The organism is Streptomyces thermoalcalitolerans, from assembly GCF_039525155.1.
GTDB lineage: Bacteria > Actinomycetota > Actinomycetes > Streptomycetales > Streptomycetaceae > Streptomyces > Streptomyces thermovulgaris.
In genome coordinates this window covers 1-55140 of the sequence record NZ_BAAAHG010000023.1, presented here as the reverse complement: position 1 = coordinate 55140, position 55140 = coordinate 1, and the positions used below count along the sequence as shown (strand labels likewise).

General features: G+C 71.3%; 56 protein-coding genes and 1 pseudogene (1 of these 57 only partly in view). 30 read left to right on the top strand and 27 right to left on the bottom strand.

Going from position 1 to position 55140, the window contains the following annotated elements; genetic code table 11:
• A protein-coding gene (locus ABD224_RS15480) for a 2'-5' RNA ligase family protein (RefSeq protein WP_344050149.1) crosses the window boundary here: on the top strand, positions 1 to 59 show its 3' end. The gene continues 523 nt to the left of window position 1, outside the view; 59 of the gene's 582 nt are visible here — the last part of the coding sequence; its start codon lies off the left edge, out of view; its stop codon occupies positions 57 to 59.
• Positions 60 to 305: 246 nt separating this feature from the next.
• On the opposite strand, the gene ABD224_RS15475 is transcribed toward ABD224_RS15480, so the two are convergent.
• Positions 306 to 1595, bottom strand: a complete 1290-nt coding sequence (locus tag ABD224_RS15475) for a D-alanyl-D-alanine carboxypeptidase family protein (RefSeq protein WP_344050148.1) — start codon at positions 1593 to 1595, stop codon at positions 306 to 308.
• Between the two features lie 91 nt (positions 1596 to 1686).
• Between ABD224_RS15475 and ABD224_RS15470 the strand changes: the two genes are divergently transcribed.
• Positions 1687 to 1926 carry an SCO4848 family membrane protein gene (locus ABD224_RS15470; RefSeq protein WP_344050147.1) on the top strand — a complete coding sequence of 80 codons (240 nt, stop codon included), beginning with the start codon at positions 1687 to 1689 and terminating at the stop codon, positions 1924 to 1926.
• Positions 1927 to 1962: 36 nt separating this feature from the next.
• Positions 1963 to 3411, top strand: coding sequence for a metallophosphoesterase (locus tag ABD224_RS15465; protein WP_344050146.1), 1449 nt, complete (start codon positions 1963 to 1965; stop codon positions 3409 to 3411).
• Between the two features lie 8 nt (positions 3412 to 3419).
• On the opposite strand, the gene ABD224_RS15460 is transcribed toward ABD224_RS15465, so the two are convergent.
• Entirely contained in the window at positions 3420 to 3830 is a 411-nt protein-coding gene (locus ABD224_RS15460) for a VOC family protein (protein ID WP_344050145.1), read from the bottom strand.
• A gap of 177 nt (positions 3831 to 4007) precedes the next feature.
• On the opposite strand from ABD224_RS15460, the gene ABD224_RS15455 reads away from it, so the two are divergent.
• Positions 4008 to 4199 (top strand): TM2 domain-containing protein, encoded by a 192-nt coding sequence (locus ABD224_RS15455; protein WP_344050176.1) that lies wholly within the window; start codon positions 4008 to 4010, stop codon positions 4197 to 4199.
• Positions 4200 to 4279: 80 nt separating this feature from the next.
• On the opposite strand, the gene ABD224_RS15450 is transcribed toward ABD224_RS15455, so the two are convergent.
• From ABD224_RS15450 to ABD224_RS15430, 5 genes are all read right to left on the bottom strand, one after another.
• Positions 4280 to 5044 carry a succinate dehydrogenase iron-sulfur subunit gene (locus ABD224_RS15450; RefSeq protein ID WP_344050144.1) on the bottom strand — a complete coding sequence of 255 codons (765 nt, stop codon included), beginning with the start codon at positions 5042 to 5044 and terminating at the stop codon, positions 4280 to 4282.
• On the bottom strand, positions 5044 to 6798 hold the full coding sequence (gene sdhA, locus ABD224_RS15445; RefSeq protein WP_344050143.1) for a succinate dehydrogenase flavoprotein subunit: 1755 nt from the start codon (positions 6796 to 6798) through the stop codon (positions 5044 to 5046). Before sdhA ends, ABD224_RS15450 begins: the two co-directional genes overlap by 1 nt.
• A 22-nt stretch (positions 6799 to 6820) precedes the next feature.
• The gene (locus ABD224_RS15440; RefSeq protein ID WP_344050142.1) at positions 6821 to 7297 is read right to left on the bottom strand and encodes a succinate dehydrogenase hydrophobic membrane anchor subunit; all 477 of its coding nucleotides are present in this window, start codon (positions 7295 to 7297) and stop codon (positions 6821 to 6823) included.
• 5 nt (positions 7298 to 7302) lie between these two features.
• Positions 7303 to 7683, bottom strand: a complete 381-nt coding sequence (sdhC, locus tag ABD224_RS15435; protein WP_079129723.1) for a succinate dehydrogenase, cytochrome b556 subunit — start codon at positions 7681 to 7683, stop codon at positions 7303 to 7305.
• A gap of 268 nt (positions 7684 to 7951) precedes the next feature.
• On the bottom strand, positions 7952 to 8479 hold the full coding sequence (locus ABD224_RS15430) for a 2-oxo-4-hydroxy-4-carboxy-5-ureidoimidazoline decarboxylase (protein WP_344050141.1): 528 nt from the start codon (positions 8477 to 8479) through the stop codon (positions 7952 to 7954).
• Between the two features lie 146 nt (positions 8480 to 8625).
• On the opposite strand from ABD224_RS15430, the gene ABD224_RS15425 reads away from it, so the two are divergent.
• The 5 genes from ABD224_RS15425 to ABD224_RS15405 all read left to right on the top strand — a co-directional run bounded on the left by ABD224_RS15425 (position 8626) and on the right by ABD224_RS15405 (position 14171).
• A complete protein-coding gene (locus tag ABD224_RS15425) occupies positions 8626 to 10245 on the top strand; it encodes a beta-N-acetylhexosaminidase (RefSeq protein WP_344050140.1) in 1620 nt (539 codons plus the stop codon).
• A 187-nt stretch (positions 10246 to 10432) separates the two neighbouring features.
• Complete coding sequence (locus ABD224_RS15420) at positions 10433 to 11011, top strand: hypothetical protein (protein WP_344050139.1); 579 nt, start codon at positions 10433 to 10435, stop codon at positions 11009 to 11011.
• Between the two features lie 375 nt (positions 11012 to 11386).
• Positions 11387 to 12052 (top strand): RNA polymerase sigma factor, encoded by a 666-nt coding sequence (locus tag ABD224_RS15415; protein ID WP_344050138.1) that lies wholly within the window; start codon positions 11387 to 11389, stop codon positions 12050 to 12052.
• Between the two features lie 293 nt (positions 12053 to 12345).
• A complete protein-coding gene (locus tag ABD224_RS15410) occupies positions 12346 to 13008 on the top strand; it encodes an RNA polymerase sigma factor (protein ID WP_344050174.1) in 663 nt (220 codons plus the stop codon).
• Positions 13008 to 14171: an extensin gene (locus tag ABD224_RS15405; RefSeq protein ID WP_344050137.1), complete on the top strand. Its 1164-nt coding sequence runs from the start codon at positions 13008 to 13010 to the stop codon at positions 14169 to 14171. The genes ABD224_RS15410 and ABD224_RS15405 overlap by 1 nt, the downstream gene beginning before the upstream one ends.
• A gap of 210 nt (positions 14172 to 14381) precedes the next feature.
• On the opposite strand, the gene ABD224_RS15400 is transcribed toward ABD224_RS15405, so the two are convergent.
• Positions 14382 to 15245: a L,D-transpeptidase family protein gene (locus ABD224_RS15400; RefSeq protein ID WP_344050136.1), complete on the bottom strand. Its 864-nt coding sequence runs from the start codon at positions 15243 to 15245 to the stop codon at positions 14382 to 14384.
• A gap of 325 nt (positions 15246 to 15570) precedes the next feature.
• Here ABD224_RS15400 and ABD224_RS15395 point away from each other — a divergent pair, with 325 nt between their 5' ends.
• Both ABD224_RS15395 and leuE read left to right on the top strand, forming a co-directional pair.
• Positions 15571 to 17151 (top strand): acyl-CoA mutase large subunit family protein, encoded by a 1581-nt coding sequence (locus ABD224_RS15395; RefSeq protein ID WP_344050135.1) that lies wholly within the window; start codon positions 15571 to 15573, stop codon positions 17149 to 17151.
• A 269-nt stretch (positions 17152 to 17420) separates the two neighbouring features.
• Positions 17421 to 18080, top strand: a complete 660-nt coding sequence (leuE, locus tag ABD224_RS15390; protein ID WP_344050134.1) for a leucine efflux protein LeuE — start codon at positions 17421 to 17423, stop codon at positions 18078 to 18080.
• A gap of 56 nt (positions 18081 to 18136) precedes the next feature.
• On the opposite strand, the pseudogene ABD224_RS15385 reads toward leuE, so the two are convergent.
• Positions 18137 to 18439 (bottom strand): annotated as a pseudogene (locus ABD224_RS15385) (hypothetical protein); the annotation flags it as partial.
• Here ABD224_RS15385 and ABD224_RS15380 point away from each other — a divergent pair.
• The 10 genes from ABD224_RS15380 to ABD224_RS15335 all read left to right on the top strand — a co-directional run bounded on the left by ABD224_RS15380 (position 18408) and on the right by ABD224_RS15335 (position 28807).
• The gene (locus ABD224_RS15380; RefSeq protein WP_344050180.1) at positions 18408 to 18605 is read left to right on the top strand and encodes a hypothetical protein; all 198 of its coding nucleotides are present in this window, start codon (positions 18408 to 18410) and stop codon (positions 18603 to 18605) included. The pseudogene ABD224_RS15385 and the gene ABD224_RS15380 sit on opposite strands and share 32 nt — an antisense overlap.
• A 365-nt stretch (positions 18606 to 18970) precedes the next feature.
• Positions 18971 to 20212 (top strand): M20 family metallopeptidase, encoded by a 1242-nt coding sequence (locus tag ABD224_RS15375; protein ID WP_344050173.1) that lies wholly within the window; start codon positions 18971 to 18973, stop codon positions 20210 to 20212.
• 492 nt (positions 20213 to 20704) lie between these two features.
• Positions 20705 to 21757, top strand: a complete 1053-nt coding sequence (locus ABD224_RS15370; protein WP_344050133.1) for a BMP family lipoprotein — start codon at positions 20705 to 20707, stop codon at positions 21755 to 21757.
• Between the two features lie 227 nt (positions 21758 to 21984).
• Positions 21985 to 23580: an ABC transporter ATP-binding protein gene (locus ABD224_RS15365; protein ID WP_344050172.1), complete on the top strand. Its 1596-nt coding sequence runs from the start codon at positions 21985 to 21987 to the stop codon at positions 23578 to 23580.
• Complete coding sequence (locus ABD224_RS15360; protein ID WP_344050132.1) at positions 23577 to 24713, top strand: ABC transporter permease; 1137 nt, start codon at positions 23577 to 23579, stop codon at positions 24711 to 24713. The genes ABD224_RS15365 and ABD224_RS15360 overlap by 4 nt, the downstream gene beginning before the upstream one ends.
• Positions 24710 to 25972, top strand: coding sequence for an ABC transporter permease (locus tag ABD224_RS15355; protein ID WP_344050130.1), 1263 nt, complete (start codon positions 24710 to 24712; stop codon positions 25970 to 25972). Before ABD224_RS15360 ends, ABD224_RS15355 begins: the two co-directional genes overlap by 4 nt.
• On the top strand, positions 25969 to 26373 hold the full coding sequence (locus ABD224_RS15350) for a cytidine deaminase (protein ID WP_344050129.1): 405 nt from the start codon (positions 25969 to 25971) through the stop codon (positions 26371 to 26373). Before ABD224_RS15355 ends, ABD224_RS15350 begins: the two co-directional genes overlap by 4 nt.
• An 81-nt stretch (positions 26374 to 26454) precedes the next feature.
• Positions 26455 to 27732, top strand: a complete 1278-nt coding sequence (locus ABD224_RS15345) for a thymidine phosphorylase (protein ID WP_344050171.1) — start codon at positions 26455 to 26457, stop codon at positions 27730 to 27732.
• 109 nt (positions 27733 to 27841) lie between these two features.
• The gene (locus ABD224_RS15340) at positions 27842 to 28426 is read left to right on the top strand and encodes a Uma2 family endonuclease (RefSeq protein WP_344050128.1); all 585 of its coding nucleotides are present in this window, start codon (positions 27842 to 27844) and stop codon (positions 28424 to 28426) included.
• Between the two features lie 75 nt (positions 28427 to 28501).
• Positions 28502 to 28807, top strand: a complete 306-nt coding sequence (locus tag ABD224_RS15335) for a hypothetical protein (protein WP_344050127.1) — start codon at positions 28502 to 28504, stop codon at positions 28805 to 28807.
• Here ABD224_RS15335 and ABD224_RS15330 read toward each other — a convergent pair.
• Positions 28691 to 29713 carry a sigma-70 family RNA polymerase sigma factor gene (locus tag ABD224_RS15330; protein WP_344050126.1) on the bottom strand — a complete coding sequence of 341 codons (1023 nt, stop codon included), beginning with the start codon at positions 29711 to 29713 and terminating at the stop codon, positions 28691 to 28693. The two genes, ABD224_RS15335 and ABD224_RS15330, sit on opposite strands and share 117 nt — an antisense overlap.
• A gap of 136 nt (positions 29714 to 29849) precedes the next feature.
• Positions 29850 to 31136 carry an MFS transporter gene (locus ABD224_RS15325; protein WP_344050125.1) on the bottom strand — a complete coding sequence of 429 codons (1287 nt, stop codon included), beginning with the start codon at positions 31134 to 31136 and terminating at the stop codon, positions 29850 to 29852.
• A 63-nt stretch (positions 31137 to 31199) separates the two neighbouring features.
• Here ABD224_RS15325 and ABD224_RS15320 point away from each other — a divergent pair, with 63 nt between their 5' ends.
• On the top strand, positions 31200 to 32153 hold the full coding sequence (locus ABD224_RS15320; RefSeq protein WP_344050124.1) for a LysR family transcriptional regulator: 954 nt from the start codon (positions 31200 to 31202) through the stop codon (positions 32151 to 32153).
• Positions 32154 to 32282: 129 nt separating this feature from the next.
• On the opposite strand, the gene ABD224_RS15315 is transcribed toward ABD224_RS15320, so the two are convergent.
• Complete coding sequence (locus tag ABD224_RS15315) at positions 32283 to 33044, bottom strand: alpha/beta fold hydrolase (protein ID WP_344050123.1); 762 nt, start codon at positions 33042 to 33044, stop codon at positions 32283 to 32285.
• A gap of 113 nt (positions 33045 to 33157) precedes the next feature.
• On the opposite strand from ABD224_RS15315, the gene ABD224_RS15310 reads away from it, so the two are divergent.
• Positions 33158 to 34321 carry an adenosine deaminase gene (locus ABD224_RS15310; protein WP_344050122.1) on the top strand — a complete coding sequence of 388 codons (1164 nt, stop codon included), beginning with the start codon at positions 33158 to 33160 and terminating at the stop codon, positions 34319 to 34321.
• Positions 34322 to 34448: 127 nt separating this feature from the next.
• Positions 34449 to 34787, top strand: coding sequence for an ATP-binding protein (locus ABD224_RS15305; protein ID WP_344050121.1), 339 nt, complete (start codon positions 34449 to 34451; stop codon positions 34785 to 34787).
• Between the two features lie 312 nt (positions 34788 to 35099).
• On the opposite strand, the gene ABD224_RS15300 is transcribed toward ABD224_RS15305, so the two are convergent.
• From ABD224_RS15300 to afsQ1, 4 genes are all read right to left on the bottom strand, one after another.
• Complete coding sequence (locus ABD224_RS15300; RefSeq protein ID WP_344050120.1) at positions 35100 to 35681, bottom strand: VanZ family protein; 582 nt, start codon at positions 35679 to 35681, stop codon at positions 35100 to 35102.
• Positions 35682 to 35814: 133 nt separating this feature from the next.
• Positions 35815 to 36420 (bottom strand): hypothetical protein, encoded by a 606-nt coding sequence (locus ABD224_RS15295; RefSeq protein ID WP_344050119.1) that lies wholly within the window; start codon positions 36418 to 36420, stop codon positions 35815 to 35817.
• Positions 36417 to 38135 (bottom strand): ATP-binding protein, encoded by a 1719-nt coding sequence (locus tag ABD224_RS15290; protein WP_344050118.1) that lies wholly within the window; start codon positions 38133 to 38135, stop codon positions 36417 to 36419. Before ABD224_RS15290 ends, ABD224_RS15295 begins: the two co-directional genes overlap by 4 nt.
• Entirely contained in the window at positions 38132 to 38809 is a 678-nt protein-coding gene (gene afsQ1 / locus ABD224_RS15285) for a two-component system response regulator AfsQ1 (protein WP_344050117.1), read from the bottom strand. Before afsQ1 ends, ABD224_RS15290 begins: the two co-directional genes overlap by 4 nt.
• Before the next feature lie 201 nt (positions 38810 to 39010).
• On the opposite strand from afsQ1, the gene ABD224_RS15280 reads away from it, so the two are divergent.
• On the top strand, positions 39011 to 39772 hold the full coding sequence (locus tag ABD224_RS15280) for a SigE family RNA polymerase sigma factor (RefSeq protein ID WP_344050116.1): 762 nt from the start codon (positions 39011 to 39013) through the stop codon (positions 39770 to 39772).
• A 301-nt stretch (positions 39773 to 40073) separates the two neighbouring features.
• Here the strand turns inward: ABD224_RS15280 and ABD224_RS15275 are convergent, their stop codons facing one another.
• On the bottom strand, positions 40074 to 40679 hold the full coding sequence (locus ABD224_RS15275; RefSeq protein WP_425580983.1) for a uridine kinase family protein: 606 nt from the start codon (positions 40677 to 40679) through the stop codon (positions 40074 to 40076).
• Positions 40680 to 41142: 463 nt separating this feature from the next.
• Here ABD224_RS15275 and ABD224_RS15270 point away from each other — a divergent pair, with 463 nt between their 5' ends.
• Positions 41143 to 41274 (top strand): hypothetical protein, encoded by a 132-nt coding sequence (locus tag ABD224_RS15270; RefSeq protein WP_344050114.1) that lies wholly within the window; start codon positions 41143 to 41145, stop codon positions 41272 to 41274.
• A gap of 396 nt (positions 41275 to 41670) precedes the next feature.
• Here ABD224_RS15270 and ABD224_RS15265 read toward each other — a convergent pair whose 3' ends face one another.
• The 4 genes from ABD224_RS15265 to ABD224_RS15255 form a co-directional block, all read right to left on the bottom strand.
• Positions 41671 to 41880: a DUF397 domain-containing protein gene (locus ABD224_RS15265; RefSeq protein ID WP_344050113.1), complete on the bottom strand. Its 210-nt coding sequence runs from the start codon at positions 41878 to 41880 to the stop codon at positions 41671 to 41673.
• Positions 41859 to 42080, bottom strand: coding sequence for a Scr1 family TA system antitoxin-like transcriptional regulator (locus ABD224_RS29450; RefSeq protein WP_425580982.1), 222 nt, complete (start codon positions 42078 to 42080; stop codon positions 41859 to 41861). The genes ABD224_RS15265 and ABD224_RS29450 overlap by 22 nt, the downstream gene beginning before the upstream one ends.
• Positions 42081 to 42301: 221 nt before the next feature.
• Positions 42302 to 42511: a DUF397 domain-containing protein gene (locus ABD224_RS15260; RefSeq protein ID WP_344050112.1), complete on the bottom strand. Its 210-nt coding sequence runs from the start codon at positions 42509 to 42511 to the stop codon at positions 42302 to 42304.
• Entirely contained in the window at positions 42490 to 43338 is an 849-nt protein-coding gene (locus tag ABD224_RS15255) for a helix-turn-helix domain-containing protein (protein ID WP_344050111.1), read from the bottom strand. The genes ABD224_RS15260 and ABD224_RS15255 overlap by 22 nt, the downstream gene beginning before the upstream one ends.
• A gap of 223 nt (positions 43339 to 43561) precedes the next feature.
• On the opposite strand from ABD224_RS15255, the gene ABD224_RS15250 reads away from it, so the two are divergent.
• Positions 43562 to 43906, top strand: coding sequence for a hypothetical protein (locus tag ABD224_RS15250; RefSeq protein WP_344050110.1), 345 nt, complete (start codon positions 43562 to 43564; stop codon positions 43904 to 43906).
• Between the two features lie 321 nt (positions 43907 to 44227).
• On the opposite strand, the gene ABD224_RS15245 is transcribed toward ABD224_RS15250, so the two are convergent.
• From ABD224_RS15245 to deoC, 3 genes are read right to left on the bottom strand one after another with little or no spacing between them, the layout of a single operon-like run.
• Positions 44228 to 45157 carry an aldehyde dehydrogenase family protein gene (locus ABD224_RS15245; protein ID WP_344050109.1) on the bottom strand — a complete coding sequence of 310 codons (930 nt, stop codon included), beginning with the start codon at positions 45155 to 45157 and terminating at the stop codon, positions 44228 to 44230.
• A complete protein-coding gene (locus ABD224_RS15240; RefSeq protein WP_344050108.1) occupies positions 45147 to 46580 on the bottom strand; it encodes an aldehyde dehydrogenase family protein in 1434 nt (477 codons plus the stop codon). The genes ABD224_RS15245 and ABD224_RS15240 overlap by 11 nt, the downstream gene beginning before the upstream one ends.
• Positions 46581 to 46585: 5 nt before the next feature.
• Entirely contained in the window at positions 46586 to 47539 is a 954-nt protein-coding gene (gene deoC, locus ABD224_RS15235; protein ID WP_344050170.1) for a deoxyribose-phosphate aldolase, read from the bottom strand.
• A gap of 206 nt (positions 47540 to 47745) precedes the next feature.
• Here deoC and ABD224_RS15230 point away from each other — a divergent pair, with 206 nt between their 5' ends.
• Complete coding sequence (locus ABD224_RS15230) at positions 47746 to 48459, top strand: PH domain-containing protein (protein ID WP_344050107.1); 714 nt, start codon at positions 47746 to 47748, stop codon at positions 48457 to 48459.
• 121 nt (positions 48460 to 48580) lie between these two features.
• On the opposite strand, the gene ABD224_RS15225 is transcribed toward ABD224_RS15230, so the two are convergent.
• From ABD224_RS15225 to ABD224_RS15215, 3 genes are all read right to left on the bottom strand, one after another.
• Positions 48581 to 50212: a phospho-sugar mutase gene (locus ABD224_RS15225; RefSeq protein WP_344050106.1), complete on the bottom strand. Its 1632-nt coding sequence runs from the start codon at positions 50210 to 50212 to the stop codon at positions 48581 to 48583.
• A 281-nt stretch (positions 50213 to 50493) separates the two neighbouring features.
• Positions 50494 to 51318: a purine-nucleoside phosphorylase gene (locus ABD224_RS15220; RefSeq protein WP_344050105.1), complete on the bottom strand. Its 825-nt coding sequence runs from the start codon at positions 51316 to 51318 to the stop codon at positions 50494 to 50496.
• Between the two features lie 317 nt (positions 51319 to 51635).
• Positions 51636 to 52073 carry a gamma-glutamylcyclotransferase family protein gene (locus tag ABD224_RS15215; RefSeq protein WP_067394341.1) on the bottom strand — a complete coding sequence of 146 codons (438 nt, stop codon included), beginning with the start codon at positions 52071 to 52073 and terminating at the stop codon, positions 51636 to 51638.
• Between the two features lie 151 nt (positions 52074 to 52224).
• Between ABD224_RS15215 and ABD224_RS15210 the strand changes: the two genes are divergently transcribed.
• Both ABD224_RS15210 and ABD224_RS15205 read left to right on the top strand, forming a co-directional pair.
• Positions 52225 to 53670: an NAD(P)H-quinone dehydrogenase gene (locus ABD224_RS15210; RefSeq protein ID WP_344050104.1), complete on the top strand. Its 1446-nt coding sequence runs from the start codon at positions 52225 to 52227 to the stop codon at positions 53668 to 53670.
• Positions 53671 to 53817: 147 nt separating this feature from the next.
• Positions 53818 to 54780 carry a DeoR/GlpR family DNA-binding transcription regulator gene (locus ABD224_RS15205; protein WP_344050103.1) on the top strand — a complete coding sequence of 321 codons (963 nt, stop codon included), beginning with the start codon at positions 53818 to 53820 and terminating at the stop codon, positions 54778 to 54780.
• Positions 54781 to 55140 lie beyond the last annotated feature (360 nt).

The window sequence follows — 55140 nt, the reverse complement described above, 5'->3', positions numbered from 1 at the left end:
GCGCGGTGGTGCCCCCGCAGGCGGGTCCCGTGGACCACGGCACCCTGCCCGTCCTGTAGCCGGCCCGGTCCGGACGGCACTCCCGGCGGCGGCAGCCGCCGGAACACCGCGCGACAGAAGCTCCCACGGCGGCCCGGGCCGTCGGGCCGTGGCCGGCACGCCCGGCGGCCACGCGTGCGCGGTCCGGGCGGACAGGTGCCCGGACGGAGGGAGGAGGGCACGGCCGCCGCCATGGCGTTCACCGTCCCGCCGCCCCGCCGCCGCGGGGCGGTGCGGCCCTCCGGGCGGCGGCAGGGGCGTCCGGCTCAGGAAGGGTCCCGGCGGCGCACCAGGTCCGGCAGCGGCCAGCGGCGGTTGACCAGGAACACCGCGACGGCGAGCAGCACCAGGACACCGCCCGTGACGGCGAGGGCGGTGCCGACGCCGCTGGAGCCGCTCTTGGCGGAGGCGCTCGCCGCGGAGCCGGACGGCGACCCGCTGCCGCCCGCCTGGCCGGCCGAGGGCGTGGAGCCCGGCTGCCCCTTCGCGCCCGCCGCACTCCTCGGCGGCACCAGTTCACCCACCGGCCGCACCTTGCCCGCGGCGGCGAAACCCCAGTCCATCAGCTTGGCGGTTTCCTTGTAGACCTGGTTGTGCCCCCCGCCCTGCGGGTTCATCACCGTCACGAGCAGCACCCGGCCGTCGCGTTCGGCCACGCCGGTGAAGGTGGAGCCCGCGTTGGAGGTGTAGCCGTTCTTCACCCCCGCGATGCCCGGGTAGACGGGGAGGTCGTAGTCGCCGCTCAGCAGCCGGTTGGTGTTCTGGATCTCGAAGGAGCCGCGGGTGGTCCTGCCCTTCTTGTCCTTCTTCGTCTCACCGGGGAACGACGCCCGCACGGTCGAGCAGTACTCGCGGAAGTCCTTCTTCTGCAGTCCGGAGCGGGCGATCAGGGTCAGGTCGTACGCCGAGGAGACCTGGCCCTTGGCGTCGTAGCCGTCCGGGCTCACCACATGCGTGTCGAACGCCTGCAGCTCCTGCGCGTGCGCGTTCATCTCCTCGACGGTCGGCTTGACGCCGCCGTTCATCGCGGCCAGGACGTGCACGGCGTCGTTGCCCGAGCGCAGGAAGACGCCGAGCCACAGGTCGTGGACCGTGTACGTCTCGTTCTCCTTTATGCCGACCAGGCTGGAACCGGCCCCCAGGCCCTCCAGGTCGGCCGGGGCGACCTTGTGCTTCTGCGTCTTGGGGAACTTCGGCAGGACGGTGTCGGCGAACAGCATCTTCAGCGTGCTGGCCGGGGGCAGCCGCCAGTGCGCGTTGTGTGCGGCGAGGACCTCGCCGGACTCGGCGTCGGCCACGATCCAGGAGCGGGCGGTGAGGTCCTTCGGCAGGACGGGGGCGCCGCCCGCCAGGTCGACCTGTGTGCCCGGCCGCCCCAGGCGAACGCCGCCCACGGTGGACATCTGCGCCGGGGGAGTGGCCGACGGGCTCGCCGCCGGAGCGGCCGGTGCGGCGAGGGCGGCGGGCGCGGCCGGGGAAACGGACAGGGAAACGGACAGCACAGCGGTGGAAGCGGCCAACAGGCAGCGTCTGACGGTCTTCTGGGAAGCGGACACGACCGGAAACGTACCTGGCGCCGGCAGTGACGTTCCGCCCGGCCTCTCACCCCGGGCGCGGAGCCTGGCGCGCAGCAGCGATACTGAGGGTATGAAGCTCAGCCGCCCCGTCTCCTGGTTCCTGCTCGCCTTCGGGGTGTGGAGCTGGGTCATCTGGGTCACTTTCGTCAGGAATCTCTTCAAGGACAGCAGCGGGCTCGCGTTCGACGACGGCCGGCCGACGGCGTACTTCTGGGTGCATCTGGCGCTCGCCGTCGTCTCCTTCGTATGGGGGACGGCCATCGGGGTCATCGGGTTGCGCGGACTGCGCGCACTGCGCCGGAAGTCATAGCGTTCCCGACACTCAGAACCGGAAGGTCCCTGCGGCATGGTGGTCGTCTTCGTGCTCGTGGCGCTGCTCGTCCTGGCCTGCGTGGTGGCGGCCAACTGGTATCTGTGGCGGCGTCTGTTCCGTGACACGACGCGCGGTCCCGGCCCGGTGCGGCGCGCCGGCGCGGTCCTGATCGCCGGTGGCTGGCTGCTGGCGATCGCGGCTTTCGCCGGCACCCGTGCCGGCATCCCCTTCTGGCTCAAACGCGCCCTGGCCTGGCCCGGTTACCTCTGGCTGGCCCTGTCGCTCTACCTCCTCCTGGCCGTCCTGGCCACCGAGCCTCTGCGTCCCGTTCTGCACCGCCTCCTCGGCCGCTCGGCGGCACGGGACGCCGGACCGGGGCGCACGGAGCGGACGGACGCGGCCCGCGAGCCGGCCTCCGTCTCCGAACCGGCCTTTGAGGCGGGAGCCGGCTCCGGGACGGGACCCGCTGCCGAGGCAGGGTCGGGCTCCGGGCCCGCCGGGACGGAGTCCGGTCAGGCTCCGGCGCACGACGTCCGGGCGAAGTCCGGCGGTTGTGCCGTCGCCGAGGCGCAGGCCGTTTCCGAGGGGGCCGTTTCCGAGGAGGCCGTTTCCGGGGAGGCCGTCCCGGCCGGGGAGGAGCCGGCACGTCCTCAGGCGCTCACCCGGCGGCTGTTCGTGTCCCGGGTGATGGCCGGAGCCGCGGCGGCGGCCGCGGTGGGGACCGTCGGACACGGGACGTACGGCGTGCTGCGGGGACCGCGGGTGAAGAGGGTCACCGTGCCGCTGGCGAAGCTGCCGCGGGCCGCGCACGGCTTCCGGATCGCCGTGGTCAGCGACATCCACCTGGGCCCCGTCCTGGGGCGCGGCTTCGCGCAGAAGGTCGTCGACACGATCAACGCGACCCAGCCGGACCTCATCGCGGTCGTCGGGGACCTGGTGGACGGCAGCGTCAAGGACCTCGGACCGGCGGCGGCGCCGCTGGCGGGACTCCGGGCACGGCACGGGGCGTACTTCGTCACGGGCAACCACGAGTACTTCTCCGGCGCCGAGCAGTGGGTCGAGGAGGTACGGCGCCTCGGTCTGCTCCCCCTGGAGAACGCGCGCACCGAGCTGCCCGGCTTCGACCTGGCCGGCGTCAACGACATACGGGGCGAGCACGAGGGACAGGGCCCCGACTTCGAGCGGGCCCTCGGCGACCGGGATCCCGCACGCGCGTGCGTGCTGCTCGCCCACCAGCCGGTGCAGATACACGAGGCCGTCCGGTACGGCGTGGACCTCCAGCTGTCCGGCCACACCCACGGCGGCCAGCTCTGGCCCGGCACCTTCCTCGCGGCCGCCGCCAATCCGACCGTCGCGGGCCTGGAGCGCTACGGGGACACCCAGTTGTACGTCACGCAGGGCGCCGGCGCCTGGGGGCCGCCCACGCGCGTGGGCGCTCCCTCCGACATCACCGTCGTCGAACTCGCCTCGAAACAGGCCTGAGCGGGCCGTCAGGGGCGGCGGCCGAGCTCCGGCCGTTTGCTGTAGTCGGTGAAGCCCAGGATGTTGCCCCAGGGGTCGGCGATCTCGACGGTCCAGCCGGTCGCCCCCGGGGACGGCTCGTCGAGCAGGGCGATCCCGGCCGCCGTCAGCTCCCGCGCCGCCACCCGTGCGTCCGGCACCTCCAGCCACACCCGGGGCGAGGGCCACGGCGGCGTCCGGTGGCCGAGCGTGTCCTCCACGCGCAGCAGGAGCCCCGGCGTCTCGCCTCCCACCTTCAGCCCCGCGATCCCCGCCTCGTCCAGCCGGAACGCCACCGTGAACCCGGCCCGCTCGTAGAAACCGACGGCCTCGCCGAGATCCCCCACGGGCAGCAGCACATTGTCGAACCCGAGCAGCTCGTAGGACTCGTCATCTGACATGCCATCAGATTAGGCACCGGGGGTGCGGGGCGGGGGAGGCCGAGCGCGTCCGGGCCGCCCGGTCACTCGTTGGGGCGGCCCCCGCTGTCCTCCCTCCGACCGTGCTTCTGACCGTCCACCCCTGACGCGCCCTACGGCTACGACCCGCGGGGCCGTCCCTGCTCCGACAAGCCGAGGATCGTCGCGGGCGTTCTCCGGCTCTTCCCCGGAACCCTGGGCATCGGCCGCTTCCGCGCCGGCTCCGCGGGTGTGGGCATCGCCCGGCTCCTCACCTGCGGCGGTCCCGGCTTCCGGGCCCTGATCGACGGCATCGTCCTCCTGGCCGGCGACGACCGCACCGGCTCGAAGGGCCGGGTCCCGCGCGGCTGACGCGCTCGCGCGGCGGACAGGACACCGAGGGCCCCTTCCGGACGGGAAGGGGCCCTCGAGCGTCGTATGCGGCGCGGACGTCAGAGGCGGCGCGTGATCAGCGCCCGCTTCACCTCCGCGATCGCCTTCGTCACCTCGATGCCGCGGGGGCAGGCGTCGGTGCAGTTGAAGGTGGTGCGGCAGCGCCAGACGCCGTCCTTGTCGTTGAGGATCTCCAGACGCTCCTCGCCGGCCTCGTCACGGCTGTCGAAGATGAACCGGTGGGCGTTGACGATGGCCGCCGGGCCGAAGTACTGGCCGTCGTTCCAGAACACCGGGCAGGACGAGGTGCAGGCCGCGCACAGGATGCACTTCGTGGTGTCGTCGAAGCGCTCCCGGTCCTCCGGGGACTGCAGACGCTCGCGCGTGGGCTCGTTCGTCTCCTTCGTGATGAGGAAGGGCATGACGTCCCGGTACGCCTGGAAGAACGGCTCCATGTCCACGACCAGGTCCTTCAGGACCGTGAGGCCCTTGATGGGCTCGATCGTGATCGGCTTCTCGGGGTTGATGTCCTTGATCAGCGTCTTGCAGGCCAGGCGGTTCTTGCCGTTGATCCGCATGGCGTCCGAGCCGCAGATGCCGTGCGCACAGGAACGGCGGAAGGTCAGCGTGCCGTCGAGGTCCCACTTGATCTTGTGCAGACCGTCGAGGACGCGCTCCTTGGGGTCGATCTCCACCTGGAAGTCCTGCCAGGTCGCCTCCGCCGAGACCTCCGGGTTGAAGCGGCGGATGCGGAAGGTGACCGTGATGTAGGGGGACGCGGCCCGGCCCTCCGCCTCGGCTTTGTCCAGAACGGGGGTTGCCATCAGTACTTACGCTCCATCGGCTGGTAGCGGGTCTGCACGACCGGCTTGTAGTCGAGACGGATGGTTTCGGTCCCGTCGGCGCCGACTTCGCGGTACGCCATGGTGTGGCGCATGAAGTTGACGTCGTCGCGGTGGGGGTAGTCCTCGCGGTAGTGGCCGCCGCGGGACTCCTTGCGGGCCAGGGCGGAGACTGCCATGACCTCGGCCAGCTCCAGCAGGTTGCCCAGCTCGATGGCCTCCAGCAGGTCCGTGTTGAACCGCTTGCCCTTGTCCTGGATCGCCACGTTCTTGTAGCGCTTCCGGAGCTCGGTGATCTTCTCGATGGCCGTCTTGATCGTCTGCTCGGTGCGGAACACCATGACGTTGGCGTCCATGGTCTCCTGCAGCTCGCGGCGCAGCTCGGCCACCCGCTCGTTGCCGGTGGAGTTCCGCAGCCGCTCGACCTGCTCGACGACGTAGGACTCCGGGTTCTCCGGAAGCTCCACGAAGTCCGTCCGCTGCGCGTACTCCGCCGCCGCGATGCCCGCCCGCTTGCCGAACACGTTGATGTCCAGCAGCGAGTTGGTGCCCAGGCGGTTGGCTCCGTGCACGGACACGCAGGCGACCTCGCCGGCCGCGTACAGGCCCGGCACGATCGTGGTGTTGTCCGCGAGCACCTCGCCCCGGACGGTGGTGGGGATGCCGCCCATCGCGTAGTGCGCGGTCGGCTGGATCGGGATCGGGTCGGTGTACGGCTCGATGCCCAGGTAGGTCCGCGCGAACTCGGTGATGTCGGGCAGCTTGGCGTCCAGCTGCTCCGGCGGCAGGTGGGTCAGGTCCAGGTAGACGTGGTCGCCGTCGGGACCGCAGCCGCGGCCCTCGCGGATCTCGGTGTAGATCGCGCGGGAGACGACGTCACGGGAGGCGAGGTCCTTCATGACGGGGGCGTACTTCTCCATGAAGCGCTCGCCGTCCTTGTTGCGCAGGATGCCGCCCTCGCCGCGGGCGCCCTCGGTGAGCAGGATGCCCATGCGCCAGATGCCGGTCGGGTGGAACTGGAAGAACTCCATGTCCTCCAGCGGCAGCCCGCGCCGGAACACGGCCGCCTGGCCGTCACCGGTCAGGGTGTGCGCGTTCGACGTCACCTTGAAGAACTTGCCGCAGCCGCCGGAGGCGTAGATCACGGACTTCGCCTGGAAGACGTGGATCTCGCCGGTCGCCAGTTCGTACGCCACGACACCGGCCGACGTCTTGACGCCGTCGACCTCGGTGATCAGCTGGTCCAGGACGTAGAACTCGTTGAAGAACTCCACGCCCTGCTTGACGCAGTTCTGGTACAGCGTCTGGAGGATCATGTGACCGGTGCGGTCGGCCGCGTAGCAGGAGCGGCGGACCGGGGCCTCGCCGTGGTTGCGCGAGTGGCCGCCGAAGCGGCGCTGGTCGATGGTGCCCTCCGGGGTGCGGTTGAACGGCAGGCCCATCTTCTCCAGGTCGAGGACCGAGTCGATGGCCTCCTTCGCCAGGATCTCGGCGGCGTCCTGGTCGACCAGGTAGTCACCGCCCTTGACCGTGTCGAAGGTGTGCCACTCCCAGTTGTCCTCCTCCACATTGGCCAGCGCGGCGGCCATGCCGCCCTGCGCGGCGCCCGTGTGGGAGCGCGTGGGGTAGAGCTTGGTCAGGACCGCGGTGCGGCTGCGCTTGGTCGCCTCGATGGCGGCACGCATACCGGCGCCACCGGCGCCGACGATGACGGTGTCGTACTTGTGGATCTTCATCAGGAATACCTCGGTCCCGGGCCTAGCGGATGTTCGGGTCGAAGGTGAAGATCACCAGCGTGCCCAGCAGGATGGTCCACACCGTGGCGGTGTAGAGCAGGCCCTTCAGCCACAGTCGCGTGTTCGGGCGCTCCGCGTAGTCGTTGATGACCGTGCGCAGGCCGTTGCAGCCGTGCAGCATCGCCAGCCACAGCATCAGCAGGTCCCAGACCTGCCACCAGGGGGAGGCCCAGCGGCCCGCCACGAAGGCGAAGCCGATCCTGGAGACGCCGCCGTCCACGACGAGCTGGATCAGCAGGTGGCCGATGACGAGGACGACCAGGACGACGCCGGACAGCCGCATGAACAGCCAGCCGTACATCTCGAAGTTGCCCCGGGTCGAGCGCGGGGTCTTCTTGGTGCGCAGGCGCGGGGGCTCGATGAGGGGGGCGGGGTTGTCGACGCCGTAGCCGCCCTCGACGGGGCTGACGCCCGAGGCGTTGGTCTCGGTGGTGGACATGCGCATCAGCTCCCGAACACTTCTCGTGCGGCGTGGCCGAGGACGGGGTAGATCGCTCCGAGCATCAGCACGATCCAGATGCCGACCACGGTCCACAGCATCTGCTTCTGGTAGCGGGCGCCCTTGGCCCAGAAGTCGACGGCGATGACCCGCAGGCCGTTGAGCGCGTGGAAGAGGATGGCGGCGACCAGGCCGTACTCGAGCACGGCGACGATCGGCGACTTGTACGTGGCCACGACCGTGTCGTAGGCCTCGGGAGACACGCGGACGAGTGCGGTGTCCAGCACGTGAACGAACAGGAAGAAGAAAATGAGGACACCGGTGACTCGGTGAGCCACCCAGGACCACATTCCTTCCCGGCCGCGGTACAGCGTTCCAGCCGGCACGGAAGAACCCTCCGGAAGCGGGACTAGGGCCGCGCCGGCTTTTCTGTCGGTCGGGCCCGGCCGGGTACGGTCCACCGGCCCTCAGCATCGTAACCAGCCATTGCGGCGAGGCTCACAGGGGGCCCTCCCCCAGGCGATCGAACGTGTCCCCCGACAGGGCGCGTACGGGCCGGTGGAACGGCCGGGGGAGTGGGAGGTCCCGGAGAACGGCCATGGGGGCGGGACCCGCCCTCGGTGCGGGATCCGCGCTGCTCGCCGGGGGCGCGGGTCAGCCGTGGCTGGCCGCGTGGTTCCCCACGCCCCGCAGGGCGCGTCCCAGCCGGCCTCGGGCCAGGCGCCGGAGCTCCTCCGTCGCGACGAGCCGTTCCTCCTCCGGATCGTTCGCCAATCGTGACCGGACGGCCGCCAGGACCCGGTCCAGGGCCTCGTCCGGGGCGACGTCGTCCAGGCAGATGACGAAGCCGTGGCCGAAGCGGGCCTCGTAGGCGGCGTAGGCGGCGTTCAGGGCCGTGGAGGCGGCCGCGTACGTGCCCTCGGGAAGCGAGGGCAGCGGCTCCGCCGCCAGGGCTTCCGCCAGGTCCGCCGGGCTCAGGTCGTACGTCGCCTCGTCCGCCGCGGCCAGGAGGGACGGCAGATCCGGGTAGGGGCGGTGGGCGGTGATGCGATGGGCCCAGCGGGGGCTGTGCAGGCAGGTCAGAAGGGTGTGACGAGCCTCGGGAGCGGGTGCGGTGTTGAAGCGCTCCAGGTTCTGCGCGAGCAGCTTGGGTCCTCGGTCGGCAGGGTGTGGTAAGTGCAAGGCGCTGTAAGACTGTAAGAGTTGTGCCGTTACGTTATCGGGTGTGCTCATGATGTGTCCGGTGGGGGCGTGAATTTCACTCGAACGGGAGAGTTTGAAGACACCTGGTGGACACGGACGGAGTCGACGGGTCTTAAGTTGGCGACGTGAGCAAGCACAGGCGCCGGGCCCCGGCGCGGAGGTCGCCGCACGGGCGGGCAGTGGCGGGCGGCGCGTTCGCCGTGACGGTCGGACTGGGCGCCGCCCTGGGCGTGTGGATCTCCGCGGACGGGTCCTCGACGGGTTCCGGGCAGCGCGCGGAGGGCGCGCCCGCGGCAGCCCCCTCCCCGAGTCCCACCCGCAGCTACGCCCTGTCCCAGGCGCCGCGGACCATTCCCGCCGTGCGCTCCCACACCCCGGCCCGCGGCCCCGGCTGGCGCCCGGCCCGGGGCGGCCGGGTCGTGGTGGACCACGCCTCCCTGGCCGACGAGGGGAAGCTGATCGCGAGCGAACTGGGCCTGACGTACGCCGGGCGGAAGGACGACTCGCGCCCCGGGGACCTGCGGCTGGCGCTCGGCAAGGGCGGGAACCCGGAGTCGTACACCATGACCGTGCGCGACGGCCGGGTGACCATCAAGGGGCCCGCCGACGCGGGTGTCTTCTACGGCACCCGCACCCTGAAGCAGGCGGTGCGCGGCGGCGGTACGGCGCCCGAGGGCGTCGTGAACGACATGCCGGCCAAGCCGCGGCGCGGCTTCATGCTGGACATCGCCCGCAAGCCGTTCACGGCCGGCTGGATCGAGGACCGCATCCGCGAGCTGGGCGATCTGAAGTTCAACGAGCTGGGCCTGCACTTCTCCGACGACCAGGGCTTCCGCATCCAGTCCGACACGCACCCGGAGGTCGTCTCCCAGAGCCACCTCACCAAGGCCGAGGTCAAGCGGATCGTCGACCTCGCCGCCAGCCGGCACATCACCGTCGTCCCCGAGATCGACTCGCCCGGCCACCTGGGAGCGGTGCTCGCCGCCCATCCCGAGCTGCAGCTGCGCAACGCGCAGGGCGTGGCGACACGGGGGGCGATCGACATCTCCAAGGAGCAGGCCGCCCGGATCGTCGACGACCTGCTCGGTGAGTACGCGGGCCTCTTCCCCGGCGGCCAGTGGCACCTCGGCGGCGACGAGTACCAGGCGCTGACCGCGCGCGACCCCGAGGCGTCCTACCCGCAGCTGGCCGCCGCCGCGCGGAAGGCACACGGCCCCGGCGGCACCGTGGCCGACCTGGCGACGAGCTGGCTGAACGACCGCGCCGCCACCGTCCGCAGGAACAACCGCACCCCGCGCGCGTGGAACGACGGCTTCTTCCGGAACACCTCCGTGCGGCCCGCGGAGGACATCGTGACCGCCTACTGGACCGGCAAGGAGATAGGCGCCCGCCAGCCGGCCGAGTACCTCGCCGCCGGCCGTAAGGTGCTCAACTACAACGACGAGTTCCTGTACTACGTCCTCGGCGAGCCGAACAACTTCGTCTACCCGACCGGAGAGCGGATCTACGAACAGTGGACCCCGCGCGTGCTGCGGGGCACCCAGGCGGTGCCCGCACAGTACGACGCGCAGATCCTGGGCGGCTCGTTCGCCGTGTGGTGCGACCTCGCGAACTCCCAGACCCAGGACCAGGTGGCGGCCGGCATCCGCATGCCGCTGCGGGCGATGATCCAGAAGCTGTGGCACCCCGGCGAGCCGGAGATGTCCTGGACGGAGTTCAAGGCGCTGGCGAACCGGCTGGGCTGAACACGGCCCTCCGGTGACGCGACTGGCCGGAACCCCTTCGTCGGGCACGTGGCCGGAATCTTTTCCTCCGCTGTTATCGCCCTCCGTCTCGACTGTGCGTGATCGCCGTGTGACACTACCGGGCGATCGCACACCGTGAGGGAGAGTGCGGGCTCCGTAGGGACCGGGGCCCTGCGAGGAGGCGGAAATGAGCCTGGTGGAACTGATCGCGCAGGCCGACGAGCGCGGACTGGCCGCCAGCGGATTGGCTTGTTTGGATCGGTGCATACCACTGCTCGGCGGCGACGACGAGGTGCTGCGGCCGCTGTGGGGAAGCCTCGCCGACGGTTCCTCCGAGGGCGACTGGGCCGAACGGCTCCAGCAGGTGCGCGACGCGCTGGAGGCGGCCGACGGGGAGGCGGCCGCCGCGGGCGAGAACGCCGAGGACGAGGCCGCGCTGCTGGCCCGCCGGATGCTGGCCGCCGCACCGGCCACCCGGTCCGCTCCCGAGGTGCGGCAGTGGGCGGACGCCTGCTCGGTCGCCTCGCTCCAGATCCACCGGCTCCTCGACCCGGCCGAGGACACGACGCCGGTCGACTCCTGCCGCGAGGGCCGCGCGGAGGACGTGTCGCCGCTCGTCGCCGCCGAGCTGCGCCGGCAGATCACCGTCCTGGAACTGCTCGCCGGGCACGGCTCCGCCGGACTCCGCCAGGCGCTGGAGGTCTCCACCGAGGGGCGTCGCGTCCTGCGGGCGGTGGTGTCCCGCCGGGCCCGCAGCCGGGTGTGAGCCCGGACCGTGATCCGCGGAGGCCCCCGGGGGTGTGGTGCGGGGCCTTGCGCCGGTGCCGGGAGCGGTGGACCCCCGGTGGTGGGTGCCGCGTCCCTGCGTCCGGCGGACGCCCGAGGACCCGGCCGAGGCAGTCCGCTCGAGAACTCGGCCGAGGCGGCCCGGCGCCGCCGCGGGCCGTGGTCCGCGGCGGCCGTTTCCGCGGCTTCTGTGCCGGGACACCCCGGGCGGGCGGGGCCGAGCCGGGCGCAAAAGGCCGCTGACGAGCTGTGACGTTTCCGTGGAGGCCGACGCTGATGACCGTGGGGGACGTGGACACGACCGGACGCGCGAGGGTGCGCATGTCCGGGGACCCGCTACGGACGAGGACGGTTCTTGGGCCAGGGAGGGGAACCCCGCCGCGCGCAGGCGTACGACGGGGAACTGGGGGAGGCCGTCGCACGGGCCCAGGAAGGCGACGAGGAGGCCTTCGCGGTCGCGTACCGGATCGTGCAGCCCGGACTGCTCGGATATCTGCGCGGCCTCGTCGGGGACGACGCCGAGGACGTGGCGTCGGACGCCTGGCTGCAGATCGCCCGCGACCTCGGCCGGTTCCGGGGCGACGGGGCGGGCTTCCGCGGCTGGACGGCGACCATTGCCCGGCACCGGGCACTCGACCATCTGCGCCGGCAGCGTGCACGGCCACGGGGCGCCGCGCTCGAACAGGACGTCCTGGAGCTGCCCGGCCCGCACAGCACCCACGACCAGGCCCTGGAGTCCATCACCACCGAGCAGGCCCTCGCGCTTCTGGCGCGGTTGCCCCGCGACCAGGCCGAGGCCGTGCTGCTCCGGGTGGTCGTCGGCCTCGACGGCCCCGCCGCGGCGCGCGTCCTCGGCAAGCGGCCCGGCGCGGTGCGCACCGCCACTCACCGGGGACTGAAACGGCTGGCCCGGGAGCTCGGAGCGGAGGGCGGCGGAGAAGAACGAGAAGAGCAAGAAGAACGAGGAGAACGAGAAGCGCGAAGGGCCCGAGGGGGGAGAAGGGGCCGGCCGGCCCAGTAGGTCCCGCCGGAGCGGACCGCGGCGACAGCCGGGGCCGCCACCCCCCACAGGAGAGACCCCGGCTGCCGCGCGGTTGCGGGCCGTGCAGTGGCCCGTACTCCCTACAGCGCCGTACGTACGCTTTCCGTCACACCTCGCTCTCACCTTGTCCGGTTGCGCGTTGTACCGTCATGGGCGACAGACGGTTTCCGGTCCTGGCGTGCCGCCGCGCCGGGTGGGGGACCGGCATGAGCGCCGCGGACCGTCGGCGGCCGCACTGCCGCAACGATTCACTCGATCACTTGAGGAACCACGTGCTGGGGGACGACGCGGAGCTGACCGCCGCGGTGCTCGCGGCGCAGGACGGGGACGAGACCGCGTTCCGGACTGTGTACCGCGCCGTGCATCCGCGGCTGCTCGGATACGTACGCACGCTGGTCGGCGACTCGGACGCCGAGGACGTGGCGTCCGAGGCCTGGCTGCAGATCGCCCGCGACCTCGAGCGCTTCAGCGGGGACGCCGACCGCTTCCGCGGCTGGGCCGCCCGGATCGCCCGCAACCGCGCACTCGACCACATCCGTATGCGCGGACGCCGCCCCGTGATCGGCGGCGACGAAACGGAACTGGCCGGCAGGCCCGCGGAGTCCGACACCGCGGGCGAGGCCATGGAGGCGCTGGCCACCGGCAGCACCTTCTCGCTCATCGCCCGGCTCCCGCAGGACCAGGCCGAGGCCGTCGTGCTGCGGGTGGTCATGGGCCTGGACGCCAAGACCGCCGCCGAGACGCTCGGCAAGCGGCCCGGTGCCGTGCGCACGGCCGCGCACCGCGGTCTGAAACGGCTCGCGGAACTGCTCGGAGACGATCCGGAACTCCCCCGCACGCTCGACGCGTTGCCGCCGCAGCGACAACCACGGGGCCGGGCGGTGACGTCCCCTGGTGTGACGCATGTACGCGCCCGGACGCAGAAGGGCATGTGATGGCCGACGAGCAGTACAGGTGGCTGGACCGCGACACAGCGGAGCGGCTCCTGCGCGGAGAGCGCCTGGACACCGTCGACGCCAGCGTCCGTGACCAGGCCGAACGGCTCGCCGAGGCACTCGGGGCCCTCTCCGCCGAACTGTCCGCTCCCGCCCCGGCCGACGCCGAACTGCCCGGTGAGGCCGCCGCGCTGGCCGCCTTCCGTACGGCGCGCGCGGAGCAGGCGGCAAAGCGGGCCGGCGCACGGGCCGCGGCCCGTGACACGTCCGCCGGGCCCGCCGACGCGGGGCTCGTCCGCATCGGCACGTCCGTGCGCGATGTGCGGATCGCGGGCACGCGCGCGCGTGACGGGCGGGTGCGCTGGACCCGTCCGGTACGTCTCGCGCTGTCGGCCGTGCTGGCCGCCGGCGCGGTCGGCGGAGTCGCGACGGCGGCGGCCGGCGTGCTGCCGACGCCGTTCAAGGGCGGGGGGCAGCCCGTTCCCCGCGTTTCCGTTCCGGCCGGGGCGACCCCCGAACGCTCGCCGGGCTCGCCCTCGCCCGGCGGCACCACGGGCGGCGGTCCGGACACGGCGGCGCCCGGCGGCGCCACGGCCGGCTCCTCGGACGCCGACGCCCAGGACGCCATGGGCGACTCCGCCGCCGGCTCCGGTGCCGCGTCCGGCGGCACCCCTGGCCACGACTCCTCCACCGCGGGCCCCGGTGACCCCCGGGACGGCACCGCGGGCAGGCAGGACCGGCTGGTCTCGGCCTGCCGCGATCTGCGCGGCGGCAGAGACCTGGACGCCGAGCGCAAACACGCCCTGAAGGAGGCGGCCGGCGGGTCCGCGCATGTGCGGAAGTACTGCAAGGGCGTCCTGAAGTCGGCCGACGGCCGGACCGGTGACACCGACGGCAAGAACCGGGACAAGGACCACGGCGGCCAGGGCAAGCAGGGCAAGAAGGACAAGCAGGGCGAGCAGGGCGATCAGGGAGGCGGCGGCCGGGGCGGCCAGGGCGACGACGAGGGCGGCCGCGGAGGCGGCCCCGGGGACAGCCGCACGGACGGCCACGGAGGCGGCAAGGGCAGGCAGCGGGGCGGCCACGAAGGCGGCCGTCACCGCCACAAGGACGTGGCCCTCGCGCCCGCGGCTCCTGCCCTGCGGTTGTCCGTCCCCCGGTGACCCCCTGTGACCTGCGGTTTCATCATTCGTGAAACTTTCTCCCGGCAAGGTGTGACGTTTTCGGCGTCCGCGGCGCAGTAAGGAGTGAGCCGACTGGTCATCGGCTGTCGCACCGAGCCGGGGTTCCCCCCGTACCCGCGGCTCGTGCATTGGCGCGGGTGGGACACGTTCCCCCGGTCCCGCCCGCGCCCTGTTCCCCCGCTGTCGCCCTCACCGGTGCACGACGACCTTGTCGCCGACCCGCACCTGTGCGAACAGCCGGGCGATGGCCTCCTCGTCCCGTACGTTGACGCACCCGTGCGAACCGCCCGCATAGCCGCGGGCCGCGAAGTCGTAGGAGTAGTGCACGGCCTGGCCGCCGCTGAAGAACAAGGCGTACGGCATCGGGGCGTGATAGAGCGTCGACACGTGGTGCCGTGATTTCCAGTAGATGCGGAACACGCCCTCCCGGGTGGGCGTGGACGAGGTGCCGAACCGCACCGCCATCGTCGAGACCGTCCGCCCGTCGACCATCCAGCGCAGGGTCCGGCTGGTCTTGTCGATGCACAGCACCCGGCTGGTCAGACAGCGCGGGTCGGGCGGGCCGGCCGGCTGCCCGCCCATCCGGTACAGCTCCCACGTGCCCGGCTCCCGTGTCATCCGCAGCAGCCGCTGCCAGGTGACCGTGTCGGTCCGCCCGGTCCGCGGCAGTCCGCGCTTGCCCTGGAAACCCCTGACGGCCCGTTCCGTCAGATCGTCGTAGAACCCGGTGGGGCCGTCGGACAGCCAGCCGATCTGGCGCAGCCGGGCCTGGAGTTCCCGTACCCCGAGGCCGCTGTCGCCGGGGGACCACAGAACCCGCGCGACGGTGCGGGGCGAGGCCGGGTCCGGGTTCCCGGCCGCCCCCGTGTCCCCGCCGGGGCCGGCGGGAGGCCGGGAGGACGGGACCTCGATGCGCACCGGGGAGCGGTACGTGCCGTCCGGGCCCGGGGGCTGCACCGTGCAGCCGTGCACCGCGGCCAGTGCCGCGGCCGCGGCGACGGCGGCGACCGCTCTCCTCGTGCCCCCGGTTCTCCTCGTCCCCCCGGTCCGCATGGCGCCCCCCCGCCGCCTCACCGGTGTCCGTCTCCACGGTGTCCGTCCTCAGCGGTACACCGGATGTCTCCCCACACATGACGGATGGCGAACCACGGGGCAGGGTGGGAGGCGGACGACACGAGGACGGACAGGCGGGAACGGGCCATCGGGAGCTCATCGGGAGCTCGTCGGGAGCCCGTCGGGCTGTGAGCAAGGTCCCAGCGTGGGGCGCTCCACCCGGAGCACGGCCGCCGCTACAGTCCGTGGCGAGGTCGGCCGGACCGGTGAGCAACTGATGAGCGACTGACGGGCAAGCGGGAACACCAGGACGGGGAGGCACACCATGGCGCGCGAGTCGGAGTCCGGACTGCCCATCGAGCCGGTCTACGGGCCGGACGCCCTCAAGGACTGGGACCCGGCGGAGAAGCTGGGGGAGCCGGGGGCGTACCCGTTCACCCGCGGTGTGTACCCCACGATGTACACCGGCCGTCCCTGGACCATGCGCCAGTACGCCGGCTTCGGTACGGCCACGGAGTCCAACGCCCGCTACAAGCAGCTGATCGAGGCGGGCACGATGGGCCTGTCCGTCGCCTTCGACCTGCCCACCCAGATGGGGCACGACTCCGACGCGCCGATCGCGCACGGCGAGGTCGGCAAGGTGGGCGTGGCCATCGACTCCCTCGACGACATGCGGGTGCTGTTCGACGGGATCCCGCTGGGCAAGGTGTCGACGTCGATGACGATCAACGCCCCGGCCGCACTGCTGCTGCTCCTGTACCAGCTGGTGGCGGAGGAGCAAGGTGTGGCGGCGGACCAGCTCACGGGCACGATCCAGAACGATGTGCTCAAGGAGTACATCGCGCGCGGGACGTACATCTTCCCGCCCAAGCCCTCGCTGCGGCTGATCGCGGACATCTTCAAGTACTGCCGGGCCGAGATCCCGCGGTGGAACACCATCTCGATCTCCGGCTACCACATGGCCGAGGCCGGTGCCTCGCCCGCGCAGGAGATCGCCTTCACGCTGGCGAACGGCATCGAGTACGTGCGCACGGCGGTCGCGGCCGGCATGGACGTCGACGACTTCGCGCCCCGCCTGTCCTTCTTCTTCGTCGCCCGGACCACGATCCTGGAGGAGGTCGCCAAGTTCCGCGCGGCCCGTCGGATCTGGGCGCGGGTGATGAAGGAGGAGTTCGGCGCGCGGAACCCCAAGTCGATGATGCTGCGCTTCCACACGCAGACGGCGGGGGTGCAGCTGACGGCCCAGCAGCCGGAGGTGAACCTGGTCCGTGTCGCCATCCAGGGCCTGGCGGCCGTGCTCGGCGGCACCCAGTCGCTGCACACCAACGCCTTCGACGAGGCGATCGCGCTGCCCACGGACAAGTCCGCGCGGCTGGCCCTGCGCACGCAGCAGGTCCTGGCCCACGAGACCGATGTGACCGCCACCGTCGACCCCTTCGCCGGGTCGTACGCCGTCGAGAGGATGACCGACGACGTCGAGGAGGCCGCGCTGGAGCTGATGCGGAAGGTCGAGGAGCTCGGCGGCGCGGTCAACGCCATCGAGCGCGGCTTCCAGAAGCAGGAGATCGAGCGCAACGCCTACCGCATCGCCCAGGAGACCGACTCCGGCGAGCGTGTGGTCGTCGGCGTCAACCGCTTCCAGCTCGACGAGGAGGAGCCGTACGAGCCGCTCCGCGTCGACCCGGCCATCGAGGCCCGCCAGGCCGAACGCCTGGCCAGGCTGCGTGCCGAGCGCGACCGGACGGCGGTCGACACGGCCCTGTCCGCCCTGAGGAAGGCCGCCGCGGGCGAGGACAACGTCCTGTACCCGATGAAGGAGGCCTTGCGGGCGCGGGCGACGGTGGGCGAGGTGTGCAACGCGCTGCGGGAGGTCTGGGGCACCCACGTGCCGAACGACACGTTCTGACCCATGCCGGGCGACGCGTTCCGAAAAGGCCGTGGCCGCCCGCCCTGGGGACGGCCACGGACCCTGCCCGGGGCCGGTTGCCCGGCGGCTTCGGCGGCCTGGGCGGCTTCGGCGGACCGTGCCGTGCCGCAGCGCGTACGGCTCCTTGTGCCCTTGTGAGGAGACGGCGCGGGGAGACGGCGTCCTTGTGAGGAAACGGCAGGTCTGCGGCGGCCCCGGCAGGGGAGCCCGGAACCGGAGGCCGTACCCCCCGTGCGACACTCCTTGCCATGTTCGGCGTCGTGCATCTGCCCACCTACCTGGCGGGACTCGTGTTCATCGTCCTGCTGCCCGGGCCCAACTCGCTCTATGTGCTGTCCGTCGCCGCCCGGCGGGGCATCCGCGCCGGGTACACGGCCGCGGCGGGGGTCTGGTGCGGGGACACCGTGCTCATGACGCTGGGGGCGGCCGGGGCCGCCTCCCTGCTGAAGGCGAACCCCGTGCTGTTCGGCATCGTGAGGTACGCCGGCGCCGGATATCTGGCGTGGATCGCGATCGGGATGCTGCGGGCCGCCCGGGAGATGTGGCGCACCCGCCGGGAGCGGGTCCTCGAAGAAGAGGAGACGAGGGCCACCGGGCAGGCCGCAGGGGAGCGGCCGTTCCGCCGGGCGCTGGTCATCAGCCTGGTCAATCCCAAGGCGATCCTGTTCGTCGTCGCCTTCTTCGTGCAGTTCGTCGATCCGGCCTACGCCTACCCGGCCCTCTCCTTCGTCATCCTCGGCGCCCTCCTCCAGCTGGCCAGCTTCCTCTACCTCAGCGTCCTGATCTTCAGTGGCACGAGGCTCGCCGCCGCCTTCCGCCGCCGCAGAGCCCTGTCGGCGGGGGCGACCTCGGCGGCGGGCGCCCTGTTCCTGGGCTTCGCGGTGAAGCTGTCGCTGGCGAGCGCGTGACCGTGTGACCGCGCGAGCATGACCGTGTGACCGCGTGACCGTGTGACCGCGGGGGTCGCCCGGACCAGCGGCGGCAATGTCCCGGGGCCGGGCCGACGAGAGCCGGGGTCTCCTCGCGCTCCAGGCCGGGCACCAGGCGGCCGACCACGGCCAGGGGGACGCGGTTGCTGTTCGGGCAGGGCTTGAGACGCTCCATACCAGCACGGTGAGCCGGACGCCTGCGTCCGCCGCCTTGCTCCGCGCCTCCGAGCAGCCGGCGGGGCCGTCGGATGGGGCTTGAAGACCACGGACCGGTGCCCGGCGCGCACGGCTCCGGTGAGCATGCGGATGCGGAGGTCCTCCTCCCGCGCGCTCAGAACCCTCCCGCCGGCCCTGGCCGGAACCGGCGTCCGCGTCACCGTCTGCGACATCGGCCCGAGCCGGCTGATTGCCCACGCCTCCCCGCGGGCCCAGGGCTTTCTGTCCGGGGTGACGGGCACGGCCCGCGGTGTGCTCCGTCTCGCCCGGACGGCCCACGCCGGCTGACGGAACCGGGCCGGCCGTGCCCAGGGGCCTTCGACCCGTCCGGCGCACCGGCGCCACGGCCGCCCGGAGCGGGCCGCGGCGGTACGGAGACCGTCCGGAAGACGAACAGCGCGCGCGTGGGGGGAGCGGGGCGTGGTATGCGTGGAGAGAAGCACACACGGGGCGGGTGCCAGGGATGTGACGCATGTCGCGTTCCCGGGGATTCCGTGATCCGCTCGGCCAGTCAAGACGGGCGAGTTTACCCATCCCAGCCAACAGTTATGCGCCGGGCGGCCAACTTTTTTCCCTCTGTGGGGTTGAACTTTTGCTGATCGTGGGTCGGTCGACCGCCTCGGCGTCCTACCCTTCAAAGGGTGAAACAGCTGATGTCCCCAGAGTCCGAGGTCGATTTCCCCGCCGATGTCATGGCGGACGCCCTTCCCGGCACCCTGCCGGAGGCGCTGTACGCCGAGCTCGTCGCGTTCCGGCGCGACTTGCACATGCACCCGGAGCTCGGCAACCAGGAGTTCCGCACCACCGCCGCGATCAAGGCGCGGCTGGAGAAAGCCGGGCTCGCACCGCGGGTGCTTCCGGCCGGCACCGGACTCGTCTGCGACATCGGCGCGGACTCCGAGGGGCCGGACGGCGCCTCGGGGATGCTCGCCCTGCGCGCCGACATCGACGCCCTCCCCATCCCCGACACCAAGAGCGAGTGCCCGTACCGCTCCACCGTCCCCGACCGTGCCCACGCCTGCGGACACGACGTGCACACCACCGTCGTGCTCGGCGCCGGGCTGGTGCTCGCCGATCTGCACCGGCAGGGCCTGCTGCCCCGGCCCGTGCGGCTGATCTTCCAGCCCGCCGAGGAGGTGCTGCCCGGCGGGGCCGGCGAAGTCATCAAGAGCGGAGCGCTGGAGGGCGTCGGCCGGATCATCGCCGTGCACTGCGACCCCCGGGTCGACGCCGGCCGGATCGGGCTGCGCCAGGGACCCATCACCTCCGCCTGCGACCGGCTGGAGATCCAGCTGGACGGCCCCGGCGGACACACCGCCCGGCCGCATCTGACCACGGACCTGGTCACCGCGGCCGCCCGGGTCGCCACCGAGGTGCCCGCGCTCGTCGGCCGCCGGGTCGACACCCGCGCCGGGCTCGCCGTGACCTGGGGCCGGATCGAGTCCGGGCACGCCCCGAACGTCATTCCGCAGCACGCCGAACTCGCCGGGACCGTCCGCTGCCTGGACATCCGCGCCTGGCGGCAGGCCCCCGACATCGTGGTCGCCGCGATCGACGAGGTCGCCAACCTGTACAAGGCCAAGTCCGAGATCACCTATGTGCGCGGTGTGCCGCCGGTCGTCAACGAACCGGAGACGACCGAGCTGCTGCGCGACGCCATGGTCGTCCGGCGCGGGATGTCCTCGGTCGAGGACACCGAGCAGAGCCTCGGCGGCGAGGACTTCTCCTGGTACCTGGAGCACGTGCCCGGCGCGATGGCCCGTCTCGGGGTGCGCACCCCGGGCGAGCGGACCGTGCGCGACCTGCACCAGGGGGACTTCGACGCCGACGAGTCCGCCATCAGGGTGGGCGTGGAGCTGTTCACCGCGGCCGCCCTGCTGCACCCGACGCGCTGAACAGCCGCCGGCGCAGGGGCACCCGCGCCCGACCGGTGCCGCCCTGCCCGGTCGCCTTGCCGGGGTGCTCCGTCCCGAGGTGCTCCACCGGGCTGGGCCACCCCGCTCTCCGTCCCCGGGCCGTATGTCGCCGCCGCCCGCTGCCGCCCGTCGATCCGGTGCGGCACCACGGCGGCGACCCGGTCCTCCACGAGGAGCGGGCCCGGCACGGGTGATGTCCCTCACCAACGGCGTTCCGGCAGGCCCCTCGGCACATCCACCGGAGACACCCGCCGGAGACACCCGCCGGAGACGCCCGCCGAAGACCCGCTCCACCCCCGTCCGCCCCTTGCCTTGAGCGAGGGAAGTACTGCGGTCCGTGAGGGTGGTCTGCGATGTGGCCACAGCTCGATAACGGACCGGACAGAAGGGTTTTTACGTCAGGTCTACGCGCGTTACGCTGCGGCGCAATCAGCGCCTGGACTGGGCGCTTGCACGAAGGAGTCTCATTCCATGCGCCGGTTGTCCCGTATCGCGGTCGCGGGCGTCGCGACCGCTGCCCTCGCCGTCAGTGTTTCCGCCTGTGGCAGCAGCTCGACCAGCTCGTCCTCCTCCGCCGGTAACGGCAAGAGCAAGGGCATCGGGCTCGCCTACGACATCGGCGGCAAGGGCGACCAGTCCTTCAACGACGCCGCGTACGCGGGCCTCCAGCGGGCCAAGAAGGAGCTGGGCATCGACGGCCGGGACGTCGAGCCGCAGGAGGGCGAGTCGAACGCCGACAAGGTGCAGCGTCTGGAGACGCTGGCCAAGCAGGGCTACAACCCGGTGATCGGCGTCGGCTACGTCTACTCGGAGGCCATCAAGGAAGTCGCGCCCAAGTTCCCGAAGACGACCTTCGGCATCATCGACGACGAGTCGGTGAAGGCCGACAACGTCGCCGACCTCGTCTTTCATGAGGAGGAGGCGTCCTACCTGGCCGGTGTCGCGGCGGCCAAGGCCAGCAAGAAGAACCACATCGGCTTCATCGGCGGGGTGGACGTTCCGCTGATCCGCAAGTTCGAGGCGGGCTTCGTCCAGGGTGCCCAGTCGGTCAACCCGAAGATCAAGATCGAGAAGCAGTACCTGACGCAGACCGCGGAGGAGGGCGGCTTCAACAGCCCCGACAAGGGCGAGAACGCCGCGAAGGGCCAGATCGACGCGGGTGCCGACGTCGTCTACCACGCGGCCGGCCTGTCCGGTCAGGGTGTCATCAAGGCCGCCGCCGAGCGCAAGGTGTGGGCGATCGGCGTCGACTCCGACCAGTACAAGCAGGACGCCCTGGCCACGTACAAGGACTACATCCTCACCTCGGCCCTGAAGAACGTCTCGGGCGCGGTCTTCGACCTCGCCAAGTCGGTCAAGGACGGCAAGCCGCTGTCCGGTGTGGTCCGCGGCTCCCTCGCCAACGGCGGTGTGAGCCTCGCCGACTCCAACCCCGCCTTCAAGAGCAACGCCGACCTCCAGGCCGCGCTCAAGAAGGCCGAGGAGGGCATCAAGAACGGCTCGATCAAGGTCAAGACCTCCTGACCCACGAGACCGTGGGCCTGTCGTCAGGCATGGCCGGACGACGCTGCGACGGCAGCGTCACGGCCGCGCGGGCGGGGTGCGGACCGCGCGAGGTCCCGCACCCCGCCCACGCGGCAGAATGCTCGGACCGGATCGGGAGCGCAGCCAGAGGCGATCGGGTCCGAGCCCTGTGTGAAGTAGGGGCGCTACGCGCGTAGAGCGGCCCCTTTCCCCAAGGAGAGTGCGCCATCGACGCGTCCAGCAGCCCTCCGTCCACCGCTCAGTCGACCGCGGCGGTGGAGCTCACGGGCATCACCAAACGGTTCCCCGGAGTCGTCGCCAACCACGACATCCACCTGGCGGTCCGCAGGGGCACCGTGCACGCCCTCGTCGGCGAGAACGGCGCCGGCAAGTCCACCCTGATGAAGATCCTCTACGGCATGCAGAAGCCGGACGAGGGCACCATCGCGGTCGACGGCGAGCAGGTGACCTTCAACAGCCCGGCCGACGCCATCGCCCGCGGCATCGGCATGGTGCACCAGCACTTCATGCTGGCCGACAACCTCACCGTGCTCGAGAACGTCGTCCTGGGCAGCGAGAAGCTGCACGGCATCGGCGCCGCCGCCCGCAGGAGGATCGAGGAGATCTCCGACCGCTACGGCCTCGGCGTCCGCCCGGACGCCCTGGTCGAGAGCCTCGGTGTCGCCGACCGCCAGCGCGTGGAGATTCTCAAGGTCCTCTACCGCGGCGCCCGCATCCTCATCCTCGACGAGCCCACCGCCGTACTCGTCCCGCAGGAGGTCGACGCGCTCTTCGACAACCTGCGCGAGCTGAAGGCCGAGGGCCTGTCCGTCATCTTCATCTCCCACAAGCTGGGCGAGGTCCTGTCGGTCGCCGACGAGATCACCGTCATCCGCCGCGGCACCACCGTGGGCACCGCCGTTCCCGCCGAGACCACCCCGCGCCAGCTCGCCGAGATGATGGTCGGCAGCGAACTGCCCACCCCCGAGACCGCCGAGTCCACGGTCACCGACCGGCCGGTCCTCACCGTCGACAAGCTGCGCCTTCAGGCGGAGGGCGGCCGTGCCGTCCTCGACGACATCAGCTTCACCATCCACGCCGGCGAGGTCCTGGGCATCGCGGGTGTCGAGGGCAACGGCCAGACCGAGCTGATCGAGGCGCTCATCGGCCTCAGGGCCGCCGACTCCGGCACGATCACCCTCGAGGACCAGGACATCACCGCCTGGCCCACCCGCAGGCGCCGCGAGTCCGGCATCGGCTACATCCCCGAGGACCGCCACCGCCACGGGCTTCTGCTGGAGGCCCCGCTGTGGGAGAACCGCATCCTCGGCCATGTCACCGAACGCCCCAACGCCAAGGGCTTCTGGCTGGACCTCAAGGGTGCCCAGGAGGACACCCGCCGGATCGTCCGGGAGTACGACGTCCGCACCCCCGGCATCGACGTCACCGCCGCCTCCCTGTCCGGCGGCAACCAGCAGAAGCTGATCGTCGGCCGGGAGATGAGCCACAAGCCGAGGTTCCTGATCGCCGCCCACCCCACCCGAGGGGTGGACGTCGGCGCCCAGGCCGCGATCTGGGACCACATCCGCGAGGCCCGCCGCGAGGGACTGGCCGTCCTGCTGATCTCCGCCGACCTGGACGAGCTGATCGGCCTGTCCGACACCCTCCGGGTGATCTACAACGGCCGGCTGGTCGCCGACGCCGACCCGGCCACCGTCACCCCCGAGGAACTGGGCTCGGCCATGACGGGCGCCGCGTCCGGCCATCTGGAACACACCGAGAACACCGAGGAAGAAGCCGGCCCGGAGGACGAGGCCCGATGAAGAAGTTCGACAGGGAGCGGGTGCTCCTCGCGGTGGCCGGGCCGGTCATCGCACTCGTCGCGGCGATCCTGCTGACCTCGGTCGTGCTGATCGCCTCGGGCAAGAGCCCGATCGAGCCGTACCTGCTGATGATGGAGCAGGCGGCGTTCTCCGACATCCAGGTGCTCATCATCAACCAGGCCTCCATGTACTACCTGGCGGCCCTGGCGGTGGCCGTCGGCTTCCGCATGAACCTGTTCAACATCGGTGTCGACGGCCAGTACCGGCTCGCCGCGATGATGACCGCCGTCGTCGGCGCCCACCTCGCCCTGCCCTCCTTCCTGCAGATACCGCTGCTGCTGCTCGTCGGCATGCTCACCGGTGCCTTCTGGGCCGGTATCGCGGGGGTGCTGAAGGTGACCCGGGGCGTGAGCGAGGTCGTCGCCACGATCATGCTCAACGCCATCGCCACCAGCCTCATCGGCTACCTCACCCTGAAGGACGTGTGGGGCGTGCAGGTCGGCAACAACATGACGACCGGCGTCATGAAGGAGTCCGGCTGGATCCCCGGCATCGACCTGGGGCCGGAGGTCGGCGAGATCTACGGCCTGGTCTTCCTCTCCATCGCCATGGGCGTCGCCTACTGGATCGTCCTCAACCGCACCCGCTTCGGCTTCGACCTGCGCGCCAGCGGCGCGTCGGAGACCGCCGCCGCGGCCTCCGGTGTCGACGCCCGGAAGATGGTGCTCACCGCCATGCTGATCTCCGGCGCGGTCGCGGGCCTGTCCGGTCTGCCGCTGCTGCTCGGCGACGTCCACACCTACAGCCTGAGCTTCCCGACCGGCCTCGGCTTCACCGGCATCACCATCGCCCTGCTCGGCCGCAACAACCCGGTCGGCATCGCCTTCGCCGCCCTTCTGATCGCCTTCCTCGACAAGGCCTCTCCCGCTCTCGACTACGCCACCCCGGTCGCGTACGAGAAGGAGATCGCCACGATCATGCAGGGCCTGATCGTCTTCGCGGTCGTCATCTCCTACGAGGCCGTGCGCCAGTGGGGTCTGCGCCGCCAGCAGAAGCGGGTCGGCCTGGAGCTCGCCGCCGCGGCCGCCACCCAGAGCAACTCCGAGAAGAAGAAGGAGGTGGCGGCCCGATGACCACCGCGACCATCGCCAAGCCGCAGGCCGTGCGACCCGGCAAGGGCGGCCGCCGTGTCTCCCTCCCCGTCCTGCTGCTGATCATCGCGGGCATCCTGGTCCTGACCTCGGTCGTCCGTATGATCACCGGCGCGCACGGCATCACCTCGACCGGACAGATGTCCACCGCCCTGCGCCTGGCCATCCCCATCGGTCTCGCCGGCCTCGGCGGCCTGTGGGCCGAACGCGCGGGCGTGATCAACATCGGTCTCGAGGGCATGATGATCCTCGGTACCTGGTTCGGGGCCTGGGCCGGCTATCAGTGGGGCCCGTGGACCGGTGTCGTCTTCGGCGTCGCCGGCGGTGCGCTCGGCGCGGTGCTGCACGCCATCGCCACGGTGACCTTCAACGTCAACCACATCGTCTCCGGTGTGGCCATCAACATCCTGGCCCTGGGCACCTGCCGCTATCTGTCGAAGTTCACCTTCGAGCACGCCCCGCAGGGCTCCTCCAAGCAGTCCCCGCCGATCGAGTCGCTGGGCAGCTTCTCCGTGCCCGGTCTGTCCGACTGGCTGGGCACGCTCAACGCCAAGCACTGGTTCCTGGTCTCCGACGTCGCCGGACTGCTCGGCGGCCTGGTCACCGACGTGTCGCCGCTGACCGTCGTCGCGATCGCCCTCGTCCCGCTGTCCTGGTGGGTGCTGTGGCGCACCGCCTTCGGACTGCGGCTGCGCTCCTGCGGCGAGAACCCGGTGGCCGCCGAGTCGCTCGGGGTCAACGTCTACACCTACAAGTACCTGGCGGTGATCATCTCCGGTGGCTTCGCCGGTCTGGGCGGTGCCTTCCTCGCCCTCGTGGCCTCCAACGTCTACCTCGACGGCCAGACCGCCGGCCGCGGCTACATCGGCCTCGCCGCGATGATCTTCGGCAACTGGATGCCGGGCGGTCTCGCCCTCGGTGCCGGTCTGTTCGGTTACACCGACAGCCTGAACCTGCGCGGCGGCATCACCAATGTGCACGCGTTGATCCTGCTGCTGGCGATCCTGCTGGTGTTCGGTGTGGCATACCTGGCCTGGAGGAAGAAGGTCGTGCCCGCCGTCGCCACCGCGGCGGTCTCGGCGCTGATGTTCGCCTGGTACCTCGGCACCAACGAGGTGCCCAAGCAGGTCGTGACCGCCACGCCGTACATCGTCACCCTGCTGGTGCTGTCGCTGTCGGCACAGCACCTGCGGATGCCGAAGGCGAACGGTCAGCCCTACCGGAAGGGACAAGGCAAGTGACCCAGGACGCCGCGACGGTCGACTGGGAGGCGCTGCGGGAGGAGGCGCGCGCGGCGATGGCGCGCGCCTACGTCCCCTACTCGAACTACCCGGTCGGCGCCGCGGCCCTGGTCGACGACGGCCGGATCGTCACCGGCTGCAACGTCGAGAACGCCTCCTACGGGCTCGGCCTGTGCGCCGAGTGCGGGCTGGTCTCCCAGCTGCACAACAGCGGCGGCGGGCGGCTGACCCACTTCACCTGCGTGGACGGCAACGGCGACGTCCTGGTGCCGTGCGGGCGCTGCCGGCAGCTGCTGTACGAGGCCGGCGGGCCGGACCTGCTGCTGGAGACACCGGCGGGGATCCTGCCGCTGTCGGAGATGCTGCCGCAGGCCTTCGGGCCGGAGCACCTCTCCTCGTAAGTCCCGGCGGCCCCCTCGAGCCCGTGAGGCCCAGGGGGCCGCCCCCTTCGCACCCCGGAAGGAACAACCGAGCCCATGGCCATGGACGCCGTCTCCGTCATCCGCACCAAGCGGGACCGCGGCGAGCTCAGCGACGAACAGATCGACTGGGTGATCGACGCGTACACCCGCGGGGAGGTCGCCGACGAGCAGATGTCCGCGCTCGCGATGGCCATCCTGCTCAACGGCATGAACCGGCGCGAGATCGCCCGCTGGACCGCCGCGATGATCGCCTCCGGCGAGCGCATGGACTTCTCCTCCCTGTCCCGCCCGACCGTGGACAAGCACTCCACGGGCGGTGTCGGCGACAAGATCACGCTGCCGCTGGCCCCTCTGGTCGCCGCGTGCGGCGCCGCCGTCCCGCAGCTGTCCGGCCGCGGCCTCGGCCACACCGGCGGCACCCTGGACAAGCTGGAGTCGATCCCCGGCTGGCGGGCGCTGCTGTCCAACGAGGAGATGCTGTCCGTGCTGGACGACGTCGGCGCGGTGATCTGCGCGGCCGGTGAGGGACTGGCCCCCGCGGACAGGAAGCTGTACGCCCTGCGGGACGTGACCGGCACGGTCGAGGCGATCCCGCTGATCGCCTCCTCCATCATGTCCAAGAAGATCGCGGAGGGCACCGGCTCCCTGGTCCTGGACGTGAAGGTCGGCACCGGCGCCTTCATGAAGACGAGGGAGGACGCCCGTGAGCTGGCCCGGACGATGGTCGGTCTGGGCACGGACCACGGTGTGCGGACGGTCGCGCTCCTGACGGACATGTCGACTCCGCTCGGCCTGACGGCGGGCAACGCGCTGGAGGTCCGTGAGTCGGTCGAGGTCCTGGCCGGCGGCGGCCCGGCGGACGTGGTCGAACTGACCCTCGCCCTCGCCCGCGAGATGCTGGACATGGCCGGCCTGAAGGACGCCGACCCCGCCAAGGCCCTGGCCGACGGCTCGGCGATGGACGTCTGGCGCCGCATGATCACCGCCCAGGGCGGCGACCCGGACGCCCCTCTGCCCACCTCCAGGGAACAGCACGTGGTCAAGGCCCCGTCCTCGGGCGTCCTGACCCGTCTCGACGCCTACGACATCGGCGTCGCCGCCTGGCGTCTGGGTGCCGGCCGCGCCCGCAAGGAGGACCCGGTCCAGGCGGCGGCGGGCGTCGAGCTCCACGCCAAGCCCGGCGACACGGTCACCGAGGGCCGGCCCCTGCTGACCCTCCACACGGACACCCCCGAGCGCTTCGCGTACGCGCTGCAGGCGGTCGAGGGCGCGTACGACATCGCCCCGGCCGGCACACCGTTCACGCCGTCGCCGGTGGTGCTGGAGCGCATCGCCTGACCAGGAGCCGCCTGACCAGGCATTTCCCTTTCGGGCGAACGGGACCGGTGGACCTGCGCCGGTCCCGTTCGTCATGCTGGGATCGGTGACGCATCGATAGGAGACCGCCATGAGCGCACTCACCGTCCGCCATGATCCCGAGCAGAGCTGGGACGACCTCGTCCGGTTCTGGGAGGAGATGGAGTGGCCTGAGGGCAGCAAGGTGGAGATCATCGAGGGGATCATCACCGTGTCACCCGCCCCCGCGTACCGCCACAACGTGATTGCGGAACGTATTCAGCGTCGCCTCTACTCAGTGATCCCCGATGACTGGGGGATCTTTCAGACGTTGGCCATTGCCGTGCCGTCACGTCTGGGCATGCTCATCCCGGACCTCGTGGTGGCTCCGGTGAGGGAGGACACGGAGGCGGACACTCACATCCCTGCCGCCCTGGCCGAGCTCGTGGTCGAGGTCACGTCCAGGACCAACGCCCGGCACGACCGCATCAGCAAGCCTGCCGCCTACGCCGCCGCGGGCATTCCGCTCTACCTCCTGGTCGACCGCTGGGCCCCTGACGGTCCCACCGCGACGCTCTACGGAGAGCCCAAGGGAGACGTCTACCGCCCGCTGAGCAGCGCCAAGTTCGGCGAGGCCCTCACACTTCCCGCCCCCTTCGACCTCGTTCTCGACACCGCTGAATTCCCCACCGTCTGACCCCGTCCAGGCACGTCGCGCCTCCGCCCTGCGATGAGTCGGGCCCGGCCGGGCGGTCCACAGACTGTGGACGCCATGACACCCGCCGTACTCGTCCTCGCCGGCCCCGTCGCCCGGGACGAGGCGGCAGAGCTGTGCGAGAAGGTGCGGGCACTGCTGGAGGACACCCGGGCCGGGGTCGTGGTGTGCGACGTGGGCGGGCTCGGGCCGCCGGGGCTCGGCGTCGTCGGCCTGCTGGCGCGGCTGCGCGCCCCCGACCCGGCGCTACCCGGCCTGCTCGACCTGGCCGGTCTCTCCTTCGAGGCGGAGCGGCAGTTCGAACAGCGGAAACCAGCGCCGGGTGTCGAGGAAGCAGTGGAATCCGATGATCCGGCCCTCTGACATCTCCAGGATCTGCACCGACCAGGGGGTGAAGCCGCCCTGGTCGGGGTCCGGCTTGTACTGGGCGAAGCCCGGCAGTCCGTTGGCCCGCACCGGCAGCAGCCGGGAGCCCGCGCAGGCGGAGCCCAGCGTGGTCATGAATCCCGTGATGTCCGCCGGACCCGTCAGCCACAGGTCGAACGGCGGCATCGTCATCACCGCGTCCTCGTGCAGCAGCGCGGTCAGCGCCGCCATGTCGTATCCCTCGAACGCCTGCACATAGCGCTCCAGGAGCCGTCGCTGCTCCTCGTCCAGCGGGTCCGACACGGCCGCGCCGGCGCTCCGGTCCTTCCGCGCGGCGAGCGTGGCCCGCGCCCGTTGCAGGGCGCTGTTGACCGAGGCGACCGACGTGTCCAGCAGTTCGGCGACCTCGCTCGCCTTCCAGGCCAGCACCTCGCGCAGGATCAGCACCGCCCGCTGCTTGGGCGGCAGCTGCTGCAGAGCGGCCATGAAGGCCAGCCGCACCGACTCCTTGGCGACCGCCGCCTCCGCCGGGTCCTCGACCGCCGGCAGCACCCGGGCGTCCGGCATCGGCTCCAGCCAGATGTGGTCCGGACGCGGGGACAGCACCGCACGGGCCAGCGGCAGGGACTCGGTCAGGTCCATCGGCCGGGCGCGCTTGCCGCCCGCCGCCAGCATGTCCAGACAGACGTTCGTCGCGATGCGGTAGAGCCAGGAGCGCAGACTGGAGCGTCCCTCGAACGTGGCGTGACCCCGCCAGGCGCGCACCAGGGTCTCCTGGACCGCGTCCTCCGCCTCGAAGGACGAGCCGAGCATCCGGTAGCAGTAGCCGGTCAGCTCGACCCGGTGCTTCTCCAGCTGCTCGTCGAGGTCCGTCGCCGCCCTGGTCGCCGTGCCGTTTCCCATGGTCCACCCACCCCTGTGGCCGTCCTGTCCTGTGGCCGTGCTGTCCGGAGCGCGTAGTCACGCCCCGTACTCCGGAAGCTAACGCGGCCCACTGACAACACCCCGGGAGCGGAGGAACCGGCAGGCCGGGCGGTGGCTACGCCGGCACCGGCGCCTGCCGCGCCGCCCTCCGGGCCGCCCGCGAACCGAGCACCGTGATGAGCACGACGCCCAGGACCGCCAGCAGCCCCACGCCGACCGTGCCCGCCCAGCCCTCGGCGTGGAAGGCCACCGCGCCCACCGTGCTGCCCGCGCTGGAGCCGATGTAGTAGGCGGACTGGTAGAGCGCCGAGGCCTGGGCGCGGCCGTGGGTGGCCTGCTTGCTGACCGCCGAGGAGGCGACCGCGTGCCCGGCGAAGAAGCCCGCCGTGATCAGGACCAGGCCCAGCAGCGTCGGCGCGGCCGAGGCCGGCAGGGACAGCAGCAGACCCGCCGCCGTCGTGGCGCCCGCCAGGTACAGGGCGCCCCTGCGGCCCAGCCGGCCCACCAGCCGGCCCGCCGCCGACGCCGAGACCGTGCCCACCAGGTACACCAGGAAGACGGAACCGACGATGCCCTGGGGCAGGGAGAAGGGAGCTTCGGACAGGCGGTAGCCGATCACCGTGTAGACACCGCCGAACACCGTCATGAACAGCGCACCGATCGCGTACAGACGGCGCAGCAGCGGGTCGGCGAGGTGGTCGCGGACCGTACGGGCCAGCACGCGCGGACGCAGCGAGCCCGCCCTGAAGTGCCGCGGTGCCGGCAGCAGCAGGCGGAAGGCCACCGCGCACCCCGTCGCGAGCACACCGATCACCCCGACGGCGACCCGCCAGCCCCACTCCTGGGCGACCCAGCCGGTGATGACCCGGCCGCTCATGCCGCCCACGCTGTTGCCCGCCACGAACAGACCGATCGCCGCGACCAGCGCCCTGGGCCGGACCTCCTCCGCCAGATACGCCTGCGCCGACGCCGGCAGACCCGCCAGCGCGGCACCCTGCAGCGCCCGCAGCACCACCAGCACGCCCAGCGACGGCGCGAAGGGCACCAGCAGCCCGACGGTCACCGCGACCGCCAGCGAGGCCGTCATGACCGTACGCCTGCCGAAACGCTCCGACAGCGCGCTCATCGGAAGGACGAAGAGCGCCAGACCGCCGGTCGCCGCCGCCACCGTCCAGCTCGCCTCGCCCGCCGGCACCCGGAACTCGCCGGAGATCAGCGGCAGCAGGGCCTGAGTGGAGTACAGCAGCGCGAAGGTCGCGACGCCGGCGAGGAAGAGCGCCAGGTTCATCCGGCGGTAGCCGGGGCTGCCCGGAGCCATGCGGGAGCCGGAGCCGGACGGAAGGCCGGTGGACGACGAGACGGCGCCCACCAAGGTGGACACCTTGCTATGGGCAGGAGTCATGCAGCGACCGTACGGACCCCGCCCTTCATCCGTCCAATGCATGAACTCGGCATAATCGTTCCCATGGTGCATCAGCAAAGGTCACAGGGGCGCATGTCACACACCGGTGACACAGAAGACATCGTCACGCTCCTCGCGCCCCGGCTCGCCCACTTCGCCGGGGCGGCCCGCACCGAGCACGTCACCCGTGCCGCGCAGGAGATGCGGATCCCGCAGTCCACGCTGTCGCGGTCCCTGGCCCGGCTGGAGGCGGACCTCGGCGTCGACCTCTTCGCCCGCCGGGGCCGCACGGTCTCCCTGACCCGCGCGGGCCGCACCTTCCTCGCCTCCGTCGAACGCGCCCTGGCCGAGATCGGGCGCGCCGCCGACGAGGTGCGCGCCGACGCCGACCCGGCCGCCGGCAAGGTCGCCTTCGGCTTTCTGCACACCATGGGCGCCGAGACCGTGCCGGGCCTCATCCAGGCCTTCCACGCCGACCACCCCCACGTCCGCTTCAGCCTCGTCCAGAACTACAGCGAGGCCATGCTGGAGCGGCTGCGGGCCGGGGAGCTCGACCTGTGCCTGACGTCTCCCGTGCCGGACGCGCCCGACCTCGTGGCCCGCCGTCTGGACGAGCAGAAGCTGCGCCTGGTCGTCCCCGCCCACCACCGCCTGGCCGGCCGCCGCCGCGTCCGCCTGGCCGAGGCCGCCGACGAGTCCTTCGTGACCCTGGAGCCCGGCTACGGCCTGCGGCGTATCACCGACGCCCTGTGCCGTGAGGCCGGTTTCACACCGCGCGTCGCCTTCGAGGGCGAGGAGGCCGAGACCCTGCGGGGCCTGGTCGCGGCAGGGCTCGGGGTCGCCCTGCTGCCCCCGCCGCCCGTTCCCCGCCCGGGCGTCGTCGAACTGACGGTGACGGCCCCGCGCGCGGTCCGGGAGATCGGCGTCGCCTGGCTGGACGGCCACCCGGACACACCGCCGGTGGCGGCCTTCAAGAAGTTCCTGCTGTCGAAACGGGGCAAGCTGCTCCCCGACTGAGCAGGGCACCTTCCGCTTCCCGCCCGGGCTTTCCGCCCGAGCGGGGCAGTCCGGGCGGGGCCTCCTCTGTCGGTCCTGTCAGCCCTGTCGATCCTGTCAGCCCTGTCGGTCCTGTCGGCCCTGTCGGTCCTACCGGCGCCACGACCTGCCGAAGCCCGCGGCCAGCGGCATCCGCAGCCCCAGCGGAGGCGGGGCCGCGAGCGCGTCCTGAAGCGGCCGGGAGAACGCCCGCCCGAACAACGTGCCCATGACGAAGTCCGAGGTGAGTGCGGCGACTTCGTGCCGGTACTGCCGCAGTCCCTGCCTGTCGGAGTGGACTTCGAACCGGCACACGTCCCGGTTCACCTTCTTCACCCGCTCCGCGAACCGGAACGACAGCTCGGGGTCGGCCCGCCTGTCGTTCGTGCCGTGCACGATCAGCACCCGGCGCCCGACGAGCTGCTTCACCGACTCGGGCGGGATGGCCGCCTCGTCCCCGGGCAGCCGGGGGGCGAGCGCGACCACGGAGCAGACGGCCTCGTGTCCGCCCGCGTGCAGTGCGGCCCGGCCCCCCAGGCCGAGGCCGACGAGGCACACCGGCACGTTCCCGTGGCGTCGTACGACCTCCTCGACGGCCCACAGGGCATCGTGGGCCGGATGGGCCTCGTCGCCGTTCCAGCCGTGATAGCGGTAGTGCACCACATGGACGGCCAGGCCCTCGGCGCGCCCCGAACGGGCCAGCCGGCCTCCCAGCGCGCGCACCGAGGCGGCTGCCAGCAGCGGTGAGGGCCTGCGATCGGACACGTCCTGCCCGTTCGGGAGCAGCAGCACCGCTCCGCCCACCGCTGCCGGCTCCGGGCCGAGCGTCCTTCCCAACCGGGCCCTGCGAACCGGCGTCGACTGCTCTGTCATGACAGAACAGTCTCAGAAGCTCCGGCGTATGCCACCCGTCGGGGCGGTCACCGTTGCATATCGACGGACGTGTCCGGGAGGTGATTCCCGCGCGCAGGGGTTAGCGTGCGGAAATGACGAGCCAGACCGTCCTGCCGAGGAACACCCCGAGCGCGGACCAGATCCGCCGGGCGCCCAAGGTTCTGCTGCACGACCACCTCGACGGTGGGCTCCGTCCGGCCACCGTCGTCGAACTCGCCCGTGACGCCGGGTACACCCGGCTTCCCGAGACCGACCCGGAAAAGCTCGCCCTGTGGTTCCGGGAGGCCGCCGACTCCGGCTCCCTCGAGCGGTACCTGGAGACCTTCTCGCACACCGTCGGCGTCATGCAGACCCGTGACGCCCTCGTCCGGGTCGCCCGCGAGTGCGCCGAGGACCTCGCCGCGGACGGTGTCGTCTACGCCGAGGTGCGCTACGCCCCCGAGCAGCACCTGGAGGGCGGGCTGAGCCTGGAGCAGGTCGTCGAGGCCGTCAACGAGGGCTTCCGGGAGGGGGAGCGGGCGGCGCTCGCGGCCGGGCACCGCATCCGTGTCGGCGCCCTGCTCACCGCGATGCGGCACGCGGCCCGCTCCCTGGAGATCGCCGAGCTCGCCAACCGGTACCGGGACGCGGGTGTGGTCGGCTTCGACATCGCGGGCGCGGAGGCCGGCCACCCGCCCACCCGGCACCTGGACGCCTTCGAGTTCCTGAAGCGGGAGAACAACCACTTCACCATTCACGCCGGCGAAGCCTTCGGGCTGCCGTCCATCTGGCAGGCCCTGCAGTGGTGCGGCGCCGACCGGCTCGGGCACGGGGTGCGCATCATCGACGACATCCAGGTGCGCGAGGACGGCACGGTCAAGCTGGGGCGGCTGGCCTCCTACGTCCGTGACAAGCGGATCCCGCTGGAGCTGTGCCCCAGCTCCAATCTCCAGACCGGCGCGGCGTCGTCGTACGCCGAGCATCCGATCGGGCTGCTGCGGCGGCTGCTGTTCCGCGCCACGGTCAACACGGACAACCGGCTGATGTCCCACACCAGTATGAGCCGGGAATTCGAGCACCTTGTCGACGCATTCGGTTATGCACTCGACGACCTCCAGTGGTTCTCCGTCAATGCGATGAAATCAGCGTTCATTCCTTTCGATGAACGACTGGCTATGATCAATGACGTGATCAAGCCCGGTTATGCGGCACTGAAATCCGAATGGCTGTTTCAGGGGCCTGTGTCTACCAGCGGTTTCGCAGGGTCGAAGGGCTGATCCGGGGAGAGCGGGAGCGTGCTCCCTTCACAATTCTTCCGCATTTCTGTGTTTGCGGCGGACGGCTCGGCGTGTTTACGGTCGTGGACCGCTCAGTTCCCCGTCTTCCATTCAAGGACGCACTTTCATGAAGCAGTCTGCCGCCAAGACCCTCGGTGTCGCCGCTCTCGGTGCCGCCTTCGCCGCCGTCGGCGCGGGTGCCGCGAACGCCGCGCCGGCCGCTCCGGACGCGGGCAAGGTGCTGGGCTCCGTCAGCAGGGCACTTCCGACGGAGGAGGTCAGCAAGACCCTGCCGCAGACCGGTCAGGCGCTGGACCAGGCCGGGCCCACGGTCAAGAAGGGCCTCGACACCGCGCAGCCCGTCGCCCGTGAGGCGCTCGGGAACGACCCGGCCAAGTCGGCGACCGGTCTGCTCGGCGGGCTGCCGGTGCACGGCACGCCGGTGAACGGGCTGTCGCTGCGCTGAGCCGACCGCTGTGCGGCCGGGGCGCACCCCTTGTCCGGGGTGCGCCCCGGCCGCGTTCGTCCGCTTCTTCGCTTCCTTTGCTTCCTTCGCTTCTTCGCCTTCGGGCGCTTTCGGCTCCTACGGCCGGCCGCGGCCGGCGCCCGGGCAGGCAGGGGCGGGTCGGCCCTTGCGGTGTGTCTGAAGCGGGCAGGTCGCCTGCCGGCCCGATGACATGAACCCGATGGCATGCACCCGAGGGCATGAACTCCGCGTGCCCCGCGCGACGAGGCCCGCCGTGACGTTGCGGGGGCACGGGCCTGCCGTTCCCGGCCTTTATGGAGCCGACGGGGGCAGAACGTCGGTCCACGGGGCGATGCCCACCCGGGGCATCGCCGGAGTGCGGCCCTGGGACGCGTCCTCCTGGGGCCCGGCCGGCCGGTCCCGGCGTTCGGCCCTGCGGCGCAGGCGGGCGCGGGCCGCGGGGACGACCGCCAGATGGGCCAGGGCCACCCCCACGGTGTTGAGCAGCAGGATGTCCACGTCCACGACCCGGCCGGGCACGCCGGTCTGGAGCAGGGCGATGCCCAGCGAGACCAGGGCGCCGGCGGCCATGGTGCGCAGCAGGGAGACCACCCAGGAGACACGGAGTCTGCCGTGGACCATCGGCAGCAGAACGCCCAGCGGAGCGAGCGGCGCGAGTCCCTCACCGATGCGCCGAGCCGCCTCGGGCCAGCCCAGCGCCAGGTCGGCGCGGATGGTGGCGAGCGGGTACAGATTGGGCGGTGTCACCCAGGGGACGTCCAGCGGACGCAGCGTGAGCCAGGCGACCAACGCGAGGTGGATGACAAGGAGGGCACCTCCCGCCACTCGGAGATGGGTCGCGACGCTGCCGCCGCTGGAGCCTTGACGCTGCACGTTCCCCTAGACGCGGCCCCCGGCACCATCGGTTCCGGCGGACGGGTATGTGTCACTGTGCGTGGTGCGTCACATTCCGCCGACCGCTCCGTGCCGGTCGCCGTCAGCCGACGTCAACCGTCATCAGCTGTCGTCAGTCGTCGGTCACCGGGGTCGACGGCCGTTTCGCGGTGCCCGGGTGGGAGCGCAGCTCCTCGTTGCACTGATAGCGGCGCAACGGGGTGCCGTCCGGACCGCCGAGGACCACGGAGCCGTCGCCCTCGGCGGCCGCCGAGTCCGACAGCGTGCAGACGATCTGCGCGAGGGCGTACGGGGTGAGGCTTTCCGGCGCGGTGCTCAGCCGGAGCGCTTCCCCGGGGTCCTTGGGACGCGGCCCGGTGACGGTCAGACCGTCGGGGACGTGCGTGGCGTACCCGGCCGCCGACTCCTCGGCCGACGGCGGCACGGCGAGCTGGTCGAGCAGCCCCTGCGCCACGAGCACACGCCGCCGTGCGTCCGCCGTGTTCTCCGGTACCTCCACCGTCCGGTCGACGGTCATCAGCGACGAGCCGCACAGCAGGAACAGCCGTACGGACACTCCGGGCGAGGGCCGCGCGGCCGTGCTCGGCTGGGACAGCGAGCAGGGCACGCGGGAGGGTGCGGCGCCGAAGTCCGTGGGCACCTCGGTGGGGCGGATCCCGCAGCCGGTGAGCAGCAGGGCCAGGGCGGGGAGCGCCGGCAGGAGGCGGCGTACGTTCATCGGGTCTCCCCCTTCGAGCTGTTCTCCTCGTCCGTGCCGTCGCCCTCGCCGCCGTCTTTTCCGGGCCCCTTCCCGCCGTTCTTGCCGGTGTCCTCGCCCTTGCCCGTGTCCCTGCTCGTGTCCTTCTTGTCGCTCCTGTCGTCGCCCTCGTTGCCGCCCTTGCCGTTCTCCTGGCGTCCCTCCGCCTGCTGCGCCGCGAGGGCCGAGGCGTCCCGCGGCAGGCGCAGCGTGAACACCGCACCGCCGTCCGGGGCGTTGCCCGCGCTGATGTCACCGCCGTGGATGTGGGCGTTGTTCAGGGCGATCGACAGGCCGAGGCCACTGCCCTCGGAACGCGGCCGGGAGGCACTCGCCTTGTAGAACCGGTCGAAGACGTGCGGCAGGACCTCATCCGGGATGCCGGGGCCGTGGTCGCGGACCTGGATGACGATCTCGTCGTCCTCCTCACGGACCGACACCCGCACCGGCGAGCCGCCGTGCTTGAGCGCGTTGCCGATGAGGTTGGCGAGGATGACGTCCAGGCGGCGCGGGTCGAGACGGGCGTGGATGCCGCGCTCGGCGTCCAGCTCGACCGCGTCCAGCCAGGCGCGGGCGTCGATGCAGGCGGTGATCTGGTCGGCGATGTCGACGTCGTCCAGGACGAGACGGGCCGTGCCCGCGTCGAAGCGGGTGACCTCCATCAGGTTCTCGACCAGGTCGTTCAGCCGCCGGGTCTCGCTGATCACGAGTCGGACCGCGGGCTGGACCATCGGGTCGATGCCGCCGCCCTCGGACTCCAGCTCCTCCTCCAGCACCTCCGTCACGGCGGTGATGGCGGTCAGCGGCGTACGCAGCTCATGGCTCATGTCCGCCACGAAGCGGCGGGAGGCCTCGTCGCGGGCGGCCATGTCGGCGACCCGCTTCTCCAGGGCCTCGGCCGCTTTGTTGAACGTGCGGGACAGATCGGCGAGTTCGTCGGTGCCGGACACCCTCAGCCGGGTGTCGAGCTTGCCCTCGCCGAGCCGGCGCGCGGCGACTCCGAGCCGGTGCACCGGCTTCAGCACGGTCGTGGCGGCGGCCTGGGCGAGCAGCGCGGCGCCGATCAGCGCCAGGCCGGTGGCGATGCCCAGTGACCAGGCCAGCGAGTTGAGGTCCTTGGCCTCCGGCTCCAGCGACTTGAGCATGTAGCCGGTCGGACCGCCCCCGACCACCTTGGTGCCGGCCACGAGGTACGGCGTGCCGTGCAGGATGATCCGCTGCCAGTACAGGTGGTACGGCGACTTGTTGGCCGGAGACAGCGGCTGACGCTTGTTCACCGCGGTGCGCAGGGACTCGGGCACGTCCTCGAGCGAGAAGCCGCTCAGGCCGCCGGAGTGGCCGTACACCGTGCGCCCGCTCGCGTCCTGGGCGACCAGCAGCACCCGGAAGCGCTGGTTGCCGCCCGCCATCTGACCGGCGGTGTACTGCAACTGGTCCTGTGCCGGGTGCACCGGCAGCGCGCCCGCGCGGTACTGCATCTCCCGCTGGAAGTCGCGCAGCACCGCGTCCTGCGCGCGGGTCAGCACCGCCTCGCGGTTGAGCCAGTACGCGATCCCCGAGGCCGACACGGCGGCGGTCAGCGCGACCAGCGCGAAGACGACGACCAGCCGCAGCCGCAGGCTGGTGAACCGCAGCCGGGACAGTGCTCCCTTGCGCTCCGCGATCCAGCCGCGGAGCCCTTCTCGCTCGTTCGTCACTGAGGCGCGTCCAGGCGGTAACCGACTCCACGCACGGTACGGATCAGGGTCGGGGACGACGGCACGTCCTCGACCTTGGCACGCAGCCGCTGCACACAGGCGTCCACGAGCCGCGAGTCGCCGAGGTAGTCGTGCTCCCACACCAGCCGCAGCAGCTGCTGCCGGGACAGCTCCTGCCCGGGCCGCCGGCTCAGCTCCAGCAGCAGTCTGAGCTCGGTCGGGGTCAGCTGCAGCTCCTTGCCGTTCTTCGTCACCGTCATCGCCGCACGGTCGATGACGATGTTGCCGAAGGTGGCCGTGTCGTTCGCCTCCCGCTCGCCACGCCGCAGCACCGCCCGGATCCGGGCGTCCAGCACCCGGCCCTGGACCGGTTTGACAACGTAGTCATCCGCTCCGGACTCCAGCCCGACCACCACGTCGATGTCGTCGCTGCGCGCGGTGAGCAGGATGATCGGCAGCTGGTCCGTGCGCCGGATGCGCCGGCAGACCTCGAATCCGTCGATGCCGGGCAGCATCACGTCCAGCACGATCAGGTCCGGCCGCTGCTCGCGCAGCATCTTCAGACCGTCCTCACCGCTGGCAGCGGTGGCCACCCGGTGCCCCTGGCGCGTCAGCGAGAGCTCCAGGGCCGTCCGGATGGCGTCGTCGTCCTCAATCAGCAACAAGGAAGGCACGCGCCTCATTCTGTCGCATACGGGAGGGGGATTCGACACCCGGACGGCCACGTCCCGGCAGCACCGCGCCGGGGCCCCTGTGACAGGCCTGTGACAGTCGGCGGACACGGCCATGAAGTCGCGCGGGCAGGATTTTCGGCACAGGCAGGGAAGCACGACGGAACAGACGGAACGCCGGAAGTTCACGACGGGGGGCGCGGGATGAGCATGCTGCACAGCACCAGCAACAGCGCAGTGGTCACGCGTCTGCACGACGTGACCCGGTCTTCGGAGAGGTCCGGTGCCGGGGGGAGCACCTCCCTGATCGAACGGGGAGGACGGGGGTGCGCTCGCGGCGCCGGGCGTCAGCACACCGTGTGCAGGACGGTGGTTGACGCGCACACGGGGGAGCCGCACGGGGGAGCCGCGTACGGGGAGGCCTCGGGGGAGCGCCGCACCTCGTCGGAGGTGGAGTTCACCGCCTACGTCCAGGAGCGTCGCGCCTCCCTGTACGCCACCGCCTACCACCTCACCGGCGATCGCTTCGAGGCCGAGGACCTGCTGCAGAGCGCGCTGTTCTCGACCTACCGGGCGTGGGACCGGATCAGTGACAAGGCGGCCGTCGGCGGATACCTCCGCCGCACCATGACCAACCTGCACATCAGCGCCTGGCGGCGCCGCAAGCTCAACGAGTACCCGACCGAGGAACTGCCGGAGACGCCCAGCGACACGGACGCCATGCGCGGCACCGAACTGCGCGCCGTCCTGTGGCAGGCGCTGGCCCGGCTGCCCGAACTCCAGCGCACCATGCTGGTCCTGCGCTACTACGAGGGCCGCACGGACCCGGAGATCGCGGACATCCTCGGCATCAGCGTCGGCACGGTGAAGTCCAGCATCTGGCGGTCGCTCCGCCGGCTGCGCGAGGACGAGGTCCTCAGCTTCGGCCGTGACGAGGAGGAGTCCTTCGGCGAGCTCGTCGCCTGAACCGGCCGAAGGACAGGGGGGAACAGGGGGAATCGGGGGGAACCTGGGGAACCGAGGGGGGAAACCGGGGGAACTGGAAACGGGGGACCGGAAAAACGGGGGAAGAACGGGGGACACGGGGGAACGATCACGGGGGAATGTGGGGGGAACACCGAGGAGCGGGGCTGGAAGGCCGGGGGTCCTTCCAGCCCCGCTTCCGCATGTGCGCGTGAGCGCACGGCACAGGGGCACATGCGGCACGCGCGACACATGCAGCACATGCGTCACGCGTGCCACGTATCTCCGCGTGCCGTACGCCGTCTCAGGCCGCCGTCCGCGTCCGGGCCTGCCGTCCCGCGGCCGCTGCCGCCGCCAGCCGGCCCAGGGCCTCGTCCCGGCCGCAGGGATGGGCGCCCAGGGCGACCTGACGGGCGATGATCGACCGCTCGGCACGCATCAGCCGCCAGCCGCGGCGCAGCAGGAACGGCACCGACTTGCGGCCCTCCTTCAGATCCCGCAGAAAACGCCGGCGGAAGGTGGTGACCGGCCCGCGGGACAGGCACAGCGCGTCGGCCAGGACGCCCAACTCCCGGCAGCGCTCCACGATCTCGGCGGCGAAGATGCCCTCCGCGACGAACAGCGGGGCACGGCCGAGGTGCAGCGGCCTCTCACCGGTACGGGCGCTCCGGGCGAGGTCGTAGACCGGGACCGTCGTGCTGCCCGTGGTGCACAGCCGGGTGATCGCCTCCACCGCGGCGTCCGCGTCCCACGAGCCGGGGTGGTCCCAGTCGATGTCCGAGCTCCCCGCCACCAGGGGCAGGGTGGGGTCGTCGCCCTCCTTGTAGAAGTCGTCGAGACGCAGCACGGGCAGCCCGCAGCGGGCGGCGACCATGGATTTGCCCGAGCCCGAGGGGCCACAGAGCAGCACGACACGAGCGGGTGGCGGCAGAGGAGAACTCACGGGGGACCAGTCTGGCGCATGGCGGTGCGCCTGCCGCACCCGCGGGTCGGATGTGGAGTGTGAGCCCCACCTCAACGACCCGCGTGCCGACTGTTTTGCTCCGTTTTGTTCTGTATGCCAGAAGGTGGCATCAGCGATGGCCCGACACGCCTCTCCCGGTACCCCGCCGCGTAGCGGGCGGTGATTGCTCTCGCGACCACTGGAGCGGCGCTGGACGCGACGCAGCGACGACACACGTGTCCCCGGCCGGCTTCGGTCGGCGCGGTACTGGTGGTCGGCCGGGCGGTAGGGCGCGGGGAGAGCCACGCTCCTCTGCACGGCCGGGAAGCATGGTTCTCGTGGCCCTGGCCGTCAGGCTGTTCTGCCGAGGTGGGTGACCAGGATGCGGATCACCTGCTCTTCGATGATGCAGAGCACGCGGTAGTTCCCGATGAAGATCACGGAAGATGTGGCAGGGCATCCGGCCGAGGGGCAGATGTTCCTGAGCCGCGCGGTCGCGGCACTCGCGCCGCGGATCGTGGCCGACATCGCGGCCGAGCAGCGGGCGAGCGGCGACGCGTAGGTGGTGAAGCGGGCACCGAGAAGTGAACAAGGCTTCAGATGCAGGAGGTCACGGCGGGGTATGCCGGAGGGATCTTCAACGGGCCGAAGCTCCGCAGGGTGTACCTGTCCGATCCTCAGCACAGCGTTCCGTTCATCGGAAGCAAGGACATGCTCGTCGCCGACTTGGGCGGGGTTCCCCGGATCAGGAAGAGGGACGCCGAGTCGAGGCAGCCGCATTATCTGAAGCTTGAAGCCGGGATGACCTTGATCGCCTGCTCGGGGTTCAACGCCGGGCGGAGAGCATATGCGCGTCCGGACATGGCGCCGTTCGGCTCATTGGGCAGCGTCAGGCGTTCTGGCTGCGACCGGAAGGGCGCTGGGGTTGTTCCACGGCCGTTCCGGAACAGATGCCGCCTTACAGGGAGCCCTTCTTGAGTCCGTCGACGAAGGGCTGCCAGGCCGTGCTGCCCAGTATCAGGACAGGGCCGGTCGTGTCCTTGCTGTCACGAACAGGGACCGCATCGGCGAAGTCGTCGCAGACCTCGACGCAAGCGTCCCCTTGCTGGTTTCCGCTGTAGGAGGATTTGCGCCAGCGGATGGTGCTCAGGTCCCGAGTGGCTCGCATGGTTTGTACGTCTCCATCGTCGCTGTGATCAGCGCTGCTGACTCCCCTGGTGGGAGGGCGTTGGCCTTCATCAGATCGAACTCTCGCACACGTTGCGTGACGGTCTCCCGATCGTCGAAGATCTCGCCGTTCCGCGGTCCTTCCTGGTACACGGTCGTCGAGTTGTCCGGAAGCGTCAGCAAGATGAGTGTGCCGCTCATCAGGATGCATGCGCCCGCTTCAAACGGGACGACCCTGGATCGTTGCGTGGCGCGTCTCTACCAGCGGCAGCAAGGCCGTGAGTTGCTCACACATCACCGCCGGGATGAAGCCAACCGCAAGGAGGACCTGGCACTGGCACGGCTAGAGGAGGCCATAACAGGCTGAGCCACCCATCCCGGAACGGCCATGGAACAACCCCAGGGCCGTTTCAGGTGCCGCTTTACAGGGAGCCTTCCTTCAGGCCGTTGATGAATGGCTGCCAGGCCGTTTCGCCCAGAACCAGGACAGGGCCGGTCGTGTCTTTGCTGTCACGGACGGGGACTGTGCCGGGGAAATCGTCGGAGACCTCGACGCATTCGTCTCCGGCCTGGTTGCCGCTGAACGAAGACTTGCGCCAGCGGGCGGTGCTCAGGTCTGGGGTGACTCGCATGACTCGTACGTCTCCATCGTCGCTTGGATCAACTCTGCGGACTCCCTTGGTGAGAGAGCGCAGACCTTCATTCGATCGTAGTCCCGCACGCGCTGCATGAAGGTCTCCCGGTCGTCGAAGATTTCGCCGTTTCTGGGCCCTTCCTGGTAGACGGTGGTGGAGTTGTCAGGCAGTGTCAGCAGGATGAGTGTGCCGAGCATCAGGGAGCACGCACCAGCCTCGAACGGTACGACTTGGATGGTCGTGCGGCGCGTTTCCATCAGCGGTAGCAAGGCCGCGAGTTGCTCCCGCATCACCGCTGGGCCACCCACAGCTTGTTGCAGGGCTGCCTCGTTGATGGTCCACCAGAGGTCCGGAGGGCAGTCCCGTCGCAAGATCTCCTGACGGCCGAGCCGAGCTGCTGTGAGGCTGTCGATCGCCTCGGGACTGATGCCGGCCTCTCCCTTGGCAAACAGCGCGCGCATGTATGCCTCGGTCTGGAGCAGCCCGGGAATCAGGCTTGCATTGAACGCCTGAATCCGTACCGCCCTCGCCTCCAACTCCAGGCAATGATCGAACCGCCGAGGCGTGTGCTCCCGCTTCACCACCCCCCACAGCCCCCGGAACAACTCCCCCGTTCCAAAGGCAGCATCCAGCTTCTCCGACAGTGGCGGCAAGGGCAGCCGCTCTCCGGTCTCCACCCCGTGCAGGTGCGTCTTGCTGTAGTTGACGATGTCCGAGAGCCGGTCCAGCGACAGGCCGGCGAGTTGACGCTGGCGGCGGAGTTCCACGCCGTACAGGTTGCGGGCGGACTGGGCAGGGTCGAGATCGCGGGAGGACTGGGCCATGACGGGACTCCTTTCCCGGGCGGTGTGCCATTCCTTGTCCCTGAGGGGACGTCACCACCTCCCTCACGGTAGCCACTTTTGGTGACCGTCTGGGTGCTTATTGTGAGAGTGGGCAGGTCGGAGCCGTTCCGAAACCGCGTTGGGAACGGCGTTCCCCTGTCCAACAGCGACAGCACATCGTGACGCTGGGGGTGCAAACAGCAAGAACACGCAGGAGGCACCCTTGGCACCCCAGAGGCGTACGACGAAGGATGTGGTGGCTCGTCCCCCTCGTCCCGACCGCGCGGCCATCACCGCCGCCGCGCAGGCGCACGCCGACAAGCAGGCGGCCGCGCGGGACGAGGCCCGGCTTCCGGTCGGTCAACTCGCCCACGACACACGGCGTGAGCAACGTGGCATCGTCATGGATCACCTCGACGGGTTCGTATGGCTCCGCCCGGTCGGCGGCGGCACGGAGTGGACGGCGCTGCCCGGGGACGTGCGGCCCCTGGACGTCCGGGGGCAGGAGGACCTGCTGCGGGCGCGGGTGGCCCGCGCCAACGCCCGCAGCAGAGGGGAGGTGCTCTGAGCCGTGAGGGGAGCGGTGCGGACCCTGTGTGATCGGTTGAGGGCGCGTTGCCGACGGGGCGTTCTGAAATGTTCCGTGACACGGCTGTCGGCGCATGTGCCGTAGGGGTACCCGTGTGCGCGTGCGCGGGGACAGGCGCGGCGGGTACGGGGGGAGGAGGTCAAGGTCGACTGCCGGCCGCGCGTCACACGGCACGGAGGTGCGACCCGGACCGCGCTCGGGCGGTGAGACGACGCCATGGCAGAAGGGCCGCGGCTCCTCGGACGGAGAGGAGCCGCGGCCCTGTTCAGGCGGTCACCGCCATGGCGCGGTGAGCGGCCGTCAGTACGACGAGCCGGAGGCGCCCAGGGCGCCCGTGGGGTGCCAGACCGTCTTCGTCTCCAGGAAGGCCGTCAGGCGGTCGGTGCCGGGAGTCGCGAAGTAATCCACAGGCTGTGGACGCAGAACGCGCTTGAGGTTGTCCGCCGCCGCGATCTCCAGTTCCCTGGCCAGGTCCTCGTCGGCGCCCGTCAGGTCGATCGCGTTGACGTCCTGGTGGGCGGCGAGGGGCGCGGCGATCTCCGCCGTACGGCCGGACAGGATGTTGACGACACCGCCGGGCAGGTCGGAGGTGGCCAGGACCTCGCTCAGGGAGAGGGCGGGCAGAGGCGACTTCTCGGAGGCCACGACGACCGCCGTGTTGCCGGTCGCGATCACCGGGGCGATCACCGAGACCAGGCCCAGGAACGACGACTCCTGGGGGGCCAGGACCGCCACGACACCCGTCGGTTCCGGTGTGGAGAGGTTGAAGAACGGGCCCGCCACCGGGTTGCCGCCGCCCACCACCTGGGCGATCTTGTCGGTCCAGCCCGCGTACCAGACCCAGCGGTCGATCGCCGCGTCCACCTGGGCGGCCGCCTTCGCCCGCGACAGGCCCTCGGCGTCGGCCACTTCGCGCACGAACTGCTCGCGGCGGCCCTCCAGCATCTCCGCGATGCGGTACAGGATCTGGCCCCGGTTGTACGCCGTCGCACCCGACCACGGCCCGAACGCCTTGCGCGCCGCCACGACCGCGTCACGGGCGTCCTTGCGGGAGGACAGCGGTACGTTCGCCAGCCAGTTGCCCTTGCCCGCCGCGCCAGCGGCTGATGTCTTCGCGGTCACCTCGTACACCCGGCCGCTCTCGGAACGCGGGAACTTCCCGCCGATGTACAGCTTGTAGGTCTTGAAGACCGGCAGTCGGGACGCGGTCTTTTCCGTCTTATCGGACATCGAGGTACGCCTCCAGACCGTGGCGGCCGCCCTCGCGGCCGAAGCCCGACTCCTTGTAGCCGCCGAAGGGCGAGGTCGGGTCGAACTTGTTGAATGTGTTGGACCAGATCACGCCCGCGCGGAGCCTGTTCGCCACCGCCAGCATCCGCGACCCCTTCTCGGTCCAGATGCCCGCCGACAGACCGTACGGCGTGTTGTTGGCCTTGGCGACGGCCTCCTCCGGGGTGCGGAAGGTGAGGACGGACAGCACCGGGCCGAAGATCTCCTCGCGGGCGATGGTGTGCGCCTGGGTGACGTTCGTGAAGAGCGTCGGGGCGAACCAGTAGCCGGAGGAGGGGAGTTCGCAGGCCGGCGACCAGCGCTCGGCACCCTCCGCCTCGCCCTGGTCGGCGAGCGCGGTGATCCGGGCCAGCTGCTCGGCGGAGTTGATCGCGCCGATGTCGGTGTTCTTGTCCAGCGGATCGCCCAGGCGCAGGGTGGAGATCCTGCGCTTGAGGGCGTCGAGCAGTTCGTCGTGGACCGACTCCTGGACCAGCAGACGCGAGCCAGCGCAGCAGACCTGCCCCTGGTTGAAGAAGATCCCGTTGACGATGCCCTCGACGGCCTGGTCGATCGGCGCGTCGTCGAAGACGATGTTGGCGCCCTTGCCGCCCAGTTCCAGGGTCAGCTTCTTGCGGGTGCCCGCGACCGTGCGGGCGATCTCCTTGCCGACGGCCGTGGAGCCGGTGAAGGCGACCTTGTCCACGTCCGGGTGCGCGACGAGCGCGGCGCCCGCGTCGCCGTAGCCCGGAAGGATGTTGACGACCCCCTTGGGCAGACCGGCCTGACGGCAGATGTCCGCGAAGAACAGCGCGGAGAGGGGAGTGGTCTCGGCGGGCTTGAGCACGACCGTGTTGCCGGTCGCGAGCGCCGGGGCGATCTTCCACGCCAGCATCAGCAGCGGGAAGTTCCAGGGGATGACCTGGCCGGCCACGCCCAGCGGCTTCGGGTCCGGGCCGAAGCCGGCGTGCTCGAGCTTGTCCGCCCAGCCGGCGTAGTAGAAGAAGTGCGCGGCGACCAGCGGGAGGTCCACATCGCGGGTCTCCCTGATCGGCTTGCCGTTGTCCAGCGTCTCCAGGACCGCCAGTTCCCGGCTGCGCTCCTGGATGATGCGCGCGATGCGGAAGAGGTACTTGGCGCGCTCGGAGCCGGGCAGCGCCGACCACGTCCCAAACGCCTTGCGGGCGGCCCTCACCGCGCGGTCGACGTCCTCCTCCTTGGCCTGGGCGACCTCGGAGAGGACCTCCTCGGTGCTCGGGCTGATCGTCTTGAAGACCTTGCCGTCGGCGGCCTCGGTGAACTCCCCGTCGATGAACAGGCCGTAGGACGGGGCGATGTCGACGATCGCGCGCGACTCGGGCGCGGGTGCGTACTCGAATGCCATGGTGATCAGTCCACCGTCACGTAGTCGGGGCCGGAGTAGCGGCCGGTGGCCAGCTTCTGGCGCTGCATCAGCAGATCGTTCAGGAGCGAGGAGGCGCCGAAGCGGAACCAGCGGTTGTCCAGCCAGTCCTCGCCGACGGTCTCGTTGACCAGGACGAGGTATTTGATCGCGTCCTTGGCGGTACGGATGCCGCCAGCCGGCTTCACCCCGACCTGCACGCCGGTCTGCGCCCGGAAGTCACGGACGGCCTCCAGCATCAGCAGGGTGCCCGCCGGGGTGGCGTTGACGGCGACCTTGCCGGTGGAGGTCTTGATGAAGTCGGCGCCCGCCAGCATGGCGAGCCAGCTCGCCCGGCGGATGTTGTCGTACGTCGACAGCTCGCCGGTCTCGAAGATGACCTTCAGCCGGGCCTTCGTCCCGCAGGCCTCCTTCACGGCGGCGATCTCGTCGTACACCTTCAGATAGTCGCCGGCGAGGAACGCTCCGCGGTCGATGACCATGTCGATCTCGTCGGCGCCCGCGGCGACCGCCTCGCGCACGTCCGCCAGCTTGACGCTCAGCGGGGCGCGGCCGGCCGGGAAGGCGGTGGCGACCGAGGCGACCTTCACGTCCGAGCCGGCGACGGCCTGCTTGGCGGCGGCCACCATGTCGGGGTAGACGCAGACGGCCGCGACGGTGGGGGCCGTACGGTCCGTCGGATCGGGGTGGACCGCCTTGGCGCCGAGCGCCCGGACCTTGCCCGGGGTGTCCGCGCCTTCCAGCGTCGTCAGGTCGACCATCGAGATGGCGAGATCGAGGGCATAGGCCTTCGCGGTGGTCTTGATGGAACGGGTGCCGAGCGAGGCGGCGCGCGCCTCCAGGCCGACCGCGTCGACGCCGGGCAGCCCATGGAGGAAACGGCGCAGCGTGCTGTTGGACGCGGTGACGTCGGCAAGTGCGGCGGGTGCTGTGGTGGGCATGGTCACCAGGCGAGCATATCTACGCGCGTAGCGGCTGTACAGCCCTCGGGCCCTGTCGTCACCTTCCCGTTGTCCGCCGTCCGCCTTCCCGTTTCCCCGCCTCGGGACCTTCCCGTTTCCCTGCCCTGGGACCTTCCCGCTTCCCCGCCCTGGGGCGGGGCACCGCGGATGAACCGCGTTCCGGGGCGTCGGGCACAATCGGGGCCATGACGACGCCCGACCACGAGCCCACCGAGCCGCAGCCCCAGAGCCCCGAGTCCGAGGACCGGGTCTTCCGGTCGTCCGCAGGCATCGCGGGCGGGGTTCTGATGCTCGCCATCATCGGCTGGCTGGGCATCGACGCGCTGGTCGCCGGCCGGGGCCGCACCCCCTGGCTGGCGCTCGCCGGGATGCTGCTCATCGTGCCGCTCGTGGTCGCCTTCACCCTGCGGCCCGCCGTGTACGCCAACGCCGAGCGGCTGCGGATCCGCAACCCCTTCCGCGTGATCGTGCTGCCCTGGGGCCAGATCTCCGGCCTGCGCTCCGGCTACTCCAACGAGGTCCTCGACCGGTCCGGCACCAAGTACCAGCTGTGGGCGTTGCCCGTGTCCCTGCGGGCACGCAAGCGGGCCGCCCGGCAGCAGGCGCGGGCCGCCGCCTCGGGCGAGCGCGAGGCGAGCCGTGCGGTGCGGGCCGGGACCGGCGGGCATCGCGCCGGCGCCTTCGGTTTCGGAGGTCCGGGGCGCGGAGCGGGCGCCGGGCACGACGGGCCCATCCGCGCGGAGACCGACCAGTACATGGACGACCTGCGTGAGATGCAGGAACGGTACGAGAACGCCGAGTCCGCCCAGGGCGAGGCGAGCGTCCGCTGGGCGTACGAGGTCATCGGGCCGGCGGCGGCCGGTGCGGTGGTGCTGGCGATTCTGCTGGCGGTGGGGTGACGGGCGCGCCGACGGTTCGGGAAAACGGCTTGGAGTAAAACGTTTTAGAACGTTTTAGAGCAAAAGGGGTGCCCCCTCCGTGTGAGGGGCACCCCTTCCGCTGTACCGATACGGTCGTGGGTCAGATGCCGGCGGCCGTGGACAGATCCCGCTTGATCGACTCCAGGAGGCCGGTGGCCCGGGCACGGGCCGACGGGAGGTCGGCGCGTGTCGCCACCGGGATCACCACCTCCAGGTAGCACTTCAGCTTGGGCTCCGTGCCGCTGGGGCGGACGACCACGCGGGCGCCGTCGAGGGTGTAGCGGAGGCCGTCCGTGGGCGGCAGGGTGCCGATGCCCCGGGCGAGGTCCTCGGAGCGGAGGACGGGCAGGCCCGCGAGCGCGGTCGGGGGCTGCTCGCGCAGACGGCGCATCGCGTCGGCGATCAGCGAGAGGTCCTGGACCCGGACCGAGAGCTGGTCGGTGGCGTGCAGGCCGTGCTCGACGGCGAGGTCGTCGAGCAGGTCCAGGAGGGTGCGGCCCTCCTGCTTGAGCCGCGAGGCCAGTTCCGTGATCAGCAGGGCGGCGGTGATGCCGTCCTTGTCGCGTACGCCGTCGGGATCGACGCAGTAGCCGAGGGCCTCCTCGTAGCCGTAGCGCAGGCCCTCCACACGGGCGATCCACTTGAAGCCGGTGAGGGTCTCCTCGTAGGGCAGGCCCGCCTTCTCGGCGATGCGGCCGAGGAGGGAGGACGACACGATCGACTCCGCGAATGTGCCGGTGGCCCCCCGGGCGACCAGATGAGCGCCCAGAAGCGCGCCGACCTCGTCGCCGCGCAGCATGCGCCAGTCCGCGCCGTCCTTGACCGCCACGGCGCAGCGGTCCGCGTCCGGGTCGTTGGCGATGACCAGGTCGGGGTCGGTCTCACGGGCCTTCGCGAACGCCAGGTCCATCGCGCCGGGCTCCTCCGGGTTGGGGAAGGCCACGGTCGGGAAGTCCGGGTCCGGGTCCGCCTGTTCGGGGACCAGGTCGGGGACGGGGAAACCGGCGCGGGCGAAGGCGGCGAGGAAGGTGTCCTTGCCGACCCCGTGCATCGCCGTGTAGACGGTGCGGGCGGTGCGGGGGGAGCCGGGGTCCAGCACGGCGTCCGTACGGGCGAGATAGGCCTCGAGGATCTCCTCGCCGAGCACCTCCCAGCCGGAGTCCGGACGGGGGACGGCGGAGAGGGTGGTGATCGCGTCGATCTCGGCGGCGATGCCGGTGTCCGCCGGGGGGACGATCTGGGAGCCGTCGCCCAGGTAGACCTTGTAGCCGTTGTCGCGGGGCGGGTTGTGGCTGGCGGTGACCGTCACCCCGGCGACCGCGCCGAGGTGCCGGACGGCGAAGGCGAGGACGGGGGTGGGGAGGGGACGGGGGAGGAGGGCGGCGCGGAAGCCGGCGCCGGTCATGACGGCGGCGGTGTCGCGGGCGAAGTCCTCGGACTTGTGACGGGCGTCGTAGCCGATGACGACCAGACCGCCGGCGTGACCGTTCTTGGTGAGGTACGCGGCGAGACCGGCGGCGGCGCGGATGACGACGGAACGGTTCATGCGCAGCGGGCCGGCGCCGAGTTCGCCGCGCAGGCCGGCGGTGCCGAACTGGAGGGTGCCGGAGAAACGGGCGGCGAGTTCCTCGGTGTCCTCGGCGTCGATGAGGCGGGCGAGTTCGGCGCGGGTGTCCGGGTCGGGGTCCTCGGCGAGCCACGCCTTGGCCCTTGCCATGAGGTCGTCGTGCACGTTTCCGTCAGCCTCTCGTGTCGTGGTGCGGGTGCCTTGGGCGGTGCCGGCCGGGGCCCGCGATGCGTGGGCGGGGCGGGACTGTGTATGGACTATGGGGCGTCCGGTCCGCCGCGCACGGGCGGACCGCCCCGGGCCGCGCCGGCCGGACCGGGCGGGGACAAAGGGGTACGACGGGCTGCCGACGCACCCCCACGGCCCCTCCCGCCGTCCCGCCGTCGTGGCGGACGTCGTCGTGTACCCCGGTGGACGGATGTCCTTCGTCCTCGTGGACGGGGTCCTTACAGACGGTCCAGTACCTGGGCCAGGAGGGAGCCCATGCGGGCGGCGCTGTCCCGGCCCGCCTGGAGGACCTCCTCGTGGTTGAGGGGTTCGCCGGTCATGCCGGCGGCGAGGTTGGTGACCAGGGAGATGCCGAGGACCTCGGCGCCGGCCTCACGGGCGGCGATGGCCTCCAGGACCGTGGACATGCCGACCAGGTCCGCGCCGATGGTGCGGGCCATGCGGATCTCGGCCGGCGTCTCGTAGTGCGGGCCGGGGAACTGGGCGTAGACGCCCTCCTCGAGGGTGGGGTCGACCTCCTTGCACAGGGCGCGCAGGCGGGGGGAGTAGAGGTCGGTGAGGTCGACGAAGTTGGCGCCGACGATCGGGGAGACGGCCGTCAGGTTGATGTGGTCGCTGATCAGCACGGGCTGACCGGGGCGCATGCCCTCGCGCAGACCGCCGCAGCCGTTGGTGAGCACGATCGTCTTGCATCCGGCCGAGACGGCGGTGCGTACGCCGTGGGCCACGGCGGCCACGCCCCGGCCCTCGTAGTAGTGGGTACGGCCGAGGAAGACCAGGGCGCGCTTGTTCCCGATGGCGTACGAGCGGATCCTGCCGCCGTGACCCTCCACCGCCGGCGGCGGGAATCCGGGCAGCTCGGTGACCTGGAGCTCGGCGTCGGGGGTCCCCAGGGCGTCGACGGCCGGGGCCCAGCCGGAGCCCATCACGAGGGCGACGTCGTGGGTCTCGACACCGGTGAGTTCCCGCAGGCGCGAGGCGGCGGCGTCGGCGGCGGCGTAGGGGTCGCCCTGGAGGTCGTCCGGAAGTAGAGATGCGTTCACGTCGTTGAGAGTAGCCGGTCTTTGCCTACGCGCGTAGATGCTGGAGGGCGCGGGAGGGCGATCGTTGTCTTGTCGTTTCCGACGGGAGACGGACAAGGGGACGGAAGGGAGACGAGAGAGAGGAGACGAGAGGGGAGAGGACGAGGGGCGGGCGAGGGGGAGAGGAGGGGGAGAGGACGAGGGGCGGGCGAGGGGGAGAGGAGGGGGAGAGGACGAGGGGCGGGCGAGGGGGAGAGGAGGGGGAGAGGACGAGGGGCGGGGCGAGGTGCGCCGGAGACGGTCCTCGGACGGGTGGTCCTCCCGCGGGAGACGACCGGTCAGCACGGTCTTTTGCGCAGCTCCATCACATAGTCGTGGGGCGCTCCCGCCGATTCCGCCGCGTCGGCGATCTCGCCGAGGTAGCGGGCGGAGGGAAGGCCGCCCTCGTAGGCGTTGAGGACATAGGCCCAGGCGGGCTCCTCGCCGTCCAGGGTGTGCACGCGGACGCGGGTGCGCCGGTAGAGGCCCAGCCCCACGCCCACCCAGCGGTCGAGGGACTCCTCGTCCATCGGGGCGATGTCGTACAGCGCGACGAAGACCTGGGAGAGCGGGTCCTCGACGAGCGTCGCCAGCGCACCCTCCCAGCCCAGGTGCTCACCGCCGAAGGTCAGCCGCCAGCCGTTCAGCCACCCCGTGGCACGCAGCGGTGAGTGCGGGGCGCGGCGGGACATCAGCCGCGCGTCGAGGTTGCCGGCGTACGCGGCGTAGAGCGACATGGGTCGAGCGTACGGCAGCCGTGCACTCACCTCACCGATCTCAGGGACAACGGCGGACGGATCTCGGGAACGACGGCAAGCGGATCTCGGGAACGACGGCGGACGGTCCGGTCCTGCCCCGGGGCGGTCACACCTCGAACAGTGCGAGACAATGGAGGACGTGACTCGGATCGTGATCATCGGTGGTGGACCCGGCGGATACGAGGCGGCGCTGGTGGCGGCGCAACTCGGCGCGGAGGTGACCGTCGTCGACTGCGACGGCCTGGGCGGAGCGTCGGTGCTGACCGACTGTGTGCCGTCGAAGACGCTCATCGCGACGGCCGAGGTGATGACCACCTTCGACTCGTCGTACCGGGAGCTGGGAATCGTCGTCGCCGACGACACCCCTCCGATGGAGCAGCCCGCCCGGGTGGTGGGTGTCGACCTGGCGAAGGTCAACCGCCGTGTGAAACGGCTGGCACTGGCCCAGTCCCACGACATCACCGCGGCCGTGACACGCGCTGGCGCCCGGGTGGTGCGCGGGCGCGGCCGGCTGGAGGGCACGCAGGCGCTCGACGGGTCACGGAAGGTCGTCGTCACGATGGCGGACGGCGGCGAGGAGACCTTCACCGCGGACGCGGTGCTCATCGCGACCGGCGGTCACCCGCGCGAACTGCCCGACGCCCGGCCGGACGGGGAGCGCATCCTGAACTGGACTCAGGTCTACGACCTCACCGAGCTTCCCGAGGAGCTCATCGTGGTGGGGTCCGGTGTGACCGGCGCGGAGTTCGCCGGCGCCTACCAGGCGCTCGGCTCGAAGGTCACGCTGGTGTCCTCCCGGGACCGTGTGCTGCCGGGTGAGGACCCGGACGCGGCGGCCGTGCTGGAGGACGTCTTCCGGCGTCGCGGCATGAACGTCATGGCGCGCTCGCGGGCCGCCTCGGCCAAACGGGTCGGGGACCGGGTGGAGGTGACGCTGTCCGACGGACGTGTCATCACCGGCACCCACTGCCTGATGGCGGTCGGCGCCGTTCCGAACACCGCGGGGCTCGGCCTGGAGGAAGCCGGTGTCAAGCTGCGCGAGTCCGGTCACATCTGGACCGACAAGGTGTCGCGGACCACGGCCCCGGGCGTGTACGCGGCCGGTGACGTGACCGGTGTCCTCGCGCTCGCGTCGGTGGCGGCGATGCAGGGACGTATCGCCATGTACCACTTCCTGGGCAGCGCGGTGGCCCCGCTGAACCTCAAGACGGTCTCGGCCAACGTCTTCACCGACCCCGAGATCGCCACCGTCGGCTACAGCCAGGCCGATGTGGACGCCGGCAAGATCGACGCCCGCTGCGTCAAGCTCCCGCTGCTGCGCAACCCGCGCGCCAAGATGCAGGGCATCCGGGACGGCTTCGTCAAGATCTTCTGCCGTCCGGGCACGGGCATCGTGGTCGGCGGTGTGGTCGTGGCGCCGCGCGCCTCGGAACTCATCCATCCCATCTCGATCGCCGTCGACAACAATCTGACGGTCGAACAGGTCGCGAACGCCTTCACCGTCTACCCCTCCCTGTCGGGCTCGATCGCCGAGGTGGCCCGGCAATTGCACACGCGCAAGACGTCGGGCGGCTGAAGGAGCCGGGACGACGCTTCGGACGGCCGGAGCCCGAGGTGCGGGACGCGGTGTCCTATACCACTTTGTGCCCCGCTGTGCGAACAACTTCTGTTATTCGGCGCAAACCGCTGAAAGCAGACGGTCGTCGGCGTTACTGTCAGTTTCGTGTTCGCTGCTGAACGTCGCCAACTGATCCTCGAAATGGTGCGAGCGAACGGTGCCGTGTCGCTCCGTGAGCTCGCCCGCGTCGTCCAGACCTCCGAAGTGACCGTACGGCGGGACGTGCGGGCACTGGAGGCCGAAGGACTGCTCGACCGCCGGCACGGCGGTGCGGTGCTCCCGGGCGGGTTCACCCGGGAGGCCGGCTTCCCGCAGAAGTCGCACCTCGCGACCGCGGAGAAGACGGCCATCGCCGATCTCGCCGCGGGACTCGTCGAAGAGGGCGAGGCGATCGTCGTCGGAGCGGGGACGACCACGCAGGAACTGGCACGTCGGCTCGCCCGGGTGCCCGGCCTGACCGTCGTCACCAACTCCCTCCTGGTCGCCCAGGCACTGGCCCACGCCAACCGGGTGGAGGTCGTGATGACCGGCGGCACGCTGCGCGGCTCCAACTACGCGCTCGTCGGCTCCGGAGCCGAGCAGTCGCTGCACGGCCTGAGGGTGTCCAAGGCCTTCATCTCCGGAAGCGGTCTGACCGCCGAGCGGGGGCTGTCCACCTCCAACATGCTGTCGGCGTCCGTCGACCGGGCCCTCGTCCAGGCCGCCGCGGAGGTCGTGGTCCTCGCCGACCACACCAAGCTCGGTACGGACACGATGTTCCAGACGGTGCCGACCGAGCTCATCACCCGCCTGGTGACGGACGATCCCCCGGCCCACGACGACCGCGCGGCCACCGAACTCCAGGCCCTGGCCGACCAGGGCGTCCAGATCTCCGTGGCGGGCGGGGCCGGGACCTCGGCGGCCGACAAGTCCCCGGCGCGCGGCGACCGCCGCCGGGACGTCTCCCTCCCGGGGCCGCGCCGCAACCAGCCTCCGGGCGCGAGTCTCCGCCCGACGTCCCTGGGCGGCGACCAGGCCGGGGGGACGGAACGGCCGACGGCCAGGGTGGCGGATCTGCGGAGGCGGTGAGGGTCGGCGAAGGACCTCGACGCATGGGGCCTGCCCGCGGGGACGGCGGGTCATGACCTGAGCCGCTCGGCTCTCGAAGCACCACGACACGGCGCCCGGCGTACCGCGTCTGCGGTGCGCCGGGCGCCGTGATGTTCGAGGGCTTCGCCTGGACGGCCGGTGGGGCCCGGCGGGTCCCGTGACGGGACGGCAGGAGCGCCGTGCTGTTGTGGGTTCAGCCTCCCGGGAGCTTCAGCAGGCGCTGTGGCCAGCCCTTGACTGGCGTGTGGTCAGTCTTTGATGTCGCAGATGGGGGCGCCGGAGGTGAGGGCGGTGCCGACCTGGGCGGTGAGGTTGGTGACGGTGCCGGATTTGTGGGCG

Coding starts and splice junctions, on each gene's coding strand:
- ABD224_RS15245 (WP_344050109.1), bottom strand. CDS start 45,157: ATGTCCGATAAGACGGAAAAGACCGCGTCCCGACTGCCGGTCTTCAAG.
- ABD224_RS15465 (WP_344050146.1), top strand. CDS start 1,963: ATGGTGGTCGTCTTCGTGCTCGTGGCGCTGCTCGTCCTGGCCTGCGTG.
- ABD224_RS15230 (WP_344050107.1), top strand. CDS start 47,746: ATGACGACGCCCGACCACGAGCCCACCGAGCCGCAGCCCCAGAGCCCC.
- deoC (WP_344050170.1), bottom strand. CDS start 47,539: ATGCCCACCACAGCACCCGCCGCACTTGCCGACGTCACCGCGTCCAAC.
- ABD224_RS15240 (WP_344050108.1), bottom strand. CDS start 46,580: ATGGCATTCGAGTACGCACCCGCGCCCGAGTCGCGCGCGATCGTCGAC.
- ABD224_RS15355 (WP_344050130.1), top strand. CDS start 24,710: ATGACCACCGCGACCATCGCCAAGCCGCAGGCCGTGCGACCCGGCAAG.
- ABD224_RS15405 (WP_344050137.1), top strand. CDS start 13,008: ATGGCCGACGAGCAGTACAGGTGGCTGGACCGCGACACAGCGGAGCGG.
- ABD224_RS15295 (WP_344050119.1), bottom strand. CDS start 36,420: ATGAACGTACGCCGCCTCCTGCCGGCGCTCCCCGCCCTGGCCCTGCTG.
- ABD224_RS15395 (WP_344050135.1), top strand. CDS start 15,571: ATGGCGCGCGAGTCGGAGTCCGGACTGCCCATCGAGCCGGTCTACGGG.
- ABD224_RS15265 (WP_344050113.1), bottom strand. CDS start 41,880: ATGCGAGCCACTCGGGACCTGAGCACCATCCGCTGGCGCAAATCCTCC.
- ABD224_RS15360 (WP_344050132.1), top strand. CDS start 23,577: ATGAAGAAGTTCGACAGGGAGCGGGTGCTCCTCGCGGTGGCCGGGCCG.
- ABD224_RS15325 (WP_344050125.1), bottom strand. CDS start 31,136: ATGACTCCTGCCCATAGCAAGGTGTCCACCTTGGTGGGCGCCGTCTCG.
- ABD224_RS15210 (WP_344050104.1), top strand. CDS start 52,225: ATGGAGGACGTGACTCGGATCGTGATCATCGGTGGTGGACCCGGCGGA.
- ABD224_RS15400 (WP_344050136.1), bottom strand. CDS start 15,245: ATGCGGACCGGGGGGACGAGGAGAACCGGGGGCACGAGGAGAGCGGTC.
- ABD224_RS15270 (WP_344050114.1), top strand. CDS start 41,143: ATGAAGATCACGGAAGATGTGGCAGGGCATCCGGCCGAGGGGCAGATG.
- leuE (WP_344050134.1), top strand. CDS start 17,421: ATGTTCGGCGTCGTGCATCTGCCCACCTACCTGGCGGGACTCGTGTTC.
- ABD224_RS15370 (WP_344050133.1), top strand. CDS start 20,705: ATGCGCCGGTTGTCCCGTATCGCGGTCGCGGGCGTCGCGACCGCTGCC.
- ABD224_RS15460 (WP_344050145.1), bottom strand. CDS start 3,830: ATGTCAGATGACGAGTCCTACGAGCTGCTCGGGTTCGACAATGTGCTG.
- ABD224_RS15260 (WP_344050112.1), bottom strand. CDS start 42,511: ATGCGAGTCACCCCAGACCTGAGCACCGCCCGCTGGCGCAAGTCTTCG.
- ABD224_RS15375 (WP_344050173.1), top strand. CDS start 18,971: ATGTCCCCAGAGTCCGAGGTCGATTTCCCCGCCGATGTCATGGCGGAC.
- ABD224_RS15330 (WP_344050126.1), bottom strand. CDS start 29,713: ATGGGAAACGGCACGGCGACCAGGGCGGCGACGGACCTCGACGAGCAG.
- ABD224_RS15470 (WP_344050147.1), top strand. CDS start 1,687: ATGAAGCTCAGCCGCCCCGTCTCCTGGTTCCTGCTCGCCTTCGGGGTG.
- ABD224_RS15440 (WP_344050142.1), bottom strand. CDS start 7,297: ATGTCCACCACCGAGACCAACGCCTCGGGCGTCAGCCCCGTCGAGGGC.
- ABD224_RS15255 (WP_344050111.1), bottom strand. CDS start 43,338: ATGGCCCAGTCCTCCCGCGATCTCGACCCTGCCCAGTCCGCCCGCAAC.
- ABD224_RS15420 (WP_344050139.1), top strand. CDS start 10,433: ATGAGCCTGGTGGAACTGATCGCGCAGGCCGACGAGCGCGGACTGGCC.
- ABD224_RS29450 (WP_425580982.1), bottom strand. CDS start 42,080: ATGAGCGGCACACTCATCTTGCTGACGCTTCCGGACAACTCGACGACC.
- ABD224_RS15280 (WP_344050116.1), top strand. CDS start 39,011: ATGAGCATGCTGCACAGCACCAGCAACAGCGCAGTGGTCACGCGTCTG.
- ABD224_RS15345 (WP_344050171.1), top strand. CDS start 26,455: ATGGACGCCGTCTCCGTCATCCGCACCAAGCGGGACCGCGGCGAGCTC.
- ABD224_RS15340 (WP_344050128.1), top strand. CDS start 27,842: ATGAGCGCACTCACCGTCCGCCATGATCCCGAGCAGAGCTGGGACGAC.
- ABD224_RS15335 (WP_344050127.1), top strand. CDS start 28,502: ATGACACCCGCCGTACTCGTCCTCGCCGGCCCCGTCGCCCGGGACGAG.
- ABD224_RS15305 (WP_344050121.1), top strand. CDS start 34,449: ATGAAGCAGTCTGCCGCCAAGACCCTCGGTGTCGCCGCTCTCGGTGCC.
- ABD224_RS15215 (WP_067394341.1), bottom strand. CDS start 52,073: ATGTCGCTCTACGCCGCGTACGCCGGCAACCTCGACGCGCGGCTGATG.
- ABD224_RS15320 (WP_344050124.1), top strand. CDS start 31,200: ATGGTGCATCAGCAAAGGTCACAGGGGCGCATGTCACACACCGGTGAC.
- ABD224_RS15315 (WP_344050123.1), bottom strand. CDS start 33,044: ATGACAGAGCAGTCGACGCCGGTTCGCAGGGCCCGGTTGGGAAGGACG.
- ABD224_RS15450 (WP_344050144.1), bottom strand. CDS start 5,044: ATGGCAACCCCCGTTCTGGACAAAGCCGAGGCGGAGGGCCGGGCCGCG.
- sdhA (WP_344050143.1), bottom strand. CDS start 6,798: ATGAAGATCCACAAGTACGACACCGTCATCGTCGGCGCCGGTGGCGCC.
- ABD224_RS15310 (WP_344050122.1), top strand. CDS start 33,158: ATGACGAGCCAGACCGTCCTGCCGAGGAACACCCCGAGCGCGGACCAG.
- ABD224_RS15380 (WP_344050180.1), top strand. CDS start 18,408: ATGCGGAGGTCCTCCTCCCGCGCGCTCAGAACCCTCCCGCCGGCCCTG.